Source organism: Bradyrhizobium sp. 149, from assembly GCF_023073915.1.
In the GTDB taxonomy this organism is placed as follows: domain Bacteria; phylum Pseudomonadota; class Alphaproteobacteria; order Rhizobiales; family Xanthobacteraceae; genus Bradyrhizobium.
The window spans coordinates 740,017-795,839 of record NZ_JADPKK010000023.1; the positions used below are offsets into that span (position 1 = coordinate 740,017).

The following is a 55,823-nucleotide window of genomic DNA, read 5'->3' on the forward strand; positions in this document are numbered from 1 at the left end:
TCGCCCTGCATGGTTCACTCCAGCTCTTGCAGTCCAAATCGGCCGTAAACCGAATTTAGAACGCTTCTAAATGAGTTTAAAGACTGGGGCAACCGGCTACAGGGACGCAGCCGGGAAAAAGCGCAGCCGAGATTGCGAAAGATTTCAGCAGGCCGCGAGGGCGAACTCGGCCGGCTGGGCCGTCTCGTCATTGGCCGCCACCGTGTGGTTGTGCGGGCAGCCGGAGCAGCAGGACGTGGCACAGGGGCCGAGCGCTTCGTCGATAATGGTCTTGATCGTCCGCGCGCAGCGGCCGCATTCGGCGCTACAGCCGAGACACCCATAGACCTGCTTGGCATGGCGCACGGCGTCGTCGGACTCGGCGACGGCGGCGCGGATGTCGTCATCGCTCAGCACATTACAGGAACAAACGATCATGGAAGCGGCAGGCCCTTTGGTGATGCGCCATCATCGATATTTAAGGGGCCGGCCGGATGCAAAAGGAAAAAGCGGTATTTGAAGCTATTCCAAACTGGCTTGGAAGCAGCCTAGAACGGCTCTAAAACAGGGCCTTGTGCTGGACCAAGATTGCCGCGGACCTAGTCGCCCCCACCGCCGCCTCCACCACCACCATCGCCGCCGCCTCCGCAATCCCCGCCACTGCTGCCGCTATCGCCGCTGGAGCAGCTGCCATCGGCGGCCGAGCTGCCGGACCCATCGCTGGAAAACCAGCTCCCGAGCGAGAAGCCGTCGCTCGTGCCTGTCGGGGTATCGCCGCCACCATCGGCGCCGGCCCCCGCGCGGGAGCGCCGCTGGCCGCGGTTCTGGAGATGGGTGATCCAGCCGTAGCCGATCGCGAAAACGACCCCGGCAGCGATCAATGCATTTATCATCGCGTTACCCATCACGCCTTCCTTGCTGAGCTGCGGCCCATACCAATTGGTCGCCCCCGGCAAAGGTGCCGTTCATTGATCATTGGTAGGAAGTATGGAACTTTACCCCGAGGAGTTCCCGCGTGTTTGCTCGAAAGGTCAGCCAATGAAGAAGTCGTTCCTGGCAATCGCTGCCGTCACCGCTGTGGCCCTTGCGGCCGGTACACCGGCGCAGGCGCAACGCGGCGTCGCCGCGGGCGTGGCGGCCGGGATCATCGGCGGCGCTATTGTCGGTGGAGCGCTGGCCTCTCCGTATTATTACGGGACCGGCCCTGGCCCCGGCTACGCATATGGTCCGGGATATGGCCCCGGCTACTATCCGCCGCGCTACTACGCGCCGGGCCCGGGCTATGTTGCCGACGACTATTACGGCAACGGCTGCGTCTGGCAGAAGCAGCGCTTCTGGGACGGATATGCCTGGCGCGCCCGCCGCGTCAGAGTCTGCGGCTAAGTCGCCGCACGCCGGTTCATTGCGGATGCGCCGTTCATCTCCGGGCCTGAAAAAGACCGCTTTTTCTCGTCACAGCTCCGTGTGCGTTTACCGCGGATTGACCATTTGCGCGCTTCCTAGCTGCAAGGCCAATTCCATCAGAGTCTGCGTGAACCTTTGAAACCCCGGGCGCTCCTAACAAGGAGCATCCATCTCTCAGGAGAGCCAAGAGTATGAAGAAGACTTTAGTTGCCGCCCTCACGGTTGCGACGATCGCCGGTTCGCTGGCGACCGCCACTCCGTCCGCCCAGGCCCATGACGGCGTCGGCGTCGGCATCGCAGCCGGCCTGATCGGCGGCGCGATCGTCGGCGGTGCCATCGCATCGAGCCGTCCGGCCTATGGCGGACCGGTTTATGTGGCCGAGCCCGGCCCACCGCCCCCGCCCTGCTACTGGCAGCGCCAGCGCTACTGGGATGGCTACGGCTGGACCGTCCGCCCGGTTCGCGTCTGCTACTGATCTGATCGCACGGCGTTCATGAGCGCTGCGATCGAAGCCCGGCCGAGCACTCGGCCGGGCTTTTTCTTTGGCGAAGAGCTGCAGCTCCCTATCGCGCTGCCTGGATCGAGCGCAGCACCTCTTCGCTCGGCCAGCAATCGACCTTGAGGCCTGCCGACTTCTGGTAGGCGCCGAGCGCGGCGCGCGTCTGCATGCCGGCCTTGCCGTCGATCTTGTCCTTGTAGAGCCCGACGCGCGTAAGTCCCCGCTGCATGGCCTCGACATCCTTGGTGCGCAATTGCTTGGAGGCCGACCACGGCGTCGCGAACGGCTGCGGGCTCGTCATGCGGTCGCTGAGATGGCCGACGAACAGCACGTAAAGGTCGGAGAAATTGTACTCCTTGATGACGAAGTAATTCTTCGTGGTCAGGAAAGACGGGCCGTAGATGCCTTCCGGTTGCAGCAGCGAGGTCGGCTGTGCCTGCTCGGCGGCACTGAGCTTTTGTCCACGCACTGGTACAAAGCCGTCGCGCAGCCACTGGCCGATTGGCTTCGTCACCTCGGGCACGCCGCTGGTGCAATCGACCTTGGCCGGTGCCTGCACCTCGTAAGCCCAGCGCACGCCGCTCTGCCAGCCCTTGTTGACGAGCTGCTGCGCGGCGGAGGCCAGTGCATCCGGCACCGAATGCCAGATATCGACGCGGCCGTCGCGGTCGAAATCGACGCCGTGCTTGTAATATTCGGATGGCAGGAACTGCGTGAGCCCGGTGGCACCGGCCCAGGACGAGCGCATGTCCTTGCGTGTCACAACGCCGTCGCCGAGAATTTTCAGCGAGAGGATGAACTCGTTGCGATAAGTGTCCTTGCGGCGGCCGACATAGGCCTGCGTCGCCAACACGCGAACGAGATCGTAAGGCAGTGTGTAGCGGCCGTAGTCCGTCTCGCGGCCCCAGATCGCCAGCATGACGGTGGCGGGCACGCCGGAGTTTTTCTCGATCTCGGCCAGTGCTGGTCGATATTTCTGCAGCAGCCGCTGCCCCTCGCCCGCGAGCCGCGCGATCGAGGCTTCCCTGACGTAGTCGGCCGGCACCTGCACGAACTCGGCCTGCGACGGCGCACCCGTTGCGGGCCGCCCCGGCAGGATCAGATCCGGCAGCTTGTAATCGGGCTCGAGCCCGCGCGTCTCTTGCTCGAACGTCGTGCGCGAGACGCCCGCGGCCTGCGCTTCCGGCCAGAGCGAGGCGATGAACTGTGTGAAGGCGGTGTCGGCGGCGCGGGCGGCGGGCGACAGGCCACAGGTGATAGCGATCACCGCAGCTATGAGCGCCCGCCGCATCATGCCGAGATCACCGCGTCAACTTCTTGTACTTCACGCGGTGCGGAACGACGCTGTCCTGGCCGAGCCGGCGCATTTTGTCCTTCTCGTAATCCTGGAAATTACCCTCGAACCATTCGACATGGCTGTCGCCTTCGAAGGCCAGGATGTGGGTCGCGATGCGATCGAGGAACCAGCGATCATGGCTGATGATGACGGCGCAGCCGGCGAAATCCTCCAGCGCCTCTTCGAGCGCGCGCAGCGTGTCGACGTCTAGATCGTTGGTCGGCTCGTCGAGCAGCAGCACGTTGGCGCCGGACTTCAACATCTTGGCGAGATGCACGCGGTTGCGCTCACCGCCGGAGAGCGCGCCGACCTTTTTCTGCTGATCCGCGCCCTTGAAGTTGAACGAAGAGCAATAGCCGCGTGAATTGACTTCCCTCTTGCCGAGCAGGATCAGTTCGTTGCCGCCGGAGATCTCCTCCCAGACGTTCTTGCTGCCATCGAGCGCGTCGCGCGACTGGTCGACGTAACCAAGATGAACGCTCTCGCCGACCGTGATGGTGCCCTTGTCCGGCTCTTCCTGCTTGGTGATCATCCTGAACAGCGTGGTCTTGCCGGCGCCGTTGGCGCCGATCACGCCGACGATACCGCCGGGCGGCAGCTTGAAGGTGAGATCGTCGATCAGGAGACGATCGCCAAAGCCTTTGCTGAGGCCTTCGAAGTCAACCACGTTCTGACCGAGTCGCTCGGCCACAGGAATCGTGATCTGCGCGGTCTGGGTCTGCTTCTCGCTCGCCTGCTTCAGCAGTTCGTCATAGCGCTGATAGCGCGCCTTGGATTTGGCCTGGCGGGCTTTCGGCGAGGACGCGATCCATTCCTGCTCGCGGGCCAGCGTCTTCTGATGCGCAGCGTCCTCGCGCCCCTCCTGCTCGAGCCGCTTCTGCTTCTGCTGCAGCCAGGCCGAGTAATTGCCCTCGTAGGGGATGCCCTTGCCGCGATCGAGCTCGAGGATCCAGCTCGTGACGTTGTCGAGGAAGTAGCGATCATGGGTGACGATCAGGATCGCGCCCGGATAGTTGCGCAAATGCCCTTCCAGCCACGACACGGATTCTGCGTCGAGATGGTTGGTCGGCTCGTCCAGCAGCAGGAGCTCAGGCTGGTCGAGCAGCAGCTTGCATAGCGCGACGCGGCGGCGCTCGCCGCCCGAGAGTTTCGATACGTCGGCATCGTCGGGCGGGCAGCGCAGCGCGTCCATGGCCTGGTCGACCTTGCTGTCCAGATCCCAGAGGCCCTGGGCCTCGATCTCGTCCTGCAGCTTGGTCATCTCGTCGGCGGTCTCCTCGGAGTAGTTCATCGCCAGCTCGTTGTAGCGATCGAGGATAGCCTTCTGCTTGGCGACACCCAGCATGACGTTCTCGCGCACGCTGAGTGCCGGATCGAGATGCGGCTCCTGCTCGAGATAGCCGACGCGGGCGCCCTGGGCGACCCAGGCCTCGCCGTTATATTCCTTGTCGAGGCCGGCCATGATCTTGAGCAGCGTCGACTTGCCTGAGCCGTTGACGCCGAGCACGCCGATCTTGGCGTCCGGGTAGAAGCTCAGATGGATGTTATCGAGCACCTTCCGGGTCGGGTAGCTCTTGGTCAGGCCCTGCATGAAATAGATGAACTGGCGCGCCATCGGTCCCGAAAACCTTCGATTTGAGGAAATTTGCTTGCCGCCGATGTAGCGACCCCGCCCCCAAAGGGCAATGTTTTCCCTCCGTTCACCACGGATGAATACGGGACGGACACCATCCCGCCGCCGATCCGGACAATTGAAACCATCTTTTAATAAATCAGGCCAAAGCTCGGTTTCGCGCGGAAACAGCGTCACCCGGTCAGAATGAACGGGGAGCACAGCGAGACAGCGTCATGGCCATGATCGAGACCAATTCCCTTCCGGTTCCGGCGGAAGCCGGCAACGCGACCGCGTTCGTCGCGGAGATCCGGGGCTTCTGGAAGCGCTTCTTCGCCACCGCTTTCAACCCCTACCGGCCCGAACTGCATTACATGCGCGGCCCCGGCCCTGCTTGGCGCGCCAAGCACGGCATGAATGCGCCGCTCCGGCTCAAGCCCCGCGACCTCTGAGCCTTTAACGCCTATCGGATTTTTGAAGACGCGAACGACTTGCGCACGATCCTGATTGCGCGCAACCATGGCCTGGTTCCACCTCTCGCCATGGATGAACGATGATGACGCGGCTGCGCTGTGCAATTCTCGACGACTATTTCAATCTCGCTCTCGACGTCGCCGATTGGCAAAGCCTGTCCGACCGCGTCGACGTCACCGTGTTCAGCCATCCCTTCGCCTCCGAGCAGGCCGCGGCGAGCGCGCTCGCCAGTTTCGAGATCGTCTGCGCGATGCGCGAGCGCACCGCGTTCCCCAAGAGCTTGTTCGAGAGCTTGCCGAAGCTGAAGCTGCTGCTGACCTCAGGCATGCGCAACGCCTCGATCGACATGGAGGCCGCGAAGGCGCGTGGTGTCACGATCGGCGGCACGCAATATTCCCGCGATCCGACCGCGCCGCTCGCCATGGGCCTGATCCTGGAACTGACCCGTGGCATCGGTCGCGAGAACGCGCGCATGCATGCGGGTGAGCCCTGGCAGGTCTTTGCCGGTGTCGAGATCGACGGATTGACGCTCGGCGTCGTCGGCCTCGGCAAGCTCGGCAGCAAGATGGCTGGTATCGCGAAGGCGTTCGGCATGAACGTGATCGCCTGGAGCCCGAACCTGACGCCGGAGAAGTGCAAGGACGCCGGCGTCGGCTACGCCACCAAGGAGGAGCTGTTCGCCAAGGCCGATATCGTCACCATCCACGTGGTCCTGAGCGATCGCTCGCGCGGGTTGGTCGGGCGCGACGATCTCGCGCGGATGAAGCCGACGGCCTACCTGGTCAACACCGCGCGCGGACCGATCGTGGACGAGCAGGCGCTGCTCGAGGCGTTGCAGCAGAAGAGAATTGCAGGCGCCGGCATCGACGTGTTCTCGATCGAGCCGCTGCCGACGGACCATCCCTTCCGCAAGCTCGACAATCTCGTGCTGACGCCGCATCTCGGCTACGCCACCGAGGACGGCCTGCGCATCCACTACGGCCAGATGGTCGAGGCGATCGACGCCTTCACCAAGGGCAGCGAGCTGCCGCGGAAGCTGGCGTGATGCCTCAGGCCGCCGAGCGGTGGCTGGTGGACTGCCTTGCCGCATCGGCAAAGCCGTCGCGCCACGAGGCATGCGCCGGCAGCCAGCCAAGCTCGCGCTTTGCCTTGCCGTTGGATGCTCCACGCACCTCTGTCATCATCGCAACCATATGCTCGCCCGCAAGCAGGCGCCCGAGCCAGGCGGGAATGTGACGCGGCGGCTTGGCACCAAGCAGTTCGGCCAGCGCGGGCAACCAATCCTTCACCTGCGCCGGATGGTCGTCGACGATGTTGTAGATGCTGCCGGCGCGTCCGCGTTCGACCGCGGCAAGTGTGGCAGAGGCGGCATCTTCGGTGTGAATGAACGACCACGTGCCGCCGCCATCGCCGAGCACTGGCACACGCCGGTGGTGCAGCTGGTCGATCATCGCCTGCGAGAGCGTGCCGGTGCCAGGCCCGTAGAAGAACCCATAGCGTAGCACGATGCCCTCCGGCTTCGTTGATGCGGATACGCTTCGCTCCAGATACTGGATTGCCTCGAGCGTGCGTCGCAGCTCTTGCGGTGGATGCGGGTCGAGTTCATCGGCCTCTGTCTTCACCGTTCCACCGGCGCGACTGAAGGTCCAACCGCAGAAGCTTTGCGCGATGAAGCGCTTGGCGCCGGCCATACGTGCGGCGTCGAGCAGAATCTCGGTTCCGCGCGTGCGGAGCTCGTTGGTTCGCGCGAAAGCCCGATCGAAATGCCGGAGGTCCGTGGCGGCCGCGAGATCCGTCATCTGCTGGATGAGCGCGTCGGGCTTTGCCGCAATCACCGCAGCGCGCATGCTTTCGGCATCGAGGCCGTCGGCGACGACCGGTTCCGCACCCAATCGACGCACGAAGTCTATTTTTCCTGCACTCCGTGTCGTGCCAATCACGGAATGACCCGCAGCGACCAGCGCCGGAACAAGATACTGGCCGACCGCGCCGGTTGCGCCTGCAACAAAGATGCGCATCCTGTGCTCCTCAATTCGTTGCAATCCTCTTTCGAGGTAGTCGAGCTGCGGAGCCGTTCAAGTCAGGCATGCGCAAGCGAGACATGCGCGCATGCCTCAAATGATGACGGCGCGTGACCGAAGTTCACGCGCCGTCATCAGATCAATTCTTGCGAAGCGCTTACTTAGCGCACGGTGACCGGCGCGGGCAGCGGCGGCACGACTGTCGGCTGGGTGCCACCGACCGGGCCGGCCTGGGCTGCCATCGGAGCCGGACCAGCAGCACCGGGCACGGGCGCAGCGGATGCGGTCGCCGTTCCCGGCGGCGGGCCACCCGGCATCACGACCACGCGGGTGCCGACCTTGACGCGATCGAACAGGTCCGAGACGTCCTCGTTCAGCATGCCGATGCAGCCGGAGGACACGAACTTGCCGATCGTCGAGGGCTGGTTGGTGCCGTGGATGCGGTAGACGGTCGAGCCGAGATACATCGCGCGGGCGCCGAGCGGATTACCGGGACCGCCGGCCATGAAGCGCGGCAGATAGGGCTGGCGCTCGATCATCTCGGTCGGCGGATGCCAATCCGGCCACTCCGCCTTGCGGGTGATCTTCTGCACGCCGGTCCAGGTGAAGCCGTCGCGACCGACGCGGACGCCGTAGCGGACGGCGCGGCCGTTGCCGAGCACGTAATAGAGATAGGTGTTCGGGGTATCGACGATGAGCGTTCCGGCCGGCTCCTTGGTCGCCAGCGAGACCTCCTGGCGGCGCAGGTTCTGCGGCAACTGCGCCGGAGCGGCGTCGGGCTGCTCCTCGGGCGGCAGCGAGGCGATCGCCATCGGCCGGCCGTCGGCACCAACAGGCGGCTGCCCGGCCTGGACCGTTCCGGTCGCGGCGGGACCACCGACCGCCTCGGGCGGACGCAGGCCGTCACTGCCGGGCGCCTGAGCCGGACGATCGGCGTAGATCACTGCGGGCGGGCCGGCGGGGCGGCCGTAGCGGGGATCGTCAGGCGACGTCACCGGACCCTGCGGCGGCGCGGCCGAGTAGACCGGAGGGCCTGCGGGACGGCCATAACGGGGATCATCCGGCGACATCACCGGACCCTGCGGCGGGGCCGCCGAATAGACCGGGGGAGCGCCGGCCGGACGGCCGTAGCGCGGGTCCGGGCCGGGCGGCGGCAGCGCTGCCTGCGGCATCGCGTCGTCGTCATCTTCCAGCGCGTCGAAATTCGGCGTGCGGTCGCCGGGTCGATACTCGGCCGGGGCGCCATAGCTCGGCGCCTGCTGGACCGGATAGCTCTGAGCTTGCGCGAGCGAGGTTCCCGCCGCAGCGACTGTTGCGGCAGCGCATATCGTCAGAAAATGTTTGATCATCATCGCTCTTGTATGGTCCCCGGGCCCCGTCCGGACCGTTAACGGCCAGATGACCGAAGATAGCGGCACATTCAAGACATTACAGGCGGATTTGTGCCTGATTTGGCGATTTGTGATCCGCAAGACTACCGTTGCCCCGTTGCATCATGGGACGAAAATCAACCCGCGCCTGAGATCGCCCGACTCGCCGGCTCCGTATTTTGCGGAACGGCGCGGAATCGTTGCGGTATGTTCGAATCAGCCTGATTCGCCCGCTTTGAGCTTCGATCCCCGCGCGGCGAACGCGGCAAGCAGTACCGTCACCGCGTTCAGATGGCTCATGGGCCCTGGCCACTTCGCCGCCGGGGCGGAAATTCGCAATCCCTCGATGCTTCCCGGCTTTCGCTTCCTGTTTGCCGCGATCCTGCTGTCAGCCTCCATCCTGGTGTTCGGCCTGGGCGCCGCCGCGCTGCTGCGGGCGAGCCACGAGCAGTATGTCAGCAACCCCTCCTGGCGGAACGGTCCGCAGGAGCAGGTGTTTGCGCAAGCTCCCGAGCCGGCCCAGCCGGTGCTCGCGGCCCTGCGCGCCGAGCCGGAGGCGGCCGAGCCCACGCCGTCGCTGCGTGACCTGGTGCCGACGATCGGATTGCCGGCGAACGAGCCCGAGCAGGTCATCGCGCTGACGACCGAGATCGAGATTCCGCCGCAGGTCGTTGCGCCCCCGGCTGGCGTCCCGGCCGAACCGGCCAATGGCGAGACCAAGGCCGAGACGACGACGGACGCCGCGGCGCCGGCTCCCGCCGACACGCTCACCCCGGCCGACACCACGGCATCGATCCCCGAGACCAAGCCTGACGCCGCCGCGACCGCCGGCCCGGCCGAGCCCAGTGCCGCCCTCGCCTCTTCCGCGCCCGATATCGCCTCGGCCAAGGTCGCCGCGCTGAATAACCCCGCGACCACCGCCTTGAAAGATCCGCCGGCGAAGGCCAAGGCGGACACCGGCGCAGCGGACAACAAGGCGACCAAGCGGCGGGCGAAGGCGAAGAAGAAACACCGCGTGGTGCGGCGGCCCCCGCCTCCGCAGGTACAGCAGAGTTTCGATCCGTTCGCGCAGCAGCAGCCCACGGTCGCCGCCACCGCGCGTCCACGTTAGTGGTCGCTCACGCCGGCCCGGTCGCGACGGGCGGGCCTTTTTCCTGGCCCCATTCCGACCATGAGCCGTCATAGAGCGCGGTGTCGGTGATGCCGAGGCGGTAGAGCGCCAGCGTCAGCACGCCGGCAGAGACCCCGGAGCCGCAGCTCGTCACGATCGGCGCGTCGAGCTTGACGCCGGCGCTCGTGAAGGCGGCGCGCAGATCATCGAGCGGCTTCATCGTGCCGGTCGCGGCGTCGAACAAGAGATTGTAGGGCACGTTGCGCGCACCCGGGATGTGGCCGGAGCGGATGCCCGCGCGCGGCTCGGGCGCCCGGCCCTCGAACCGGTCGGCGGCGCGCGCGTCGATCACCTGCTCGGCACGGCTTTCGACGTTGGCGATCAATTGCTGCATGCTGCGCACGCGCTTGGAATCGTAGCTCGCCTTGAAGGTCGCTGGCTTCGGCTTCACTTCGCCAGTCTCGACCGGACGCCCCTCGGCGCGCCACTTCTTCAGGCCGCCATTGAGGATGCGCACATTGGCATGGCCGAAAGCCAGGAACATCCACCATGCGCGCGGCGCTGCGACCCAGCCGCCGGCATCGTAGATCACGACGGTATCTGCATTGGAGATACCGAGATTGCCGACGTCGCGGCCGAACTGCTCGGCGCTCGGATACATATGCGGCAGCGGGTTGGAATGGTCCGAGACCGCATCGACGTCGAAGAACACCGCGCCCGGCAGATGCGCGGCGAGATAATCATCCTTCGGCAGCGGCAGCACGCCCGGCAGCTTGAAGCTGGCGTCGAGCACCTTGACGTTGGCATCGTTGATGTGGGCGGCGAGCCATTCGGTGGAGACGAGGGGATCGGCTGTCGTGTCAGTCATTGACGTATTCTCCGGCGATTTTCTCGGTCGTCATGCCCGGGCTTGTCCCGGGCATCCACGTCTTTCGGCGCATCGATCAAGGACGTGGATGGCCGGGACAAGCCCGGCCACGACGGAGTGCGTGGCACGTGAGGGGTCTACTCACCCCTTCTTCTTCGGCTCCCATTGCTCGACAGGGCCACCGGCGTCGCGCCAGGCGGCGTAGCCGCCGGCGATGTGGGCAACGGGCTTGAGGCCCATGTCCTGCGCGGTCTTGGCGGCGAGCGCGGAGCGCAAGCCGCCGGCGCAGTGGAATACGAACTTCTTGTCCTCCTGGAACACCGGCTTGGCATAAGGGCTCTGCGGATCGATCCAGAATTCGAGCATGCCGCGGGTGCAGGCGAACGCGCCGGGGATCCGGCCGTCACGCTCGATCTCGCGGGGATCGCGGATATCGACGATGACGACGTCGCCGTTCTTGGAGATCTCGATGGCGTCCTTGGCGGTGAGCGTCTCGATCTCGGCATTGGCCTCGTCGATCAGCGCCTTGATGCCGCGGGTGATGGTCTGGGGCACGTGTCTTCCCTTCTTCTCTTCCGTCGTTCCGGGGCGATGCAAAGCATCGAACTACGGTGCGCCCTTGCGCACCTGAGAACCTCGAGATTCCGGGCCTTGCGCTGCGCGGCCCCGGAATGACAGGAGCTAGTGCGTCAATTCCTTCATCGCACCCTCGAGCCCCTCGATCGTGATCGGATACATGCGGTTGGCGAAGATGCGTTTGATGATGGTGGTGGATTCCGAATAGTCCCAGTGCTTCTGCTGCACCGGATTGAGCCACACCGAATGCGGATAGGTGCGGATGATGCGGTCGAGCCAGACCGAGCCGGGCTCCTCGTTGACGTGCTCGACCGAGCCCCCGGGTACCATGATCTCGTAAGGCGACATCGAGGCGTCGCCGACGAACACGATCTTGTAGTCGTGCGGGTATTTATGCAGCACGTCCCAGGTCGGCGTGCGGTCGGTGAAGCGGCGCTTGTTCTGCTTCCACACGCCTTCATAGAGGCAGTTGTGGAAGTAGAAATACTCCATGTGCTTGAACTCGCTCTTCGCCGCCGAGAACAGCTCTTCGACCTGCTCGATATGCGCGTCCATCGAGCCGCCGATGTCGAAGAACACCAGCAGCTTCACCGCGTTGCGCCGCTCGGGCCGCATGTGGACGTCGAGATAGCCGTGATTGGCGGTCTCGCGGATCGTGGTGTCGAGATCGAGCTCATCGGGCGCGCCGGTGCGCGCGAATTTGCGCAGGCGGCGCAGCGCCACCTTGATGTTGCGGATGCCGAGCTCGACATTACCGTCGAGGTCCTTGAACTCGCGCTTGTCCCACACCTTGACGGCGCGGTTGTTGCGGTTCTTCTCCTGGCCGATGCGGACGCCTTCGGGATTGTAGCCATGGGCGCCGAACGGCGAGGTACCTGCCGTGCCGATCCACTTCGAGCCGCCCTGATGGCGGCCCTTCTGCTCCTCGAGCCGCTTCTTCAGGGTCTCCATGAGCTTGTCCCAGCCCATGGCCTCGATCTGCTTCTTCTCTTCGTCCGTCAAATATTTCTCGGCGAGCTTCTTCAGCCACTCTTCGGGGATCTCGGCCCCCTCCATGGCGTCGAGCAGGCTTTCCAACCCCTTGAACACGGTGCCGAAGACGCGGTCGAACTTGTCGAGGTTGCGCTCGTCCTTCACCAGCGCGGTGCGCGACAGATAATAGAAATTCTCGACCGAGTAATCCGCGAGGTCGGCGTCGAGCGCCTCCACCAGCGTGAGGTATTCGCGCAGCGTCACGGGGACCTGCGCGTCGCGCAGAGAAGTGAAGAATTGCAGGAACATGGGTGATAGATTGCCCGTCGGGGGACGAACGTCAAGGGGCGGAGGCCACTGCTCTGCGCTGGACCGGGAGGCTTTTTGCTCTAGAATTGACGGTCTCACGGGGTTGTTTTGGGGACGTTTGCAATGGGAATTCTCGCAGCGCTCATCATTGGCGCGATCGCAGGCTGGCTTGCCGGCAAGATTGTCCATGGGGCGGGATTTGGGCTGATCGGCAACATCGTCGTCGGCATCATTGGCGCGCTGGTGGCGAGCTGGATTCTGCCTCAGCTGCATATCCAGCTCGCAACGGGCACGATCGGGGCCATCGTGGATGCGACGATCGGCGCGGTGATTGTGCTGGTCATCCTTTCGCTGATAAAACGGGTCTGAAAGCCTGAATGAACCAGGAACGGCCGCCACGCGCGGCCGTTCCTATGTCGCGACCGGGTCCAATGACCGGGACGACGACCAACAAGGACGCGCGATGAAATTTACCGGCACCAAGGACTATGTTGCCACCGACGATCTCAAGGTCGCGGTCAATGCCTCGATCGTGCTGGAGCGCCCGCTGCTGATCAAGGGCGAGCCCGGCACCGGCAAGACGGTGCTGGCGGAGGAAGTAGCGAAGGCGCTGAACGCCCCGCTTCTGACCTGGCACATCAAGTCCACCACCAAGGCGCAGCAGGGCCTCTACGAATACGATGCGGTGTCGCGCCTGCGCGACAGCCAGCTCGGCGACAGCAGGGTGTCCGACATCAAGAACTACATCAAGCGCGGCAAGTTGTGGGACGCCTTCACCGCCGAGCAGCGCCCGGTGCTCTTGATCGACGAGATCGACAAGGCTGACATCGAATTCCCGAACGATCTGCTGCTCGAGCTCGACCGCATGGAATTCCATGTCTACGAGACCGGCGAGACGATCAAGGCCAAGCAGCGCCCGATCATGATGATCACCTCCAACAACGAGAAGGAGCTGCCGGATGCGTTCCTGCGCCGCTGCTTCTTCCACTACATCAAGTTCCCCGATGCCGACACCATGACCCGGATCGTCGACGTCCACTTCCCCGGCATCAAGAAGCGTCTGGTCGAGGAAGCGCTGCGCATCTTCTTCGAGGTCCGCGAGGTGCCCGGCCTGAAGAAGAAGCCCTCCACCTCCGAGTTGCTCGACTGGCTCAAGCTGCTGCTCAACGAAGACATGAGCGTCGAGCAGTTGCGCGAGCGCGACCCACGCAAGCTCATTCCGCCTCTCCACGGTGCGCTGCTCAAGAACGAGCAGGACGTGCATTTGTTCGAGCGGCTGGCGTTCCTGAGCCGACGGGAAGTGTAGGCTTCTCGTGTCCCGGACGCGCTGCAGCGCTTGCGCTGCTGCGCAGAGCCGGGATCCAGAAGGCGACACGGTACAATGCGGCGTCATGGGCCCCGGCTCTGCAGCGCACCGCTGAAGAAGCGCTGCGCTGCGTCCGGGGCACGAGAGCGAAGAGTTGCGCACTCTCCCATCGTCATTGCGAGCGCAGCGAAGCCTCTCCGCGGTGACAGGCTGGATTGCTTCGCTGCGCTCGCAATGACGGAGTATGAGGCGGCAGCGCCGCTCTTCCAGCTTGCATTTTGAATCGCAGACCGCCTTCGCATCCTCGCGGCGCATTTCGCCCGAGCTATGCTCTCTCCATCGCCCTCTCATAAACAAAAAGGGCGCAGGGAAGGCCGGGTGCCGGCTGGCACCCACGGTCCGCTGTGCGCGGGTAGCGCCAAAGGACTGCACAGCGGCATACAGGTCGAAAGGGATTGACCTGCGGGCGACACAGCGCGGGTGTTTGCCGAACGGGCGCGTAGGATGGTTTTCTGCGCTCTACCCATCCTACGAAGATCTCTCACGCCACCGCCGCATCCGGCACGCGCGCGGCTTCCATTGGCTGCTTCCCGCGGATGAGGTCCGAGGCGCGGTCGGCGATCATCATGGTGGATGCATTGAGATTTGCCGAGATCATGCGCGGCATCACCGAGGCATCGATCACGCGCAGGCCCTCCAACCCGTGGACGCGGAGCTGGTCGTCGACCACCGCCCAGGTCGAGTCCGCCGGGCCCATGCGGCAGGTGCAGCCGGGGTGGAAGGTGGTGGTGCCTCGCTCGGTCGCGGCGGCCAGGAATTCGTCGTCGGTGTTGATGTTCGGGCCTGGAAAATCCTCGTAGGCGTAATAGGGCGACAGCGGCGCTGACTTCAGCAGGCGACGCGCGAGCTTCATGCCGCCGACGATGACACGGCGGTCGAGCTCGGCGTCGAGGTAGTTGGTCTGGATGATCGGCGGCGCGAAAGGATCAGACGAGCGGATGCGGACATAACCGCGGCTCTCGGGGCGCTGCTGCCAGGAGGCCACCGTCATGCCGGGCTCGTCCTCGAGCTGGCCCTGCACGCCTTCCTTGTAGGACGCCGGCGTGAAGGTGAGCTGAAGATCGGAAGACTCGGCGCTCTCGCCGGAATGCCAGAAGCAATAGACCATGGTCGGCGACAGCGAGAGCAGTCCTTTGCGCGCGGTCGCCCATTTCAGCGCCTCGATCCACAGCGAGAAGCCGCGGCGGAGCTCGTTGATGGTCTTGATGTCCTTGACGCGCGCGACCGTGCGCGGGGCATAATGGTCCTGCAGGCCTTCGCCGACTGGCAGCGCGTGACGCACGGCGATGCCGTGGGCCTGCAACAGATCCGGTGAGCCGACGCCGGAGAGCTGAAGCAGCTGCGGTGAATTATAGGTGCCGCCCGAGAGGATCACTTCCTTGTTGGCGCGCACTTCCACCGGCGTGCCGCCATGGCCGCCCTTCATGTAGCGCACACCGACGGCGCGCTTGCCCTCGAAGATGATCTCGGTGGCGTGTGCATGCGTGCGCACATGCACGTTCGGCCGCTTCATCGCAGGCTTCAGGAACGCGGTGGCGCCGGAGACGCGCAGACCCTTGTCGATGGTGCGCTGGCAGTAGGAGACGCCTTCCTGGGTCATGCCGTTGTAGTCGGGGTTGCGCGGGATGCCGAGCGAGACCGCACCTTCCATGAAGGCTTCGCAAAGCGGATCGCGCCAGTTCATGGTGGTGACGATGAGATTGCCGTCGCGACCGCGATAGATGTCCTCGCCCTCGCCGACCCGCTTCTCCAGCCGCCGGAAGTAGGGCAGCACGTCGGCATAGCCCCAGCCGCGATTTCCCATCTGCGCCCAAGTGTCGAAATCCATCCGCTGGCCGCGATTGTAGATATGGCCGTTGATCGAGGACGAGCCGCCGAGCGTCTTGCCGCGCGGCGCATAGATGCTGCGCCCGCCGGTCCAGGGCCCGACCTCCTGCTGGTAGGCCCAGTTGATGCTCTTCATGTGGAAGGTCTTGATGAAGCCCGCCGGCAGATGGATGTAGGGATGCCAGTCGCTGGGTCCGGCTTCGAGCACGCAGACACTGGTACCGGGATCTTCGCTCAGCCGGCTGGTGAGCACGCAGCCGGCGGAGCCCGCGCCGATGATCACATAGTCAAATCTGTCCATCGAAGGCCCCTACTGTGTCTTGATACCAAATGAATTGCGACCGCGGATGCCTACACCTCTCCCGGAGGGAGAGGTGAGAGAGCCCGCGGCGACATCGTTGCGAAAAGCACACGTCATCCCTGGTGCATCATCCCTAGCGCGGCTTGTCGTTGAGTTGATAATTCAAATGCGTCCGCACGGTCGGCCATTCGGCCGCTGTGATGCTGTAGACGACGGTGTCGCGCAGCGTGCCGTTGGGCGCGACCTGATGGCTGCGCAGAATGCCGTCCTGCTTGGCGCCGAGACGCTCAATGGCATTGCGGCTCTGATGATTGAAGAAGTGCGTGCGGAATTCGACCGCGATGCAATTCAGCGTCTCGAAGGCATGGGTGAGCAGCAGCAATTTGCACTGCGTATTGAGCGGGCCGCGCTGCGCGCTCTTACCGTACCAGGTCGAGCCGATCTCGACGCGGCGGTTGGCGGCATCGATGTTCATGTAGGTCGTCATGCCCACGATCTTGCCGCTGCCATCGAACACGGTGAAGGGGAGCATCGAGCCCGCGGCCTGAAGACCGAGCCGGCGGTCGATTTCCTTGCCCAGATTCTCCGGCGTCGGGATCGCGGTGTACCAGATGGTGGAGAGCTCGCCGTCCTTCACGGCCTCGACGAGCTCCTCGCGGTGCTGATGCGACAGCGGCTCCAGACGGGCATGCTGTCCGCGCAGGGTGATGGGATCGGGCCAGGGCATTGAAAATCTCTCCTTGCGTCATTGCGAGCGAAGCGAAGCGATCCAGAATCTTACCGAGGACGCAGTCCTGGATTGCTTCGCTTCGCTCGCAATGACGGTCACTAGCACCGTTTATTTGTTTAGGAAATTGAGCGGCAAACCGCCGCGCGGCCAGTCCATGGCGACCAGCTCGCCCTTGCCCGAGAGCGTGATGTAGGCGGTTTTCAGCTCGGCGCCGCCGAAGGCGATGTTGGTGGTGACGCGGTCGCCGGTCGGGACCTGCTCGACCAGGGTGCCGTCCGGCGCGATCACGGAGATGCAGCCGGAGACGAGGGTGGCGACGCAGACATTGCCGTTCGCTTCGACCGCAAGCGAGTCGAACATCTGGTAGCCGCCGAGGCCGCAGATCGGTTTGCCGCGCTCGCCGCGATAGATCACATCGCGCGGCTTGAGCGTGCCGGGCGCGGAGAGCTCATAGGCCCAGAGCCGGCCCGTCGGCGTCTCCGCGATGTACACGGTGGCCTCATCCGGCGACAGGCCGATGCCGTTGGCCGGCAGCACGCCGTGCACCACCTCGACGATCTCTTTCATGCCCGGTTTGAGATAATACATGCCGCCGACATCCATCTCGCGCGCGCGGCGCTTGCCGAGATCGGAGAACCAGAGGCCGCCCTGTTTGTCGAAGACCAGATCGTTCGGCCCGCGCAGATCGTGCTCGCCGCATTTGGTCACGACCGTCTCGATCTTGCCGGATTGCAGATCGACGCGCTGGATCGAGCCGCCGAGATAGTCGTCCGGCTGCGGACCCGGCATGATCATGTTGCGGGTCGGAATCCAGGAGAAGCCGCCATTGTTGCAGATGTAGATCTTGCCGTCGGGGCCGAGGGCGGCGCCGTTCGGGCCGCCCGGAATCTTCGCGACGATCTCCTTGCGGCCGTCGGGATAGAGTCGGGTCAGGCGCTGGCCGCGGATTTCCACCAGCACGACCGAGCCGTCCGGCATCACGACCGGCCCTTCGGGAAATTCGAGGTCGGCGGCGAGAACGCGGACGTTGGACATGTGGGGGACCCTCCCGGCTGCTTGTTATGACTTGCGCGGGATGTCCGGCACGGGCCCCACACGCAAGATTTGCCTGCGGTTATGACAAAGTCACCGGGGCTTGCCAAGCAAGCGGGATGGAATGCCAGCCTTGCACGCGACTGCTTTACGGTCCCGGCTTAGCGGAGCAGCGTTGCACGCTGCACCGCGTCCGGGACACGGCATTCATTTCGCATCCTTCGGCGGCGGCGCATCCTGCTTCTTCTTCACGTCGTCCGCGATCTTCGCCTGCGCCGCCTGGAGATCGCCGAGCGTCTTCTGCAAACCGGCCACGGTGGTCTTCAACGCATCGATCTGGCGAGCCGCAGCATCCAGCTTCTGCTGGTGATCGAGGCTCAGCTTGGTGATCGTCTTCTGGAGGAAGTCGACGTTGCTCTGGAGGCAGCTGGTGCGGCGCTCCATGGTCTTCTCGACGGTGCAGATCTCGATGCCGGGCACGTCCTGCGCGCGGACCGGCGCCATCGCCAGCGTGGCGAGCAGCAACATCGCGAAACAGACGCCGGCGCTTCGAATCAGCATGCAGGTTCCTCGTCAATTCAATCACGGCAATGTGCGCTTTTTGCACGCAGCCGCATGAGACTACCACACTCGTACCGCATTCTCGCGTTGAGCTTGCGGCTGTTCCCTCGGACGGGGAGCGATGATCTGCACGCGGAGGAAATGGGCGCTCCTTCCGCGGCTTTGTTTAGGGGAGTTTTTAATGGCAACGCGCGACAGACGACTGGCGGAATTCGACGGCGCCGGAGAACCACCGCCTGGCCTTGCAGTCGAAGTGCTGTGCGAGGACCACAGCGGAACGTATCAGCTGCCGTTTGCCTGCCGCTATGTCGAGGGACGCTGGCAGAACCACGCGGCCGGCGTCGCGGTCGAAGCAACCGTCATCGGCTGGCGCGTCCCGCGCATGAAGCATTCGGGCGTGGCCTGAACACCGACTCTGTCTCAAAATGCAACGGGGCCGCGTCTCGCCTTAACTTTCGGAACGCGGCCCGAACGAATCACGTCCGAATCACCCGTAGGACCCTGTACGCGCCTGTTCACGGCTAGATGTCGCAAACAGCCGGCGCGCGCATACAATATCTGCGCAACGCGTGAGCAGGCCCAGTCAGCCAAGGGCGTCAAAGGTTAACGGCTTCAATGGCATGACTGCCGGGTGCGGCGGCTGGAGCCTCGCTCCTAAAACGAGCAGACGGCACCAGACCTGCCTAATATTCGACCTCAAGCTCCTCGATCTCGGCCGGCTCGTCCTTGGCCGCTGCGATCCATTCCTGCATTTCGGGCATGGCCAGGATGGTATCGGCATAAGCCTTCAGGAGCGGGTCGAGCTTGACGTTATAGGTGACGAAGCGCGTCACCACGGGCGCGTACATCGCGTCCGCCATCGTGCGCCTCTCGCCGAACAGGAAGGGGCCGTCCGACTTCTCCAGGCAGTCGCGCCAGATCGACCAGACGCGATCGATGTCGGCCTGCGCGCGCGACCAGATCTTGAAGCCGGGGAAATGCCCCTTCAGATTGACGGGCAGCGAGGCGCGCAGCGTGGTAAAACCGGAATGGATTTCGCCTGAGATCGAGCGGCAATGCGCGCGCTGGACGCGATCCGCGGGCAACAGCCCGGCATCCGGCATCACCTCGTTGAGATATTCGGCGATCGCCAGCGTGTCCCAGACGGTCGCGCCGTCGTGCCGCAGGCACGGCACCAGGATCGAGGACGACAACAGCAGGATCTCCGCACGTGCGGACGCGTCGTCCGGGGCGGTGACGATCTCCTCGAAATCGAGCCCGGAAAATTTCGTGAGCAGCCAGCCACGCAGCGACCAGGACGAGTAGTTCTTGCTGCTGATGGTCAGTGTCGCCTTCGCCATGTGGCCTTCCCTCACGCCTGCCTCACACCTGTGACGCGCACCCGCCCGGCCTGCGGAATGCTCGCTTCCCGCGAATAAAGCAGCAAGCGACGTGCCAATTTTGCGGGCCACCCACCTCCAATTTGGCTTCGATATTGCATAGCAGCACGGGACAGGTGGGCGTTTCAGTATGATGTCGATGTATTATCAGGCCTTCCAGAACCATATGGACCTGACGGCGCCGTGGCGGTCGGGGGCTTCGTCCGCGCTCAAATTCCTCAATCTGGTGCCGCAGGGCCTGTCGGATCAGGTCGTCGGCCGGCTCTCGGCCGCGCTGGAGCTGATCTCCCGCTCCACCCTCACCTATCACCGTCCCGCCTATGGCATCGACAGCGTCATGGTAGGCAACCGCGAGGTCGCCGTGACCGAGGAGGTCGCTTACGCGACCCCGTTCGGCTCGCTGCTGCGTTTCAAGAAAGAGGGCGTGGGCGAGCAGCCGCGCATGCTGCTGGTGGCGCCGATGTCCGGCCATTTCGCGACGCTGCTGCGCGGCACCGTGAAGACGCTGCTCCAGGACCACGACGTCTACATCACCGACTGGCACAATCCGCGCGACATTCCCCGCAGCGAGGGTCGCTTCGGGCTCGACGACTACACCGAGCATCTCATCGACTTCCTCGGCCAATTGGGCCCGCGTCCGCATATGGTCGCGATCTGCCAGCCGTCGGTCTCGGCGCTCGCGGCCGCGGCCATCATGTGCGAGGGCAATCATCCTTCCCGGCCGGCGACGCTGACGCTGATGGCGGGCCCGATCGACACGCGCATCCAGCCGACTAGAGTCAACGAGTTCGCCAAGAGCAGGCCGATCGACTGGTTCGAGCAGAACCTGATCAACTACGTGCCCATGCAGTGCCGCGGCGCACTTCGGAAAGTCTATCCCGGCTTCGTGCAGCTCACCGCCTTCGTCTCGATGAATCTCGAGCGCCACATCAAGCAGCACATGGACCTCGCCAATCACATCGCCAAGGGCGAGAAGGAGAAGGCGGCCAGCATCAAAACCTTCTACGACGAATATTTCGCCGTGATGGACCTGCCGGCCGAGTTCTACATCGAGACCGTGCGCGACGTGTTCCAGGAGCACCTGCTGCCCCAAGGCAAGCTGATGCATCGGGGACGTCCCGTGGACACCAAGGCCGTCAGCCGCATGGGGCTGATGACGGTCGAGGGCGAGAAGGACGACATCTGCTCGATCGGCCAGACGCTGGCCGCGCAGGACCTCTGCACCGGCGTGCGCGCCTATCGCCGGGTGCACCACATGCAGGCCGGCGTCGGCCATTACGGCGTATTCTCGGGCAAGCGCTGGAATAACGAGATCTATCCGCTACTGCGGGATTTCGTGCACGTGAACTCCTGAAGCGGCGCCAAATTCCTTCAGCAGGATCGGACAAAGCGGCACGGCTTTGGGAAAGACGCCGGCGCTGCACGAGCCCTAAAACACGGACATGCCGCTCGCGCCGGAGGCCAAGCCATGTCCAAATTCCCCACCCCCACAGCAACACCCGCCGCGATCGTCGACGCACTGAAGGCGGTCGCAGGCAATCCGCCGAAGGTGCGCGCGAGCTTCGCCAAGGGCCGATGCGTGCGCGGCACCTATACCCCGTCCGACCGCGCGGCAGAGATCACGCGATCGCAGAGCTTCACAAAACCGTCGCGCGTGCTGGCGCGCTTCTCCGTCGGCGGCGGCAATCCCGGGGTGACAGACACCAACAATTTCGTGCTGCGCGGCTTCAGCTTCAAGCTTGGCGACGACGCCCACCGCTCGGACATCCTGACGCAAAGCGCTCCGGTGCATTTTGCACGGACGCTCGATCAGATGCTCGCCTTCCTCAAGGCACGCATTCCGGGCGCGGACGGCAAGCCTGATATCGAGAAGATCAAGGCCTTCTCCGCGGCCAATCCTGAAACACTGAACCAGGCGAATTACATCGCCGCACGCCGGCTGCCCGGCAGCTTTGCCGGCACGACCTATTGGGGCGTGCACGCCTTTCCCGCGACCAACGCCAAGGGTGAGACCCGCTTCATCAAGTTCAAGGTCACGCCTGCCGGCGGCGATGTCACCTTGAGCGAGGACGAAGCCGCGACAAAGTCCGCCGCCTTCCTGCATGAGGATCTCGCGCAGAAGATCGCAGCCGGCGATATCCGCTTCAACGTGATGGCCCTGCTCGACGCCCCCGGCGATCCCATCATGGACGTGACCCTGCGATGGCCGGACGAGGATAACCGCGAGGAGGTGCGGCTGGGAACGATCGTCGTGACCAGGCTTGAGGCCAATGAGGCCTGCGACGGGTCCGTCTTCAATCCGGTCAATCTTGCCGACGGCATTGGCCATCCGCCGGACGAGATCTTTGCGGCGCGCCGCGCGGCTTACACGATCTCGCTGGCGAGGCGCCGCTGATTCAAGTCTCGTGTTTAAGTCGCGTCGTCCGGCCTCCATCCGTTTCGCGGCGCCACGCGCCCGGACTGAGGCCGACCATGGACGAGAACACCCGCGTGAAATGGCTCTGATTGGCAAATCCGGCCGAGATGGCAATCTCGGACAACGGCAGGTCGCGGACCGTCATCAGTTGCTTGGCCGCCTTCACGCGCTGCTGGAGCAGCCATTGATGCGGCGGCAGGCCGGTGGAGATCCGGAACGCGCGCGAGAAGTGGCTGACCGAAAGCCCGAGCTCGGTCGCGATCTGCTGCAGCGCGACCTTGCCCGAAAGATCGGAATCGAGCCGGTCACACGCACGCCTCACCTGCCATGGCGCGAGACCGCCGCGGCTCGATTCTGCGGCCGGCTTCAGCCCGCCGTAGGTCTGGGCGACGTGAGCCGTGAGCGCGAGCATCATGTGATCGACGAAAAGCTGGTTGGTCTCCTTGGGCCGACGCAGTCCTTGCTGCAATGAGGCGCCGACATATCGAACGACCTCGTCGTCATGACCGACACCTGGCTCGTAGGTGAGTTCGCCAACGCGCGGCCCGCCGGGCTGCTTGGCAATGCCGTTGAGCGCCGAGCGCGGCAAATAGAAGAAGAGCGAGTGAAACGGCTTGTCGATCACATAGCGCGGGTCGCGCTTGAGGTCGTAGAGGTAGGTCGCACCTGCGCGAACATCCGCCTTGGTGACACAGCGGCCCTCCTCCCAGCATTCGCAATCCGGATAGTCGCGGAACTTCAGGCTGACGAGATAGGCATCTTCCGCGGCGAGGGAGCCGGAAATATCCGGCGTCGGATCGTCGTTGCGGACTTCGGTCACGGCGAGCTCGGCGCTGTGCAGCGAACGCGTGATCAGGACCGGTGCTTGCTGCGAGCGAAGACCCTGCGCGAGCCTCCGTCCGTAAACGCCTGCTTGTGTCATTTCAATAAACCCATCCGTAAAGGCACGTCTTCGTCGGCCTTCCCGAGATTCGCACATTATCGGAGATCGCCGGCCGACGGTCCAGCTGCAGCGCATAACACGAAGCGGTCGCGGCAGACTGTCGCAGGGATCGCGCCGCGATAATTTCATTGTGATTTCCGCGTGATGTCACGAGGCCGGCGTCGCGAAGCACGACGCCGTTAACCTGCCCGGCAAGTCACCGCGCGACTTCATCGTGCGTTCTTGAAAGCATTCGCAGCGCGCCTTCGTCGCGTCAGCCGGTCCATTCCCCGCCCCAGAGCTGGACGACGTGGTCCGGCGACACTTCGCGATATTGCCGAACCGGCGGCTGGTAGTCGGGCGCGCGTACCGGGCTTCTGATCTCGTCGTTCGTGGCCTCGCGCCTGGTGCCGCGGCGCGCTGGATCGGGTACCGGCACGGCCGCCATCAGCTTCTTGGTATAGGGATGCTGCGGATTTCCGAACAATGCCGCGCGCGGACCTGTCTCGACGATCTCACCGAGATACATCACCGCGACGCGATGGCTCATGCGCTCGACCACCGCGATGTCGTGGGAAATGAAGAGATAGGCGAGTCCCATGCTGGCCTGAAGGTCCAGCATCAGATTGACGACCTGCGCCTTGACCGAAACATCGAGGGCCGAGACCGCCTCGTCTGCGACGATCAGCTTCGGTCCGAGCGCGAGCGCACGGGCAATGCAGATGCGCTGGCGCTGGCCACCGGAGAATTCGTGCGGAAAGCGTGCGGCCATGTCGGCGGTGAGACCAACGCGAACGAGCAGATCGGCGACCTTCTCGCGCGCCTGCGACGCCGAGGCGAGCCCGTTGGCAAGCAAGGGCGCTGCGATCGCCGTTCCCACCGACATGCGCGGGTTGAGGCTCGCGAACGGATCCTGAAACACGATCTGCATCTGCTTGCGGAAGTCGCGCAAGGTGCGGGCATTCATGGCCAGCACATCCTGCCCGTCGATCAGGACGGTGCCGCTGTCCGGCTCCGTCAGCTTCAGAATGGAGCGGCCCGTGGTCGACTTGCCGCAGCCGGATTCGCCGACCAGCGCCAGCGTCTCCCCGGCACGCAAGGTGAAGGAGATGTTCTCGACCGCATGGACGCGGCCCGAAACCTTGCCGAACAAGCCCGAGCGGATTGGGAAGCGCGTCGTGAGGTTGGAGACTTCGAGCAGCGGTCGCTCGGCAATCGAGACCGTATCGGGCGTCTCCGCCGGCTCGTCCGAGGTGCCCGTCACCTTGTCGACGATCGGAAAACGCATCGGCCGCGTCCGCCCTCCCATCGAGCCGAGGCGTGGCACGGCGGCGAGCAGTGCCCTTGTATAGGGATGGGATGGGGCGGCGAAGATGCGCGAGGTATCGTCGGTCTCCACCGCCTGGCCGCCATACATCACCACGGTACGGTCCGCGATCTCGGCAACCACGCCCATGTCGTGGGTAATGAAGAGGATCGACATCTCCTCTTCCTGCTGAAGCTCCTTCAGAAGCTCCAGGATCTGGGCCTGGATCGTGACGTCGAGCGCGGTGGTCGGCTCGTCCGCGATCAGCAGCCGCGGCTTGCAGGCCAGCGCCATCGCGATCATCACGCGCTGGCGCATGCCGCCGGAGAAGCGATGCGGGTGCTCGTGGAAGCGCGATTTCGCCGCAGGGATGCGAACACGATCGAGCAGGCGGATGGTCTCCGCATCGGCGGCAGCGCGCGACAGGCCACGATGCTGGATCAGTGCTTCCGCAATCTGGAAGCCGATGGTGAGCACCGGATTGAGGCTCGTCATCGGCTCCTGGAAGATCATGGCGATATCGTTGCCACGGATATCCGTCATACTGGCTTCAGGCAACGACAGCAGATCGCGGCCGGCAAGCCGAACGCTGCCTTCGACGCGGCCGTTCTCCTTCGGAATGAGCCGCATGATCGAGAGTGCGGTGACGCTCTTGCCCGAACCGGATTCGCCGACGATCGCCACGGTCTCCCGCGGGGCAATATCGAACGAGACATTGCGGACGACGGGACTCCATTGCCGTTCGCGCAGGAAGGACGTGGTGAGGCCTGAGACCGACAGCACCGGCGCCTGCGCGTCGATAGCGACGTGGTCAGGTATGCTTGCGCCCATGCTCATGCCAATGTCCTAATAGCCCCGCGTACGATCGACCCGCCCCGGCAAATCCTCGCCGCTGCGGTGACGTGCGATCACGTCGAGCACGAAATCGACCGCCGTATCCGGCGACGTCATGCTGGCATTGTGCGGCGTAACCAGGATGCGCGGGTGGCTCCAGAACGGATGGCCTGCGGGCAGCGGCTCCGGTTCGGCGACGTCGAGGACGGCGCCGGACAGCGCACCGCTGTCGAGCGCCGCGAGAAAGTCGGCTTCAACCAGATGCGGGCCACGCCCGACGTTGACGAGGGAAGCGCCCCGGGGCAGGTGCGCGAACAGATCCGCATTCAGGATGCTGCGGGTCTCATCGGTCAGAGGCAACAGGCAGACGAGAATGTCGGTCTGCGCAAGGAAATCCGGCAACGTCTCCATGCCCGCATAGCAAGTGACGCCTTCGATCTCGCGCGGCGACCGGTTCCAGCCCGAGAGCGGAAAGCCGAACGCCTTGAGGCGTTCGAGCACGGCCTGGCCGAGCTGGCCGAGACCCATCACGCCGACCCGCCGCCGCTTCGCCGGCGTGATCCGGATCTCGCACCAGACCTGCGCCTTCTGCTGGCTGATGAAGTCCAGGAGGTCGCGATGCAGGGCGAGCACAGCCATGGTGACGTATTCGACCATGGTCTCGGCGATGCGGGGCTCCAGCATGCGCACGAGCGGAATGTGCGGCGGAAGTTTTGACGCGTCGAACTGGTCCACGCCCGCACCGACCGAGAAGACCAGCTCAAGATTGGGAAAGGTCGCGATGTCGTCCGGCGGCACCCACGCCACCAGATAGCGCACGTCGGCGGGATCGCCGATGTCGGGCCAGAGCCGGAACGGCATATCGGGCGCGCGCTCGGCGAAGAAGCCCGCCCACTCAGCGCCGCGAGCCATGTTGGCCTTGTAGAGAATCGTCATGCCGCCAAAACTCTCAGAACGGGCTGACCGGCGCGAGCCGGCGGCCGTCGATCAGGCGCTTGTGGCTGTACGCCGCGGGATCGACCAGCGGCGTCGCGCCGGTCACGATGTCGGCGGCGAGCTTGCCCGCCGCAGGACCGATGCCGAAGCCGTGGCCGGAGAAGCCGGTGGCGAGGAAGAAGCCGGGCAAGGCGTCAACCGGCGAGATCACCGGAATGGTATCCGGCGTGCAGTCGATCGTGCCGCCCCAGGCCTCCGCGATCTCGATGTCCTTCAACTCCGGGTTCGATTTGATGAGCGAAGCCAGCGCCGCATTGACCAGCGACATGTCAGGCGCGGGATCGCGCACCCGCTCCGTTTCGAACGGCGACGGCTTGTCGAGGCTCCAACTGGTGCCGCGCATGAGCTGGTCGAAGAAGGATTTGCCGAGCGACAGTTTCAACCCATTCTTGCGATGCAGATAGGTCGGCCAGAAGGTCCGCGCGTAGCGAAACAGATCGGGCGACAGTTCGACCGTGCCGCGGTTGCGCAGCGCCAGCGTAAAGCCGCCGTCGAGGCGGCGGCGGATGCAATAGAAGTCGGTGCCGAGCGCGCCGGAAGTGATCTCCGGCCCCGGCGTGGTCCGGCATGCAGTGGCGTTGACGAGGCCGATCGGCAGCTCGATGCCGTGGCGACGGCAGAACAGCGACGACCACGCTCCGCCGGACAGCAGCACCGATTGCGTGCGAATGGTGCCCTTCTCGGTGACGACGGCGCTCACCCGTCCGCCCTGCGTCTCTAGCCCACGCGCGGCGCAGCCCTGATGAATGGTGACGCCATGCTTGCGTGCGGCGGTGGCGAGCGCGGGCACGGCCATCGACGGCTCGGCGCGCCCGTCGCTCGGCGTGTGCAGGCCGCCGACCCATGTCTCGGAATTGCCGGGCAGTCGCTCGGCGATTTCCGCCGGCGTCAGAACGGTCGAGTGCACCTGCATCTCGCGCGCCGTTGCGGCCCATCGCTCCCAGTTGGCGAGTTCGTCCTTGTTCTTGGTCAGGAACAGCACGCCGGTACGGCGGAAGCCGGCATCGACGCCGGCGTCGTTCTGCATGTCCTCCCAGAGCCGTAGCGCCTCGCGCGCCAGCGGTATCTCCTCGCGCGCGCGGCCCTGCTGGCGGCACCAGCCCCAATTGCGGCTCGACTGCTCGCCGCCGACATGGCCCTTCTCAACCAGCGCGACAGAGAGGCCCTTTTTCGCGAGATGATAGGCCGCCGAGACGCCGATGACGCCGCCGCCGATGACGACAACGTCCACCTGCGCCGGCACGCGTTCGTCGCTGTTTATACGGGTGAGCGGCGGGGACATGGGACACTCCAGATATTCAGTTCGATCGAGATCATGCTCGTCACGGGATGTTCATTCGCGGATCAAGCGCGTCACGCAGGCCGTCGCCGAGGAAGTTGAAGCTCGTCACGGCAAGCGTGATCGCGAGGCCCGGCGCAATCGCAAGCCAGGGCGCGCTGGTGAGATAGATCTGCGCGTTGTTGAGCATATTGCCCAGGCTCGCGGCGGGCGGCTGGATGCCGTAGCCGAGATAGCTGAGATAGGATTCCAGCAGGATCGACTTGGCGACGTTCAGCGTCGCCGCCACCACGATCGGCGCAACCGCATTGGGTACGAGCTCGCGGAACATGATCCGCAGGTTTGAAGACCCGAATGCGAGGGCAGCAACCGCAAACTCGCGTTCCCGCAGTGAGCGCACCTGGGCCTCGACGACGCGAGCCACCCACATCCAGGCGGTCGCCGCGATGAGCACGGTGGTGGTGATGAAGCCGGGCTCGATGAGCGCCGCGAGCGCAAGCAGCAGGAAGATGGTGGGAAAGCACAGCACGGCATCGACGAGCCGCATCAGGACCGCGCCGACCACGCCGCCATAGAAGCCGGCGAAGGCACCGACGGCGATGCCGACCGCCATGGCTATCACCATCGCGACGAAGCCGATCGACAGCGAGACACGCGCGCCCATCATCAGCCGCGCCAGCACATCGCGGCCGAGCTCGTCAGTGCCGAGGATGTGCCCGCCCGACAGCGGCGGTGCGAACCGCTTCATGATGTCGATATAGGTGTCGTCGAACGGCAGCAGATAGGGACCAAAGGCCGAGCCGAGGACGAGCACCAGAATGGTCACGGCGCCCGCGAGCGCGAGCCGGTGCCGGCGGAAGCGCCGCCAGGCTGCCTGGCCCGGCGCGAGCTGAACGGTCGAGAGGGCGGCGCTCGTCATCGCCTAGCCCACCCGTATCCGCGGATCCACGACGGCATAGAGGATGTCGGCGAGCAGCGAACCGATCAGCACCATCATCGCCGAGAACATCAAAATGCCCATGACCACGGGGTAGTCGCGATAGCCGATGGAATCGAGGAACAGCCGGCCCATGCCCGGCCAGGTGAACACGGTCTCGGCGACCAGCGCACCACCGAGCAACGTCGGAAACTGGAGGCCGGCCACCGTGATCATCGGCAGCAACGCATTGCGCAAAGCGTGAACGGTAAGAATGCGCCATTCCGGCATGCCCTTGGCACGCGCGGTGCGAATGTAGTCCTGGTTGATGACCTCTAGCATCGAGGAGCGCATGAAGCGGCCCCACATCGCGGTCTCGACCAGCGCCAGCACCAGTGCCGGCGCAATGAGATGATGGAGCAGATCGAGCAGCGAGCCATCGCCGACGGTCTGCCGGTTGCCGGCCGGCAGCCAGCCGAGCTTCACCGAGAACACGTAGATCGTGACGAGGCCGAACCAGAAGGTCGGGATCGACAGCGCGATCATGGCACCGACGGTCGCCAGCGTGTCGAATATCGAATAGCGGCGCAGCGCACCGAGCACGCCGATCCAGCAGCCGAGCAGCACCGCGATGATCGTCGCGGTCGCCATCAGCTCCAGGGTGGCGCCGAGATGCGAGGAGATCACCGACAGCACGGCCTCGCCGTCGCGATACGAGCGGCCCCAATCGCCCCTCAGCATCCGGCCGAACCAGTCGAGATATTGGATCGGCAGCGGACGATCGAGGCCGAGCTGCCGCGTGACGCGATCAAGGTCCTCCTGCGTCATCTGCGCGGACGCCGCGAATTGCGACAGCGGGCCGCCCGGCGCCAGATGCAGGATGGCGAAGCCGATCGCGGACACGATCACCAACAACATGACCGCCTGCGCCAGGCGATTGGCGACGTAACGGGCCATCTCAGATGATCTCGCGCACCCGAGACATCAGGCCCAATACCATTCGCGGATGTTCCAGCAGTTGATCGACATGTTGATGTTGGGGCGGAAACCCTGGAGCCCTTCCTTCACGCCTTCGGCGATGAAGCCCTGGAACAGCGGCAGGATCGCGAGGTCGTTGCGGATGAGCTTTTGCAGATCGCCATAGGTGGTCTTGCGCTGCGCCAGGTCGAACTGCCTGGCGCCTTCGGCGAGAAGCCGATCCGCCTCCGGGCTGCGATACTGATAGGTGTTGTAGCCGCGGCCGCCCTTGGCAGGAATGGCGCCGGAGCCGAAGCGCGGCGTCACATCGGGATCGCTGCCCAGCATGAAGTTCACCCCCACGATCACCGAGTTGAACTTCGACTGCTGCCAGAAGTCGCCCCAGATCACCGCGGCCGGCATGTTGTTGACGCGCATCGCCGCACCGATCGCACGCCAATCCTGGACCAGGAGTTGCTGGGTCTGCTCGCGCACGGCGTTGCCAGATGTCGTCGAGTTGGTGAACTCGAGCTTGACGCCGCCCTTCTCGCGCACGCCGCCCGCACCGCGAACCCATCCGGCGGCATCGAGCAGTGCATTGGCCTTGGCCGGATCATATTTGTGTTGCGGCAGGCCCTGCTGGAACGACCAGGCCTGCTGCGGCACAAAGCTCTCGGTCTGCGTTGGCAAGCCGTAATTCAGCGCATCGATGATCGCCTGCTTGTTGATCGCTAGATACAGCGCCTCACGTACAGTGCGATCGGTGAAGGCACCAAACTCCAGATTGGGCGCAATGTGCTCGACCGAGGACGTCGAGGAGACGAAGATCTTGCGCCCCTTCAGCGTCTTCGCCTCCTGCACGAAGTTCGGCAAAATGCCTTGCAGGCCGGTGTAATCGACCTGGCCGGTGCGGAACTGGGTGTAGAGGACGGTGAGGTCCGGGATGTACTTGAACACCACCCGCTCAACGTAAGGTCCCTTGCCGTGGTAGCCGGTATGGGCATTCAATTGAATGTGGTCGCCGGGCACGCGCTCGCCCCAGCGGAACGGCCCGGTGCCGACAGGCGCATTGTGAAATGGCGAGGCGTTCGGATCGGTCACCTTCTCAAGGATGTGCTTGGGCACGATGAAGGTCAGCGCCGCCAGGATCGACACATAGGGCGAATAGGCCGTTTCCATCCGCCAATGGATCTCGTCGGGCGCGACGACCTTGATGTCCTTCACGAGGCTATGGCCGACGCGGCTGCGTGCGCGGAAGTCGGGATTGTTGATCAGCTCAAGCGAGAACTTTACATCCTCGGCCGTGAACGGCGTGCCGTCGTGCCATTTCACGTCGCTGCGGAGCTTGATCTTCCAAGTCAGGCCGTCGGCCGACAGGCCGCCATTCTCAATGGTCGGGACTTCGCGGGCGAGGTCGGGAACGAACTTGCCGTCGGGATCGATGAACCAGAGCGGCGAGAACACCTGCCACCAGATGCCCTGATCGACCTCGATGCCCGGCATCAAGGGATGAAAGACCGTCGGCTCCTGCGAGAGCGCCGCGATCACTTGCCCGCGCGGCTTGTCCGGCGGATTGGTCGGGCGTTCGGTCTGCGCAAATGCGTTGCCTGAAAGCGTCCATCCCGCCGCGGCGCCTGCACCGAGCTGGAAGAGCTGACGGCGATTCGGAATGCCGAGATGCAGTGCCCCAACGCCGAACCCGCCGGTGTCGTCTGCCATGACCACTCTCCGTTGTCGCACGCGGCACCGGCTCCCGCGCCCCGAGATCCCCGGCAAAGGGACAGGAGTGGGCTTTAGTGCTTCTAAATTTTTCTATCAAAAGTTCATCACGACTAAATACAGCTGTCAATCGGATTGCTAGGATGCGCGACCATTTCACACCGACTGAAGCCCCGGGGCCGCCTTGTCCGGGTTGAGATGATGCATGGGAGAGCGACATGGATGGTCGCGGCGACACGAACAGTCCGAAGGACGCCCCGGCGATCGAGGCCGATGATGCGATCGACCAGCGCCTCGGCGAAACCGTGCGGCTGCTGCGTCAGCGTGCGGGCTTCTCGATCCAGGACGTCGCCAACAAGACCGGCCTCTCCAACGGCATGATCAGCCAGCTCGAACGCGCGCGCGCCATGCCGTCGATACGCACGCTACGCCTGCTCAGCATCGCGCTCGACGTTCCCATCTCCTATTTCTTCGAGACCACCGATCCCGCCGACGTGCAGCGCTACATCGTGCGCAAGAACAGCCGGCGCCTGCTGCGGCTCACCGCCAGCGGCGTCGTCAAGGAAGCGCTGACGCCGGCCGACAAAGGCCAGCTCGAACTCTACGAGCTCACGCTCAATCCCGGTGCCTCGTCCGGCACCGACTTCCTGCAGCACACCGGCGAGAAGGCGGGCTATATCCTCTCCGGCAGCCTGCGGCTGTGGCTCGATAACCAGGCCCATCTGCTCGAGGCCGGCGACAGCTTTCGCTTTCCGAGCATCGTGCCGCACATGTTCGACAACCCCACCCAGCAGACGGCGCGCGTGATCTGGGTGACGACGCTGCGCCAGACCGATTCGCCGGCAGGTTGAAGGGTCCGCCACCCGGCGCCACGACAAATCGCTCCTCGGCAGGGCGCGGCTGAACGCGACCGGCGTTAGTGCAGTGGAACGGATGGACAGCGCGCGATCCCTGCGCAAAACTCATCCCAGCCAAATTCCAGTGGAGGCAAGCCATGACGTCACTCGAAAAAGGCATCACCGCGAACGGCACGGGCTATGGCCGCAAGACCTGGAACATCCTGGGCCAGGTCTATTTCCCCAAGGCCGTCACCGAGTCCACCTTCGCGTTCGAGACCAACAGCGACCCCGGCCAGTTCGTGCCGGTGCACATCCATCCGACCCAGGACGAATTCATCCTGGTGCAGGAAGGCACGCTCGACCTCAAGCTCGATGGCCAATGGGTTAAGGCCCATGCCGGCGACCTCGTGCGCCTGCCGCGCGGCATCCCGCACGGCTATTTCAACAAATCCGACAAGCCGGCCCGCGCATTGTTCTGGGTCTCGCCGATGCAGAAGCTGGAGGCGCTGTTCAACCAGCTCCATGACCTGACCGACCCGGCCGAGGTCGTGCGCATCTCAGCGCTGCACGAGGTCGACTTCCTGCCGCCCGAAGCCAACGACTAGGCTACGATCCCCCTGACCTTTCGAATCGTTCGGGGAACCGGCCATGCCTGCACGACGTCACCTCCTCGCCACCATCGCGGCGCTTGGGCTGGTCCTTGCGACCTTCGTCCCGAGCCAGGCGCAAACGCTCACGAGCAGGCAAGCGGAAGCGCTTGCTTCCTACGAGCGTGCGCTCGCCGATTTCAAATCCATCCTTGCCGAGCGGCGCCGCCAGATCGACGCCAAGCAGCCGCTGCCGAACCTGCCGGGACAGGCGCTGTATCTGGCACGCGTCGCCGTGATCAGTGCTTACAAGGACCTCACCGACGCCATGCCGTCTCGGATCGGCAGGCCCAACAAGTTCGAGATTCCTCCGGCTTATTTCGATGCCGACATCGAGCCGCTGGTCGACGAATATTGAAAGCTCTTCGAGATCATGGAGGCGCCACCGGCCGGCGCGCAGAACTCGGCGACACCGTTCAAGGACGTGGTCGATCTCACGGTCGCCATCGCGCGCGCCAAGGGGCTTGCGCCGGCTTACGCCGAAGCCGCGGGCCGGATCAGCCTCGGGCTGTTCTTCGCCGAGACCAACGGCAAGCAGAACGTCCGCAACGGGCGCTCGAACACCTATATGGGCAGCTTCCAGACCGGCCCGTCCGAAGACCGCAACGGCCGCAGGAAATGGGACGCCATCAAGGCAGAGATCGCGGCAGCCGACCCCGAACTGAGCGCGCGCGACGACAAAGAGGAGGCGCGCGCCCGCGGCACCGATTATCGCTTCAATCACTGGACCAACGTGCGCGATGGCCTGATGAACGCGCATGCGGATGTTTTCCGGGAGATCCCGGCAATCGTGAAGACGCTGCCCGATCCAATCGACCAGATGAAGCTGTTCGAGCTGATCCAGATCATTCCCACGCCAACGCGGTCGGCGCTCAAGTCCGGCGATCTCCTGAACTACCGGGTGTCCAGCCCGACGATCATGAAGCACTTGCGCAACAACAGCATCTTCGCATTCGGACAGGCCGACCGGGCACGCACCTCGGCAAGCTTCCGGGAAATCCTTGGCGCGATGTGGCTGTTCAAGCGGAAATTCGAGAAGGCGATGGCGAAATACGCGGAGATCAAGCCGCGCTGAGGAGCTGGTTGCTCGCCGCCTGGCACACGGGCAAGGGGCGCGGGTTCTCCGGCTTGTAGCCGTCCGTCAGCGTCTCGCACAAGATCCTACCGTCCGTGGCGACATGGATTCTGCCCCACCACGGGTTCGGAAGGGCTGTCAAAGCTGCTTGGTGAAATGGTAGCGACGAATGCCGCCGCCTACGGTCTTGTTGCTGGCGGCATCGGCAATCTCTTCGCGTATGCTTCGGTATCCCGCGTTTCGATACAGCGCCAGCGCCTCCTTCTGAAGTTCCGACGTACTCAGCTGCAGTCGCCGCCGATTGCGTCGGCGGCATTCATCCTCCGCGAATGCCAGCATCTTTCGCGCAATTCCCCGGCGCCGCAAGCCGGGAGCGACATACATGCGCCGCAACTCCATCGCCTGCGCGCCTGAGGCCTCCAGACCAAACATGCCGACGATCTCGTCGTCGACGACGGCGACCCAGAATCCGCCGTTCCGACTCGCATAATAATCGGCAATCCGATCAATCTCTTCGGCAAGCGAGTGGACGATGTAGCGTTCGAACGCCTCCGCCATATGCGCTGGCGCCAATAGACGATTCAGCCGGATGAACAGCTCGCGCACTGCAGCAGCATCGGACGACGCGAAGGCGCGAATTTCGATCTCTTTTCTCATCGAGGCGCCGCCGCCTTTACTCCGTCCTTATCGCCGACTCCTTCAGGCCGTTATTGTCATAGGCCTTGCGCAGCGTGCCGTTGGTCGTCGCTTCCGTCATGAATTTGGTCACGAACGCCAGAGCCTGGCTGTGGCCGAGCGGCACGGCGACTGCGGTCACCGTCTTCTTGAACGTCTCATCCAGCACTCGCGTGCCCGGGATCTTCTGCGCCATCTTGTTGAGCTGGTCGCGCGACAGTGCGAAGGCGTCGATCTGGCCGCTGCTGAGGAGGCCGAAGATCTCGTCATAGGTCTGGTAGCCCGTGACTTTCGCATTCTTCAGATGCGCGGCCGCGCCGCGCATGGTCGTCGTGGCGTTGACGGCCGCAACCTTGATGCCGGGCTGATCCAGCGTAGCGAAATTGGTGACGCTCGAACCGGCCTTGACGATGTAGGTGGCGTCCGCGACCTCGTAGATTGGACCGAACATCATTTTGGTCTCGCGCTCGCGATCTTTTGGCAGCCAGGTGACGTCCCAACTGCCTTTCGACGCAGCATCCGTGATCTGCCCGGAATTCTGGTGCACGACATATTCGACGGGCACGCCGAGCTGGGCGGCCATCTCCCTGCCGAGATCGACCGGCACGCCGGCATAACCGGCCTCGGTCTTGGTGGACCAGAACGCGCCGCCCGCCGGGCTGATCGCGATCGCGACCCGCAGCTTGCCGGTCGGTGCGATGTCGTCCTTCAGACCGTCGGCTAGCGCGGGCATGGCAACGGCCATTGCGAGAACGAGGCCGGCAAGGACAGACTCAAGGACCGATTGGAGAGACGTGGGCATGTCATGATCTCCTGACCTTTTCTTCTTTTATTCTTCTCTTCTTCTCTTGTGCGTCCCGACCGCTCCGCGCGCCGCCGCTCGGCCTTTGAGATAATTCTGGTCGATCGTGCGCGCAATGAAAAGCGGTTTGTCATAGCAGAACTGCCAAGGGCCACAGCGCGGTCTGCAGTGCAAGGCCCATTACTGTCACCCGATGACCGCCATGGCTATGGTGTTCCACGGTCGGTCATTTGTTGGTAGCCTCCCGCCCCGACAGACAGCAACCGGGGACCACCGAATGACCTGCGCGAATCCCGCACGGCGCAACGGAGCGTGGAGACATGTCGGGCGGGCAATGGCCGCCGCGATCGCCGTGGCCGCGCTCACCGGCTGCGAGGACAAGAACATTTTCGTCGCCCCGCCGCCGTCCAAGGTGGACGTCGCCGCGCCCGTGCAGCGCCCGGTGAACCGCTATGTCGAGGCCACCGGCAATACCGCGCCGATCAAGAATGTCGATCTCGTCGCGCGCGTGCAGGGATTCCTGCAATCGATCGATTACCAGGACGGCACGTTCGTCAAACAGGGCACCCAGCTGTTCACGATCGAGCCCGAGACCTACAAGCTCAAGCTCGATCAGGCGCAAGCCGCCGAGGCCGGCGCGCAAGCCTCGCTCCGGCAAGCGGAAGCCGACTTCAAACGGCAGACCGAGCTGGTGCAGCGCCAGGCCGTCTCGCAAGCCACGCTCGACACCTCGACATCGACGCGTGATAACGCGCAGGCCAATCTCCAGCAGGCCCAGGCCAATACCCGCCTCGCCGAAGTCAATTACGGCTACACCAAGGTGAGCGCACCGTTTGACGGCGTGGTCAGCGCGCATATGGTCTCGATCGGCGAGCTCGTCGGCGTCGCCTCCCCGACCCAACTCGCCTCCATCGTCGCGATGGACCCGATCTATGTGAACTTCACCGTCAACGAGCAGGACGTCTTGCGCATCCGCGCCGAAGCCGCCCGCCGCGGGCTGACCGCCTCCGACCTCAAGCAATTTCCGATTCAAGTCGGCCTGCAGACCGAGCCCGGCTATCCGCATGAGGGGCATCTCGACTATGTCGCGCCGACCCTCACCCAGTCGACCGGCACGCTCGCGGTGCGCGGCCTCGTGCCCAACGACAAGCGGGTGCTGCTGCCCGGCTATTTCGTCCGCCTCCGCGTGCCCTTCACCCAGGAGAAGGACGCCCTGCTCGTCCCCGACACCGCGCTCGGCAGCGACCAGGGCGGCCGCTATCTCCTCGTCATCAACGGCGACAACATTGTCGAGCAGCGCAAGGTGCAGATCGGTCCCGTCGACAACGGCCTGCGCGTGATCGAAAGCGGCTTGAAGCCGGACGACCGCGTGGTGATCGCAGGGCTGCTGCGGGTAATTCCGGGCCAAAAGATCGACCCGCAGGTGACGAAGATCGAGCAGCCGCAGGCGTCTGCCAAGTAAGATCTGCAAGCAGGAGCGCCGGCCATGATCTCAAAATTCTTCATCGAGCGGCCGGTCCTCTCGAACGTCATCGCCCTGCTGATGATCCTGATCGGCGGTGTCGCGCTGTTCAACCTCGCGATCGCGCAATATCCCGACGTGGTGCCGCCGACCGTGCAGGTCACCACACGCTACCCCGGCGCCAGCGCCAAGACCGTGATCGACACCGTGGCACTGCCGATCGAGCAGCAGGTCAACGGCGTCGAGGACATGCTCTATATGCAGTCCTACAGCGGCTCCGACGGCACCTATACGCTGACGGTGACGTTCAAGATCGGCACCGACCTCAACTTCGCTCAGGTGCTGGTGCAGAACCGCGTCTCCAGCGCGCTGTCGCAACTGCCGTCGTCCGTGCAGAACCAGGGCGTCACCGTCCAGAAGAAATCGACCTCGATCCTGCTGTTCGTGACGCTGACCTCGCCCGACAAGACGTTCGACAGCCTTTATCTCAGCAACTACGCCACCATCAACCTCCGCGACGAACTCTCGCGCCTGCCCGGCGTCGGCAACGTCACCGTATTCGGCGCCGGCCAGTATTCGATGCGGGTGTGGCTCGATCCAAGCAAGCTGCAGGTCCGTGGCCTGATACCGCAGGACGTCATCCAGGCGATCCAGCAGCAGAGCCAGCAGGTCTCGGCCGGCCAAGTCGGCGCACCGCCGACACCGTCTGGACAGGCGTTCCAGTACACCCTCAACGTCAACGGCAGGCTCGACGACACCGCCGAGTTCGAGAACATCATCGTCAAATCGGGCACCAGCGGCGACGTCACGCGGGTGCGCGACGTCGGCTGGGTCGAGCTCGGCGCGCAGACCTATAGCCAGATCTTCTCGCTGAACAAGCAGCCGGCCACCGGCATCGGCGTGTTCCAGTCGCCCGGCGCCAATGCGCTCCAGGTCGAGCAGGCGGTCGAGAAGAAGATGGCGGAGCTCGCAAAGGCCTTCCCGAAAGGCATGACGTACGACACGCCGTTCGACACCACCAAATTCGTGCAAGCCTCGGTGCACGAGGTCTACATGACCCTGATCGAGGCCGGCCTCCTGGTGCTGGTCGTGATCCTCGTTTTCCTGCAGGACTGGCGCGCGATGCTGGTGCCGGCAACCACGGTGCCGGTCACCATCATCGGCGCCTTCGCCGCCATGGCCGCGCTCGGTTTCACCATCAACATGTCCACCTTGTTCGCGATCGTGCTTGCGATCGGCATCGTCGTCGACGACGCCATCGTCGTGGTCGAAGGCGCCGCGCACAACCTCGAGCAGGGCATGAACGGCCACGACGCCGCGATCAAGGCGATGGACCAGCTGTTCGCGCCGATCGTCGGCATCACGCTGGTGCTGATCTCGGTGTTCTTGCCGGCCTCGTTCCTCGCAGGCCTCACGGGGCGGATCTATTCGCAATTCGCACTGGTGATCGCGGCAACCGCACTTTTGTCCGCCATCAACGCGGCGACGCTGAAGCCGACGCAATGTGCGCTCCGGCTGCGGCCGACCGTACCGCCCGCGCAGCGCAATTTTTTCTACCGGGGCTTCAACGCGGTCTATGACCGCGTCGAGCGTGGTTACACGCGGCTCATCGGCGTGCTGTGCAGGAACAGCACGATCTCGGTCGCATTCGCGCTGGTGCTGATCGGGGTCGGCGGCTACGGCCTGTCGCGGGTGCCGACCGGCTTCCTGCCGATCGAGGACCAGGGCTATCTGATCGCCGCCGTGCAACTGCCCGACGGCGCCGCGCTGGAGCGGACCCAGAAGGTGCTCGACAGAGCGGCCGAACTGATCAAGGACACGCCCGGAGTCCAGCAGGTCATCACCATCGCCGGCATCTCTGCGCTCGACAACAGCGCCAGCCTTGCCAATGCCGGCGTCGCCTACATCATCCTGAAGGACTGGGACGCGCGCAAAGGACCGGGCGAGGATCTGCGCTCGCTGGTCTACGGGCTGAACGACAAGCTCGCGGCCATCATGGAAGCGCGCACGCTGGTGCTGCCGCCGCCGCCGATCCAGGGCATCGGCAACGCGGCCGGCTTCTCGATGCAGGTCGAGCTGCGCGACGGCAACAGCGATTTCGCGAAGCTCCAGGCCATCACGGGTGCGATGGTCAGCAACGGCCAGAGCCAGAGCGCGCTGCAGCGCGTCCAGTCCTCGTTCCGCTCCTCGGTGCCGCAATTCAGCGTCGAGATCGACCGCATCAAGACCCAGACCCTGCACGTCACGACGGACCAGGTGTTCGCGGCCCTATCGACCTATCTCGGCTCGTCCTATGTCAACCAGTTCAACAAGTTCGGCCGCGTGTTCCAGGTCTACACGCAAGCCGATCCCGCCTTCCGCGTCACCGAGCGCGACATCGCCAACATGATGGTGCGCAACTCGAACGGCGACATGATCCCGATCGGCACCGTCGCCACGATCACGCCGGCCACCGGCCCGTCACTGATCAGCCTCTACAATCTCTATCCGTCCTCGACCGTCATCGGCCTGCCGGCGCAGGGCTACTCCTCCGGCCAGTCGCTGAAGCTGATGGAGGAGATCGCGGACAAGACGCTGCCGCCGGGCACCGGCTACGAATGGACCGCGATGTCCTATCAGGAGAAGGCGGTCTCCAACCAGATCTACTGGGTGTTCGGGCTCGCCATGCTGCTGGTCTATCTCGTGCTCGCCGGCCAGTACGAGAGCTGGTATGCGCCGATCTCGGTGATCCTGGCTGTGCCGCTCTCGCTGCTCGGGCCGATGCTGATCCTCAACGGCCTCAAGATCGACAACAATCTCTACTGCCAGATCGGCCTGATCCTCCTGATCGCGCTGTCGGCCAAGAACGCCATCCTGATCGTCGAGGTCGGGCTCGAGCTGCACGGCCGCGAGGGCAAGCCGGTGCTGGAATCCGCGATCGAAGCTGCGCGCGCCCGCTTCCGCCCGATCCTGATGACGTCGTTCGCCTTCATCCTCGGCGTGGTGCCGCTGGTGATCGCGACCGGCGCCGGCGCCAGCGCGCGCAAGTCGATCGGCATCACGGTATTCTCGGGCATGCTGGCCTCGACCTGCCTCGCGGTGCTGTTCGTGCCGGCGTTCTTCGTGGTGGTGCAGCGCTTCGAGAACTGGCGTGCGTCGAAGAAGACGCCGAAGGCAGTGGCGGAGGTGAAGACCTAAAAGCGCGAAAACAACCCCATGCACAGTAGAGATGGGATTGAGAAGCTTGGGAAATTTCGGCCTTGCCGAAACGGCTTGCACCGTCGGGCAAAACACCTGCATAGTGGCATCATCGGGTGGCATGCGTGACGTGCCGCGGTGCCCTCCCTGTCATTGCGAGCGCAGCGAAGCAATCCAGAGTCCCTCCGCAAAAAGGATTCTGGATTGCTTCGCTTCGCTTGCAATGACGAAGGAGAAGCGCGACTCCCCTCAAACCGCGTGCGGCGTCCTGATCTCGCGCGGGAGAATGATCGCCGCTGCGATCGCGAGCAGACAGAGTGCTGCGAAGGCGTGCAGCATGGTGACGAAGCCGCCCTGCTCGTAGAGCCAGGCGACCAGGCCGACCGAGGCACCGGCGGCGGTGAAGCCGATGAAATAGCGCACGGCATAGGCGCGCGAGCGCCATTCCTCGCTGGTGTATTTACCGACCATGGCGTCGTTGACCGTGACCTGCCCGAACGCGCCCATGACGATACCGATCGAGACCAGGATCAGCGGCAAATTGGACAGGCTCGCGGCGAGATACAGGAACGGCGCCAGCATGAAGGACAGCGGCAGCGCCACGGTCTTCAGCGAATAGCTGTCGAGCAGCCGCCCGATCGTGTACTGCGTCATCGCGCCGAACACGTAGACGCAAGCGGCGATGACGCCAAGCAGCGCCGGGCTTTTGGTGAGATCGGCAAGCCGCTCGGCAAACAGTTTTGGCAGCGCGACGGTGACGGCATTGAACGTGGTGGAAATCGCGATCACCACGATCAGCAGCGACAGGATCACGCGCCACATGTCCTGCTTGGCCACGCGCGCCTGCGCCGCCGCCTGCTTCGAGCCCTTGCGGTCCTCGTGCACGACCATCATAGCGAACGCGATGCCGATCAGGATGGTGACGATGCCCGGGACGATGAAGGCAAAACGCCAGCCGAGATATTGGCCGATCACGCCGGAGACCAGCGCCGACGAGGCGACGCCGAGATTGCCCCAGACGCCGTTCAACCCCATCTCGCGGCCGAGCTTGTCCGCGTAAGACACGATCATCGCGGTGCCGACGGGATGATAGATCGAGGCGAAAATGCCGATCGCGAACAGCGCGGTGCCGAGCTGCGCCGGGGTCTGCACGAAGCCGACCGAGATCATGGAGGCGCCGATGCCGACGAAGAAGATCAGCATCATGTGGCGGCGGCTCCAGCGGTCGCCGAGCCAGCCGGTGAGCAGCGAGCCCGCGCCGAAGGCGACGAAGCCTGGTGTCGCGTAGGGCAGGAGTTCCGAATAGGCCATGCCGAGCGCCGGCCCCATGATGATCACGGCGGCGGCGAAGATCAGCATCGCATAATGGTCGATGAAATGGCCTGCGTTGACGAAGCTGATCACCCGGCTGGGGCTGTTCATGCGAATCCTCTCCTGCTCGGAAATGAGTTATATGTCGGACCCATGACGGGATGCTGCCAATGACTGTCGTCGAGACGCCAATCCTCCGAGCGGTCCGAAGCAACCACCGCTCGCCCGCGGGCGTTCACCTGGTCGCCCGCGATTATCCCAAGGGCATGCGGATCGATCCGCATATGCACCGCGAGGCACAGCTGATCTATGCCGCCAAGGGCACCATGCAGGTGACGACGCCCGGCGGGCGCTGGCTGGTGCCTCCGGACCGGGCGGTATGGGTCCCGGCCGGGCTCGAACACGCCATCGACCTGCTCGCCGACATCGAGATGCGCACGCTCTATTTCGACCTGTCCTGGCTGAAACGCGAGCAGCGCCATGAGGGACTGACCAAGGAATTCGTGGTGCGGGTGTCGCCGCTGCTGAATCAGGCGATCCTCGCATTGTTCGACGCCCGCAATACCGAGGAGCGAACCGATCTGCTGGTTCGCCTGGTGATGCTGGAATTGGTCCAGGCCGAGGATTCCGCGACCTTCGTGCCGCTGCCGCACGAGCCGCGCTGCCGGCGCGCGGCCATGATCGTGCTCGACGATCCCACCGGCCTGCACGACATCGACGCGCTGGCGCGCGAGGTCGGAACCTCCGCGCGCACGCTGTCGCGGCTGTTTTCGACAGAGACGCAGCTGAGCTTCAAGAGCTGGTGCCAGCGCGCAAGAATTGCGGCGGCGATCCAGCGCTTGTCCACGGATGGCAATGTGTCGGTGAAGCAGCTCGCGACCCAGCTCGGCTATGCCAGCGTGCCGGCGTTCTCGGCCGCGTTCCGTCAGGTGACGGGACGGACGCCAACGCAGTTTGCGGGGAAAGGGTGATGGCCGGCCTCGTCATTGCGAGCGCAGCGAAGCAATCCAGAATCTTTCCGCGGCAACAGTCTGGATTGCTTCGCTGCGCTCGCAATGACGGCGTGTGAGGCGGCCGCTTCATTCTCGAAAGGCTCTATACACGGTCGAGCCGGCGGCATGACGGCGTTCCTGAGATGCATGGCCCGGCTAAACTTGCCCCATTCCCGCGCTTGATTGTGATCGGATTCCACTTAAATCCATTGTAAGCTTGCCGCACCGCACAAACCTGACACGAAAGCCCAGATGGCCAACGCCTTCTTCTCCGACCTGCTCACCACCATCTCCGAGCGCGGCCGCACGCTGCTTCGCCGCGGGGATTCGGCCGACACCAAGCAGGATGCCGACGGGCTGATCGAGCTCTGCGGCGCGCTGCTCTCGGGCCGGGGCGAAGCTTCCGGCACCGCCATGGCGCGTGAGGTGCTCGACATCTACCAGGAGTTGGATGCGGCGGGACGCCGCGCCTTCTTCGAAGCCCTGGTGCGCGATTTCGGCCCGGATCGGGAACGCCTGTCCAGGGCGATCGAGACATGGCGTGCCAAGCCGGCCGACGAGGATGCCAGCGCCCTTCATTTCGCCTCCGAGCCGCGCCGGCAGGAGCTGATCCGCCGCCTCAACCGCGCACCGGGCGGCACCGGCGATCTCGTCAACATGCGCGCCGATCTGCTCGACATGATGAACGGGCACGCCGATCTCGCCGCACTCGATCGTGACGTCTCGCATCTTCTCTCTTCGTGGTTCAACAGGGGGTTTCTCGTGCTGCGCAGGATCGACTGGTCGACCCCGGCCAATATCCTCGAAAAGATCATCCGTTACGAAGCCGTGCACGAGATCAGCGACTGGGACGATCTGCGCCGCCGCATCGATCCGGTCGACCGCCGCTGCTACGCGTTCTTCCATCCCGCGATGGTCGACGAGCCCTTGATCTTCGTCGAGGTGGCGCTGACCGAGACGATCCCCGGCGCGATTGCGCCGCTGCTCGCAGTCGATCGCCCATCCGTCCCGATCGAGCGCGCGCGCACCGCCGTGTTCTACTCGATCTCCAACACCCAGCGCGGTCTCGGCGGCATCTCCTTCGGCAGCTTCCTGATCAAGCAGGTGGTCGAGGAGCTGCGCCGCGAATTGCCCAAACTCGACAACTTCGTGACGCTGTCGCCGGTGCCCGGCTTCATGCAATGGATAAAGCAGGACAAGGATTTGCCGCTGTCGGACGAGGACCGCGAGGTGCTGAAGCGTCTCGACGATCCGAAATGGTTCGAGCAGCCCGAGACGACAGCGCTGCTGCGTGGCGTGATCGAGCCGCTGGCGGCGCACTACTTCCTCAAGGCGCGCACGCCGAAAGGCAAGCTGATCGACTCCGTCGCGCGTTTCCATCTCGGCAACGGCGCCCGCCTCGAGCGCGTCAACTGGCTCGGCGATCTCTCGCCGAAGGGCGTCCGCGAGTCCGCCGGCGTGATGGTCAACTACCTCTACCGCCTCGACGACATCGAGAAGAACCACGAAGCCTACGCCAATGACGGCGAGGTCGTGGCGTCGAGCGCGGTGAAGAAGCTGCTGAAGGGCGAAGGACGGCGGCTGCTGGATATGCGGTTGTCGTAGGATGCGGCCGGCTCCCTCCGTCATTTCGAGGAGCTCTTGCGACGAAGCAATCCAAAGTCCCTCCGCGGAGAGATTCTGGATTGCTTCGCTGCGCTCGCAATGACGGACTGTGGGGCGACAGCTTGCTAATGATCGGTACTGTTCGCCAGGCGGTCAGATCAGTGTGTCGTACAAATCCATCCAGTCCGGATTGATACTCTCGATCAAGGCAAGCTTCTTTGCCCGGCTGCCGGCCTTGATCTGCTTCTCGCGCGTAATCGCGTCCATCATGGTTGCATGCAGTTCGTATCAGACGAGGAGCTTGCAACCGTATTTCGATGAGAAGCCCTTTACCAATCCCTCACGATGCTCGAACGCGCGGCGCGGCGGATTGGAGGTGACGCCTGTGTAGATCGTCCCATTGCGGCGATTGGCGAACATGTACACGCAAGGCTGCTTCATGATCGTGCTCGATTGGCCGAGAGCATCACGATAACACAACCAAAGATGATTTGGAGACTTTCGCCGCATCGTCATTGCGAGGAGCTCTTGCGACGAAGCAATCCAGACTGCCACCCACGGAGAGATTCTGGATTGCTTCGCTACGCTCGCAATGACGGAGAATGCGGCCACGCCTCGCCTGACGGAGAGTGCGGCCGGATCCGCGTCTACTCCGCCAGCGTCTTCATCTCCTTGTAGAGATCCGATTTGCCTTCGAAGCCGATGCCCGGCAGGTCGGGCATGGTGATGTGGCCGTTCTCGACGCGCACGCCATCGGGGAAACCGCCATAGGGCTGGAACAGGTCGGGATAGCTCTCATTGCCGCCGAGGCCGAGGCCGGCTGCGATGTTGAGCGACATCTGGTGGCCCCCGTGCGGGATGCAGCGGCTCGGCGACCAGCCGTGGGTCTTCAGCACTTCCAGCGTGCGCTGGTATTCGCACAGGCCGTAGGACAGCGCGCAGTCGAATTGCAGCCAGTCGCGGTCAGGCCGCATGCCGCCGTAGCGGATCAGGTTGCGGGCGTCCTGGTGGCTGAACAGGTTTTCACCGGTCGCCATCGGGCCCGGATAGAATTCGGCGAGCGCGGCTTGCAGCGCGTAGTCGAGGGGATCACCCACCTCCTCGTACCAGAACAGCGGATAGTCGCGCAGCATTTTTGCGTAGGCGATCCCGGTCTCGAGATCGAAGCGGCCGTTGGCGTCGACCGCGAGCTGCGCGTCGTTGCCGATCTCCTTCAGCACCGCCTCGATGCGGGTGCGGTCGTCCTCGAGTCCCGCGCCGCCGATCTTCATCTTCACGACGTTATAGCCGCGATCGAGATAGCCGCGCATCTCACCGCGCAGCATCGAGAGGTCCTTGCCGGGATAATAATAGCCGCCGGCGGCGTAGACGAACACGCGCGGATTGGCTTTGACGCCATGACGCTCGGCCAGCAGGCGGAACAGCGGTTGGCCCGCGATCTTCGCCACGGCATCCCACACCGCCATGTCGATGGTGCCGACCGCGACGGAGCGCTCGCCATGACCGCCCGGCTTCTCGTTGGTCATCATCGCGCCCCAGACCTTGTCGGGATCGAGATTGTCGCCGGCCGCGTTCAGCAGCGATTTCGGATCGGCCTCCAGGATGCGCGACGCAAAGCGCTCGCGGATCAGGCCGCCCTGCCCGTAGCGGCCGTTGGAGTTGAAGCCGTAGCCGACGACGCGCTTGCCGTCGCGAATGATGTCGGTGACGACGGCAACCAGGCTCGTCGTCATCTTGGTGAAATCGATATAGGCGTTGCGGATCGGCGAAGAGATGGGTTTCGTGATCTCGCGGACGTCGACGATGCGGACGGACATGGGTGTTCAGCCTTTCACTTTCGTCATTGCGAGCGCAGCGACAATCCAGAATCTTTCCGCGGTGGCGGTCTGGATTGCTTCGTCGCAAGGGCTCCTCGCAATGACGGTGGAGAGAGTGTGCGCGCCGCGCTCTACTTCTTATCCCTGAAATACGGCTCGACCGGGCCGTGCACCTTGATGGTCAGCGGATTGCCGTGGCGGTCCTTGGCATTGCCGGCGGTGACGCGGACCCAGCCTTCGCTGATGCAGTATTCCTCGACATTGGTCTTCTCGACACCCTTGAAGCGGATGCCGACGTCGCGCGACAGGATGTCCGCGTTGTAATAGGGGCTGTTCGGATCGACCGAGAGGCGGTCCGGAAATTCATCGCTCATGATTGTCTCGCTCATAACAAGGTCTCGATTTGCTGCCGCAATCCTTCGGGCCGCGCGGTCGGCGCATAGCGCGAAACCACCTTGCCGGCACGGTCCACCAGGAATTTGGTGAAATTCCATTTGATGGAGGCGCCCAGCAGCCCGGATTGCTGGCGTTTCAGGTACTCATACAACGGATGTGCATTGCTGCCGTTGACGTCGATCTTCTCGAACAGGGGGAAGGTGACGTCGTAATTGGTCGAGCAGAACGCCTGGATCTCGCTCGCCTGTCCCGGCTCCTGCGCGCCGAACTGGTTGCAGGGAAAGCCGAGTACCGAGAAGCCGCGAGGATTGAGATCGCGATGCAGATCCTCCAGCCCGCGATATTGCGGCGTGAAGCCGCATTTGCTCGCGGTGTTGACGATCAGCAGCACCTGTCCCTCGAAGCTGCGCATCGGCACTTCTTCGCCGAGGAGCGAGTTGGCCTTGAAGTCGTAGATCACAGACATCGCTAACCCACGGGATCGATCGGCGACGGCGGCACGCCGCCCGCCTCGATCGCCTCGCCCGCGAGGAGGCAGAGATCCTCGCGATAGCGGCCGGACACGATGTGCACGCCGACCGGGGCCTTGCCGACGAGGCCGGTCGAGACCACGAGGCCCGGCAGGCCCATGAAGGGAATGGCGATCTGCGGCAGCTGTGCTTCCCAGACGCGCTTGAAGCTGTCGTCGTCCTTGCGGTCGAGATGATCGGGGAACGGCAATTCGCCGGAGACCGGCGTCAGCAGCACGGCATATGTCTCGAAAAACAGCATCCATTCGCGGGTCAGCGTGGCGCGGCGGGTCAATGCCTTGGCGTAATTCGCCTGGTCCATCGGCGTGACCCTGGCGCGGTTGCCGCGCAGGCACGCCAGCGCGCCGGGATCGCCCTCACGCTCGGCCATTTCGAGTTGGGCCTCGTAGCCATCGCCGAGCCAGAGTTTTGTCTGCCACTCGACCGCTTCACGCATCGGCGGGGTGTTTTCGATCAACTCGACAGTCCAGCCCGCGCGTTCCAGGCGCTTGCCGGCATCGATGACGGCCGCCTTCACCTCGGAAGCCGTCGCAAGGCCGTCCGGATTGAGGCAGAGCGCGGCGCGCTTGGGCCGCGCAGGGCCTTCCAGCGGCACGGGCACAAACCAGGGATCGCGGATGTCGCGGGCCGACATGGCCGCGAGGGAAATCCTGATGTCGTTGACGGTGCGCGCCAGCGGTCCCGACACCGCCATGATCTGGGGCCCGACCGGGCGCTCCGGCAGGGCCGGATTGAAGGCTGGGATGCGGCCCAGGGTCGGGCGCAAGCCATGCACGCCGCAGGCATAGGCGGGATAGCGGATCGAGCCGGCAATGTCGGTGCCATGGGCGATATGACCGATGCCGGCCGCGACCGCCGAACCGGCGCCGCCGGACGAGCCGCCCGGCGTCAGCGAGGCGTCGCGGGGGTTCTTGGTGTCGCCGTGGACCAGATTGGTGGTGAACCAGCGATAGGAGAAGGCCGGGCAATTGGTGCGCCCAAGGAGAATGGCGCCCGCTTTGCGGAAATTGGCGACCACCGGATTGTCCTCGCTCGCGATCAGGTCGCGCTGGAGGTTCAGGCCGTTGGTGGTGGCAAAGCCCTCCTGGTCGACATTGGCCTTGATGGTGACGGGCACGCCGGCCAGCACGCCGGGGTCCTCCCCCCTCGCAATGGCGGCATCGACGGCGTCAGCCTGCTTGAGCACGTCCTCCGGCCGGTGGTCGATCACGGCGTTGAGGCTCGGATTGACGGCATCGAGCCGGGCGAGGCCCGCCTGCGCGGCCTCCCTGGCGGAGACTTTTTTGGCTTTGACGAGGTTGGCGAGGTCGGCGGCCGACAGGCGCCAGAGATCTTGCATGACTTGCTCCGTGTAACCGGCGTCTTTTAGCTCCGGGAACGCGGCAAAGCCATGCGGATTTCGCAGGGACTTCCGTCATTGCGAGCGAAGCGAAGCAATCCAGAATCGCTCCGCGGAGGCAGTCTGGATTTGCTTCGTCGCAAGGGCTCCTCGCAATGACGTGGAGGGAGCGGTGGACCCTTCTAATGCCTTGTCTAATGCCTTGTCGCCGACTGGTCCGGAACGTCCAGCAAAGCCTCGGTGAAGGGGAATTCGAGCACAATCTCGCCTTCGCGGTCGGTGACCTCGATGACGGCCTCAAGCAGGGCCGGCTGGGTGCCCTCCGATCTCAGCACCTCCAGAATCATCTGGCGAGCGACCTCCCAGGCGCGGTCGGGATTGCGCAAATCCTCCCCCTCAGGATCCACGATCAGGTCGTCGCCGATACGGGTGTTGAAGAAATATCTGGGCATCAGGAAAGTCCAATTGGGTCGCCTGTACCGGATTGAAAGCTGCACCGCACTCACAACTGCTTTATCAGGACAGGGTTCGCGACCGAATGCGCCAAGCGCAAGGCTGCGTCCCCAGAAGTGGTGTTCCGCCGCATTTTTCGCGGCGCACCATGAGTTTCTCGGGAAGATTTCACTAGCGAACTTTTTCGCCCGCACTAACTTAAGGGTGGGCGGATACGTCCGAATTCACGAAAATGGAGAGCCGAAATGGCCTGGAAAGCCCCGAAGATCGTCGAAGTGCCCTGTGGCATGGAAATCAACATGTATGTGAGCGCCACCCGCAAGTAAGTGGCTGGCGAACTGCGTTCAGCGCAGGTGGGTCTTTCGGTCCTGGCAGGTTTCCGGACGACGGAAACTGTGTTGGCCTGAGATCCACCTCGCAGCGTTCCTTCCAGGAGACGGATCATGCTTCGCGTCGTCGTCCTGGGCGCCGCAGCCGGCGGCGGAGTGCCGCAATGGAATTGCGGTTGCGAGGGCTGCCGGACGGCCCGTGAAAACGGCCAAGAGCTCCAGAGAACCCAGGCCTCGGTCGCTTTCAGTAGCGACAGCGAGCACTGGTTCCTGATCAACGCCTCCCCCGACCTCCGCCAGCAATTGAATGCCACGCCGCAGCTGCATCCGAAGGCAGGCGCGCTGCGCCATACGCCGATCGCAGGCGTGATCCTGACCAACAGCGAAGTGGATGCGGTGACAGGACTACTGTCGATGCGCGAGGGCTCGCCTTTCACGATCTATGCGCATGAGAAGGTGCTGGCGATCCTGAAGGCCAACAGCATCTTCGACGTGCTGAACGCGAAGAACGTGCGGCGCCAGCCCATCGACATCAATGAGCCGTTCGAGCCGCGGTTGCGGGACGGCGCGCGCTCGGGACTTGAGGTGCTGCCCTTCGCGGTCTCCGGTAAATCGGCCTGGTACCTGGAAGGCAAGGCGCATCCGGGCGGCGACACCGGCGAGGGCGATACGCTGGGGCTGAAGATCACCGACAAATCGACCGGCAAATGCTTCTACTTCATCGCCGCCTGCGCAGAAGTCACGGACGCGCTCAAGGCCGAGATCGATGGCGCCGCGCTGGTGTTCTTCGACGGCACGGTGTGGCAGGACGACGAGATGATCAGGGCCGGGCTTAGCCACAAGACCGGCAAGAGCATGGGCCATGTCGCGATGTCCGGCGACCACGGCGCCATCGCGCGGCTCGCCGATCTCACACTCGACAGGAAGATATTTCTGCATATCAATAACTCGAACCCGGCGCTGCTGCCCTCGTCCCCCGAGCGCCAGGCCGCTGAAGCGGCGGGCTGGCAAATACCCGCCGACGGAACGGAGATCGTGCTGTGAATGCCGCGTCATTGACTGGAATGACCTCGCTCTCGATCGGCAAGGACATCAAGCTCAACTCGGCCGAGGAACTCGAGGCGACGCTGCGCCATATCGGAGCGACGCGCTATCACAGCCTGCATCCGTTCCATAGACTGCTGCACGGCGGCAAGCTGAACAAAGGCCAGGTGCAAGCCTGGGCGCTCAACCGCTACTATTACCAGAGCACGATCCCGATCAAGGACGCGGTGGTGATCTCGCGCTTCCGCGACCGCGCCACGCGGCTGGAATGGCGTCACCGCATCGAGGACCATGACGGCGATATCGGCAGCGAGGGCGGCATCGAGCGCTGGTTGAAGCTGACCGAAGGCCTCGGGCTGGACACGGCTTACGTGGAATCGACCGAGGGCATCTTGCCGGCGACGCGTTTTGCGGTGGAAGCTTATGTGCACTATTGCCGCGAGAAGTCGCCGCTGGAAGCGATCGCCTCCTCGCTCACCGAATTGTTTGCGCCCAACCTGCACGAGGAGCGCATCTCCGGCATGCTGGAGCACTACGACTTCGTCAATCCCGACACCATGAGCTACTTCAAGCGCCGCCTGGCGCAGGCGCCGCGCGACGCCGGGTTTGCGCTCGACTATGTCAAGGCGCATGCCAGGACGCCGGAAGAGCGGGCATCCGTCTGCAACGCGCTGATCTTCAAGACCAACGTGCTATGGGTACAGCTCGACGCGCTCCAACACGCCTATGTCGAGGGCCAAATTCCGCCGGGCGCGTTCGTGCCCAAAGAACACCAGAAGGCGAGCTGAGGAACACCGATGGCCGGGCCGCGTCACATCAGCGTCAGCGAGACCAGCCGGCCGGTTCTGCCGCGGCACGCCAAGCTGAAATATGACGAGACGCGGAAGGTCTGGGTGATCCTGGCGCCCGAACGCGTGCTGGCGCCGGACGAGATCGCGGTCGAGGTCTTGCAGCTCTGCGACGGCGAACGCAATGTTGGCGACGTTTCCGACCAGCTCGCGGCAAAATACACCGCGCCGCGCGAGGCGATCCTGGCCGACGTCATCGTCATGCTGCAGGATCTCGCCGACAAGGGCTTTCTCACGGAGGCCCGGGAGAAGACCTCATGAGCGATGTGCTCGGCAATCCCGTCGTCCCGCCCGACGCCAGCGACAGCCTCGCGGTGCTGGAGAAGCAGCGCTCGACGGCGGAGACATTCGGCATTCCGCTGGCCGTGCTGCTCGAGATCACCCATCGCTGCCCACTGCAATGTCCCTATTGCTCCAACCCGGTCGAGCTCGACCGCTCGGGCAAGGAGCTGAGCACCGAGGAATGGAAGAAAGTCCTGAGCGAGCTCGCCGAGATCGGCGTGCTCCAGGTCCATTTCTCCGGCGGCGAGCCGACGGCGCGCAAGGATCTGGTCGAGCTGGTCAAGCATGCCAGCGACGTCGGCCTCTACACCAATCTCATCACCTCGGCGGTGCTGCTGACGCGCGAGCGGCTGAGCGAGCTTGCCGATGCCGGGCTCTGCCACGTGCAGATCAGCTTCCAGGGCGTTGAAGAAGGCCTCGCCGATCGCGTCGCTGGCTACAGAGGCGGGCACCACAAAAAGCTCGAAGTGGCAAAATGGACCCGCGAGCTCGACCTGCCGCTCACCGTCAACGCGGTGATGCACCGGCAGAACCTGCACCACCTCCCCGACATCATCCAGATGTCGGTCGATCTCGACGCCGACCGGCTCGAGGTCGCGAACGTCCAGTATTACGGCTGGGCGTTGAAGAACCGCGCCGCGCTGATGCCAACGGTGGCGCAGCTCGACGAGTGCACCCGCATCGTCGAGGAGGCGCGCGAGCGGCTGAAAGGCCGGCTGACGATCGACTATGTCGTGCCCGATTATTACGCGCTGCGGCCGAAGAAGTGCATGGGCGGCTGGGGCCGGCAATTCTTCAACATTTCGCCGGCCGGCAAGGTGCTGCCCTGCCATGCCGCCGAAAGCATCACCGGGCTCGACTTCGAATCGGTGCGCTCCAACCATTCGATCGCCTGGATCTGGCAGAACTCGGACGCCTTCAACCGCTATCGCGGCACCGGCTGGATGAAGGAGCCGTGCAAGACCTGCGAATTCCGCGAGATCGATTTCGGCGGCTGCCGCTGCCAGGCCTTTGCGCTGACCGGCGACGCCGCCAACACCGATCCTGCCTGCGCGCTGTCGCCGCTGCACGAGACCATCTTCAAGCAGGCCGAGCGCGAGGCCGAGGGCGAAACCAACCGCTTCCTCTATCGCAACTTCGCCGGCGGCACTCTGGAATCCGGGAATGATGCCTGACGCCGACGCGGCCAATGCAGTCAAGCGCGCCGATCCCTTTGCGCCACTGACCTCCGAAATGCTCGATGTCGGCGACGGCCACGAGCTCTATGTCGAGGGCATCGGGCGTGCCGGCGGAATCCCGGCGGTCTATCTGCATGGCGGCCCCGGCAGCGGTTGCCAGCCCGACCATCGCCGGCTGTTTGATCCCGACCGTTTCCATGCCGTGCTGTTCGATCAGCGCGGCTGCGGCCGCAGCCGGCCGAAGGGATCGCGGCAAGACAACACCACGGCGCACCTGGTCGCGGACATGGAAAAGATCCGCGAAAAGTTCGGCTTCGACAACTGGATGGTGGTCGGCGGCTCCTGGGGCGCGACGCTGGCGCTGGCCTATGCGCAGGCGCATCCCGAGCGCGTCTCCGCGATTGCGCTGCGCGCGACGTTTCTCGGCACGCGCGCTGAAGTCGAGATCGCCTTCACCTCGCGCCTGTCGCAGTTCTACCCCGCGCTCTACGAGGATTTTCTGAGCGTGCTGCCGGCCCAGGAGCGCGAGCGGCCGGTCAACGCCTATTGGCGCCGCATCCTCGATGCCGATCCGGCCGTGCATGGTCCGGCATCGCGCGCCTGGCACGACACCGAGCGCGCCTTGTCGGAGCACAAGGCGGCCAAGACGCGGCTGGACCTGGCCTCGCTGAACGTTTGGCGCACATTGCCGGCGACGCCGTTCATGGAGGCGCATTATTTCGTCCAGGACAGCTTCATGACGGAGAACCAGTTGTTGAGGAACGCCGGCAAGCTCATCGGCATTCCCGGCATCATCGTCCAGGGCCGCTACGATCTGTTGTGTCCTCCCGAGACATCCCACGCGCTCGCGAAGGCGTGGCCGGGTTCCGAGATTCGCATCGTGGAAGAAGCGGGCCATTCGCTCTATGATGGCGGCGTGCGGGACGCGGTCATGAAGTCGATCGCAGATCTCGCTTCGAAGATCTCGCGATAACGGGACACAAGAAAATGCCGCTCGCCGGGAAAGGCATGCTGCTGACGTCGATGAACATCGACGCAGCTGATGAAGCCGAGTTCAACCGCTGGTACGATCGCGAGCATCTGGAAGAGCGCGTCGCGATCGAGGGTTTCCTGGAGGCGCGGCGCTATGTCGCGCATGCCGCCAATCCCAAATATCTGTCGCTGTATTCGACCGCGACGCTCGACGTGCTCGACAGTCCCGCCTACCGGGCGCGGCTCGCCAACCAGACCGAATGGTCGCGGCGGACCATGGCGCATTTCAAGAACATGCTGCGTGTGGTCGCGCGCATCACCGTCAGCAACGGCACCGGCCGCGGCGCCGCGCTCGGCCTCATACGGCTGCGGCCAACGCAGGACAATGCGGGTGCATGGCGTGATGCACTGCAAGAAAAGCTGGCACCGGAAACGCGCGAGGGCATCATCTCGATGCATCTGCTCGAAAGCGAGCCGGAATTATCAGGCGCAACTGCGGACATTCCGGCGACGCGCAACGAAGGCGCGCGCGACTGGTTCGTGCTGATCGACGGCACCCATGTCGGCGCGGTCTCGGCTGTCATCGCCGAACGCTTCACCGGCCCTGCTGCATCACCCTTCCCGCTGCCCGTCTCCGTCGGCACTTACGGCCTGATGTGGGACCTCGCGAAGAGCGACATCGCAGTCGGTTGATCTCTCGCGCATTCGTGGGTAAGGCCCAGCCAGCTTATGCGTCTTGATCGCCTCGCTCGATTTCATTCACGTGTTTTCGAGCTAGCTGCCTAATCTTCTGGCTGGCCCATTTTGAATCTCTGGTGTCCGACAGCAGGCCTTTCAAGGTCGCTTTTTCTGCTGCCGCAAGGAATGGGACCCAAACCATCGCGCAATCGGTCCATTGACGTGATTGAGCTTTTAGCGCGGACCCGATGAGTTTCGCGAACGGAAAAGGTGTCGCCGCGTTTGCGTCGCGAGCTATTTGGTCGAGCGCAGTCTTCACCTCGGAGAAGGGCTGCTCCAGCAACAGCCAAGCTCGATAGAAATCGTTGATTTCCTCGAGACGAAACTCTCTATCGTCGGCCTTTATTATCCAGGCGCCAGCTTCGGTGAGGGCAATGCTCAGCCCATTGTCAATCTCAAACTCGGTTGACACAGATCGATCCATCACACGCCCTCACGAGAGATAATTGAAGCGCGGGTTGCGCAATCTGACGCCAATGCCCCTCGACACAAAGCAATACCACACGTGGCCAGCGCATTCGCAACGCAACATATTGCACCGCCGCATTGGTTGCGCGCGGCGCGTTAATGCTGTGCGCGCGCAGCTCCCATGAAAGCGGTCAATCGCGAAAGTTTGCCGTTGTACTTCGAAACGGTTCTAATAAGCTAACCCAATGACGTCATTCAGAAACCAGATCGACGCGCGTTAAGCGTCCGACAAGCTCAAGAAGAGGCCGCCGGGTCCTTGAGCCTGCGCGGACAGGGTAGGAATGAAACCGACCGATATCGCGGCCCCCGACTACTTTCATAAAGTGGTCGATTGCCAATGGGCCTGTCCAGCGCACACCCCGGTTCCCGAATATATCCGACTGATCGCACAAGGCCGCTACAGCGACGCCTACATGATCAATTGGAAATCGAACGTGTTTCCCGGGATTCTGGGACGCACCTGCGACCGTCCATGCGAGCCGGCGTGCCGCCGCGGACGCGTCGAGGAAACGCCGGTCGCGATCTGCCGCCTCAAGCGCGTCGCCGCTGATTTCAAGGACGATATCACGCAACGCCTGCCGAAGCCGTCCGCGAAGAACGGCAAGCGCGTCGCATTCATCGGAGGTGGCCCGGCCTCGCTGACGGTGGCGCGCGACCTCGCGCCGCTCGGCTATCATTGCACCGTGTTCGACGGCGATCCCGAAGCCGGCGGCATGATGCGGACGCAGATCCCGAAATTCCGCCTGCCCAATTCGGTCATCGACGAGGAGACCGGCTACATCCTCAACCTCGGCGTCGACTTCAAGGGCGGTCACCGCATCGAGAGCATGAAGGCGCTGCTCGCGGAGAAGTATGACGCGATCTTCGTCGGCTCCGGCGCGCCGCGCGGTCGTGAGCTCGACGTTCCCGGCCGGAAAGAGGCTGCCGCCCACGTCCATATCGGCATCGACTGGTTGTCCTCGGTCTCGTTCGGCCACACCGACAAAATAGGCAAGCGCGTGATCGTGCTCGGCGGCGGCAACACCGCGATGGATTGCTGCCGCACCGCGCGCCGGCTCGGCGGCGAGGACGTCAAGGTGGTCGTGCGGTCCGGCTTCGAGGAGATGAAGGCCTCGCCCTGGGAGAAGGAGGACGCACTCCACGAGGACGTCCCGATCCTCAACTTCCTCGTCCCCACAGCCTTCGTCCACGACAACGGCAAGCTCACCGGCATCACCTTCCAGAAGGTGAAGGCCGAATACGACGCCAAGGGCCGCCGCAACCTCGTGCCCTCGGGCGAGCCGGACCAGACCATCGAATGCGACGACGTGCTGGTCGCGGTCGGTCAGGAGAACGCCTTCCCCTGGATCGAGCAGGATTGCGGCATCGAGTTCGACAAATGGCACATGCCCAAGGTCGATCCGAAAACCTTCGTCTCGACCAACCCAAAGGTGTTTTTCGGCGGCGACGCCGCGTTCGGTCCGAAGAACATCATCTGGGCGGTGGCGCAGGGCCATGATGCCGCCCTGTCGATCCACAAGATGCTCTCGGGCGAGGACATCACCGAGCGGCCATTGCCGGAGGTGCACATCTCCTCGCAGAAGATGGGCATCCACGAATGGAGCTATGACAACGACATCTCCAACGACAAGCGCTTCAAGGTGCCGCATCGCGACAAGGTGATCGCGCTGAAGGACATCCGCACCGAGGTCGAGCTCGGCTACGACGTCAAGCTCGCGCTCGGCGAAGCCCATCGCTGCCTGAACTGCGACGTGCAGACCGTGTTCTCGAC

Annotated in this window: 55 protein-coding genes and 2 pseudogenes (2 of these 57 only partly in view); 25 read left to right on the forward strand and 32 right to left on the reverse strand. The window is 64.1% G+C overall.

The window, feature by feature from the left end; genetic code table 11:
• From bfr to IVA88_RS31345, 3 genes are all read right to left on the reverse strand, one after another.
• Positions 1-11 carry the 5' end (the start) of a bacterioferritin gene (gene bfr / locus IVA88_RS31335; protein ID WP_007600720.1) on the reverse strand. It extends 478 nt beyond the left edge of the window, so 11 of the gene's 489 nt are visible here — the first part of the coding sequence; it begins with the start codon at positions 9-11; its stop codon lies beyond the left edge, outside the window.
• A gap of 133 nt (positions 12-144) precedes the next feature.
• Positions 145-417 carry a (2Fe-2S)-binding protein gene (locus IVA88_RS31340; protein WP_007600718.1) on the reverse strand — a complete coding sequence of 91 codons (273 nt, stop codon included), beginning with the start codon at positions 415-417 and terminating at the stop codon, positions 145-147.
• 161 nt (positions 418-578) lie between these two features.
• Positions 579-884, reverse strand: a complete 306-nt coding sequence (locus tag IVA88_RS31345) for a hypothetical protein (RefSeq protein WP_247501044.1) — start codon at positions 882-884, stop codon at positions 579-581.
• Between the two features lie 133 nt (positions 885-1,017).
• On the opposite strand from IVA88_RS31345, the gene IVA88_RS31350 reads away from it, so the two are divergent.
• Positions 1,018-1,362 (forward strand): hypothetical protein, encoded by a 345-nt coding sequence (locus IVA88_RS31350; RefSeq protein ID WP_247501045.1) that lies wholly within the window; start codon positions 1,018-1,020, stop codon positions 1,360-1,362.
• A gap of 212 nt (positions 1,363-1,574) precedes the next feature.
• On the forward strand, positions 1,575-1,859 hold the full coding sequence (locus IVA88_RS31355; RefSeq protein ID WP_247501046.1) for a hypothetical protein: 285 nt from the start codon (positions 1,575-1,577) through the stop codon (positions 1,857-1,859).
• 88 nt (positions 1,860-1,947) lie between these two features.
• On the opposite strand, the gene IVA88_RS31360 is transcribed toward IVA88_RS31355, so the two are convergent.
• Positions 1,948-3,177, reverse strand: a complete 1,230-nt coding sequence (locus IVA88_RS31360) for a lytic murein transglycosylase (RefSeq protein WP_247501047.1) — start codon at positions 3,175-3,177, stop codon at positions 1,948-1,950.
• 7 nt (positions 3,178-3,184) lie between these two features.
• Complete coding sequence (gene ettA / locus IVA88_RS31365; protein WP_247501048.1) at positions 3,185-4,834, reverse strand: energy-dependent translational throttle protein EttA; 1,650 nt, start codon at positions 4,832-4,834, stop codon at positions 3,185-3,187.
• A gap of 233 nt (positions 4,835-5,067) precedes the next feature.
• Here ettA and IVA88_RS31370 point away from each other — a divergent pair, with 233 nt between their 5' ends.
• Complete coding sequence (locus IVA88_RS31370) at positions 5,068-5,283, forward strand: hypothetical protein (RefSeq protein ID WP_247501049.1); 216 nt, start codon at positions 5,068-5,070, stop codon at positions 5,281-5,283.
• A 104-nt stretch (positions 5,284-5,387) separates the two neighbouring features.
• Positions 5,388-6,350 (forward strand): D-2-hydroxyacid dehydrogenase family protein, encoded by a 963-nt coding sequence (locus tag IVA88_RS31375; protein WP_247501236.1) that lies wholly within the window; start codon positions 5,388-5,390, stop codon positions 6,348-6,350.
• A gap of 4 nt (positions 6,351-6,354) precedes the next feature.
• Here IVA88_RS31375 and IVA88_RS31380 read toward each other — a convergent pair whose 3' ends face one another.
• On the reverse strand, positions 6,355-7,323 hold the full coding sequence (locus IVA88_RS31380; RefSeq protein ID WP_247501050.1) for an NAD-dependent epimerase/dehydratase family protein: 969 nt from the start codon (positions 7,321-7,323) through the stop codon (positions 6,355-6,357).
• 164 nt (positions 7,324-7,487) lie between these two features.
• Entirely contained in the window at positions 7,488-8,675 is a 1,188-nt protein-coding gene (locus IVA88_RS31385; protein WP_247501237.1) for a L,D-transpeptidase, read from the reverse strand.
• 319 nt (positions 8,676-8,994) lie between these two features.
• On the opposite strand from IVA88_RS31385, the gene IVA88_RS31390 reads away from it, so the two are divergent.
• Positions 8,995-9,807 (forward strand): hypothetical protein, encoded by an 813-nt coding sequence (locus tag IVA88_RS31390; RefSeq protein WP_247501238.1) that lies wholly within the window; start codon positions 8,995-8,997, stop codon positions 9,805-9,807.
• Positions 9,808-9,814: 7 nt separating this feature from the next.
• Here the strand turns inward: IVA88_RS31390 and sseA are convergent, their stop codons facing one another.
• From sseA to IVA88_RS31405, 3 genes are all read right to left on the reverse strand, one after another.
• The gene (sseA, locus tag IVA88_RS31395) at positions 9,815-10,675 is read right to left on the reverse strand and encodes a 3-mercaptopyruvate sulfurtransferase (protein WP_247501051.1); all 861 of its coding nucleotides are present in this window, start codon (positions 10,673-10,675) and stop codon (positions 9,815-9,817) included.
• A gap of 141 nt (positions 10,676-10,816) precedes the next feature.
• Positions 10,817-11,230 carry a rhodanese-like domain-containing protein gene (locus IVA88_RS31400; RefSeq protein WP_007613708.1) on the reverse strand — a complete coding sequence of 138 codons (414 nt, stop codon included), beginning with the start codon at positions 11,228-11,230 and terminating at the stop codon, positions 10,817-10,819.
• A gap of 126 nt (positions 11,231-11,356) precedes the next feature.
• Complete coding sequence (locus tag IVA88_RS31405) at positions 11,357-12,532, reverse strand: VWA domain-containing protein (RefSeq protein ID WP_211384411.1); 1,176 nt, start codon at positions 12,530-12,532, stop codon at positions 11,357-11,359.
• A gap of 123 nt (positions 12,533-12,655) precedes the next feature.
• Between IVA88_RS31405 and IVA88_RS31410 the strand changes: the two genes are divergently transcribed.
• Positions 12,656-12,901 carry a GlsB/YeaQ/YmgE family stress response membrane protein gene (locus IVA88_RS31410; RefSeq protein WP_247501052.1) on the forward strand — a complete coding sequence of 82 codons (246 nt, stop codon included), beginning with the start codon at positions 12,656-12,658 and terminating at the stop codon, positions 12,899-12,901.
• A gap of 94 nt (positions 12,902-12,995) precedes the next feature.
• Positions 12,996-13,838: a MoxR family ATPase gene (locus tag IVA88_RS31415; RefSeq protein ID WP_247501053.1), complete on the forward strand. Its 843-nt coding sequence runs from the start codon at positions 12,996-12,998 to the stop codon at positions 13,836-13,838.
• 541 nt (positions 13,839-14,379) lie between these two features.
• On the opposite strand, the gene IVA88_RS31420 is transcribed toward IVA88_RS31415, so the two are convergent.
• The 4 genes from IVA88_RS31420 to IVA88_RS31435 form a co-directional block, all read right to left on the reverse strand.
• The gene (locus IVA88_RS31420; RefSeq protein WP_247501054.1) at positions 14,380-16,026 is read right to left on the reverse strand and encodes a GMC family oxidoreductase N-terminal domain-containing protein; all 1,647 of its coding nucleotides are present in this window, start codon (positions 16,024-16,026) and stop codon (positions 14,380-14,382) included.
• Between the two features lie 133 nt (positions 16,027-16,159).
• Entirely contained in the window at positions 16,160-16,753 is a 594-nt protein-coding gene (locus tag IVA88_RS31425; protein WP_247501055.1) for a GNAT family protein, read from the reverse strand.
• Positions 16,754-16,864: 111 nt separating this feature from the next.
• Positions 16,865-17,791: an SMP-30/gluconolactonase/LRE family protein gene (locus IVA88_RS31430; protein ID WP_247501056.1), complete on the reverse strand. Its 927-nt coding sequence runs from the start codon at positions 17,789-17,791 to the stop codon at positions 16,865-16,867.
• A gap of 204 nt (positions 17,792-17,995) precedes the next feature.
• A complete protein-coding gene (locus tag IVA88_RS31435; RefSeq protein ID WP_247501057.1) occupies positions 17,996-18,349 on the reverse strand; it encodes a hypothetical protein in 354 nt (117 codons plus the stop codon).
• Between the two features lie 181 nt (positions 18,350-18,530).
• On the opposite strand from IVA88_RS31435, the gene IVA88_RS31440 reads away from it, so the two are divergent.
• A complete protein-coding gene (locus IVA88_RS31440) occupies positions 18,531-18,755 on the forward strand; it encodes a hypothetical protein (protein ID WP_027570609.1) in 225 nt (74 codons plus the stop codon).
• A 277-nt stretch (positions 18,756-19,032) separates the two neighbouring features.
• Here the strand turns inward: IVA88_RS31440 and IVA88_RS31445 are convergent, their stop codons facing one another.
• Complete coding sequence (locus IVA88_RS31445) at positions 19,033-19,689, reverse strand: glutathione S-transferase family protein (RefSeq protein WP_247501058.1); 657 nt, start codon at positions 19,687-19,689, stop codon at positions 19,033-19,035.
• A 169-nt stretch (positions 19,690-19,858) separates the two neighbouring features.
• Here IVA88_RS31445 and phaZ point away from each other — a divergent pair, with 169 nt between their 5' ends.
• Positions 19,859-21,082 (forward strand): polyhydroxyalkanoate depolymerase, encoded by a 1,224-nt coding sequence (gene phaZ / locus IVA88_RS31450; RefSeq protein WP_247501059.1) that lies wholly within the window; start codon positions 19,859-19,861, stop codon positions 21,080-21,082.
• Positions 21,083-21,196: 114 nt separating this feature from the next.
• A complete protein-coding gene (locus IVA88_RS31455; RefSeq protein WP_247501060.1) occupies positions 21,197-22,123 on the forward strand; it encodes a catalase family peroxidase in 927 nt (308 codons plus the stop codon).
• Position 22,124: 1 nt separating this feature from the next.
• Here IVA88_RS31455 and IVA88_RS31460 read toward each other — a convergent pair whose 3' ends face one another.
• The 7 genes from IVA88_RS31460 to IVA88_RS31490 form a co-directional block, all read right to left on the reverse strand.
• Positions 22,125-23,066 (reverse strand): AraC family transcriptional regulator, encoded by a 942-nt coding sequence (locus tag IVA88_RS31460; protein WP_247501061.1) that lies wholly within the window; start codon positions 23,064-23,066, stop codon positions 22,125-22,127.
• Positions 23,067-23,340: 274 nt separating this feature from the next.
• Entirely contained in the window at positions 23,341-25,209 is a 1,869-nt protein-coding gene (locus IVA88_RS31465; protein WP_247501062.1) for an ABC transporter ATP-binding protein, read from the reverse strand.
• A gap of 9 nt (positions 25,210-25,218) precedes the next feature.
• Complete coding sequence (locus IVA88_RS31470) at positions 25,219-26,142, reverse strand: glyoxylate/hydroxypyruvate reductase A (protein ID WP_247501063.1); 924 nt, start codon at positions 26,140-26,142, stop codon at positions 25,219-25,221.
• 13 nt (positions 26,143-26,155) lie between these two features.
• A complete protein-coding gene (locus IVA88_RS31475) occupies positions 26,156-27,484 on the reverse strand; it encodes an FAD-binding oxidoreductase (RefSeq protein WP_247501064.1) in 1,329 nt (442 codons plus the stop codon).
• Positions 27,485-27,524: 40 nt separating this feature from the next.
• The gene (locus IVA88_RS31480) at positions 27,525-28,400 is read right to left on the reverse strand and encodes an ABC transporter permease (RefSeq protein WP_247501065.1); all 876 of its coding nucleotides are present in this window, start codon (positions 28,398-28,400) and stop codon (positions 27,525-27,527) included.
• A 3-nt stretch (positions 28,401-28,403) separates the two neighbouring features.
• A complete protein-coding gene (locus IVA88_RS31485; protein ID WP_247501066.1) occupies positions 28,404-29,354 on the reverse strand; it encodes an ABC transporter permease in 951 nt (316 codons plus the stop codon).
• Positions 29,355-29,381: 27 nt separating this feature from the next.
• On the reverse strand, positions 29,382-31,073 hold the full coding sequence (locus IVA88_RS31490; protein ID WP_247501067.1) for a peptide ABC transporter substrate-binding protein: 1,692 nt from the start codon (positions 31,071-31,073) through the stop codon (positions 29,382-29,384).
• Between the two features lie 218 nt (positions 31,074-31,291).
• Here IVA88_RS31490 and IVA88_RS31495 point away from each other — a divergent pair, with 218 nt between their 5' ends.
• From IVA88_RS31495 to IVA88_RS31505, 3 genes and pseudogenes are all read left to right on the forward strand, one after another.
• On the forward strand, positions 31,292-31,924 hold the full coding sequence (locus IVA88_RS31495; RefSeq protein ID WP_247501068.1) for an XRE family transcriptional regulator: 633 nt from the start codon (positions 31,292-31,294) through the stop codon (positions 31,922-31,924).
• 143 nt (positions 31,925-32,067) lie between these two features.
• On the forward strand, positions 32,068-32,517 hold the full coding sequence (locus tag IVA88_RS31500) for a cupin domain-containing protein (protein WP_247501069.1): 450 nt from the start codon (positions 32,068-32,070) through the stop codon (positions 32,515-32,517).
• Positions 32,518-32,560: 43 nt separating this feature from the next.
• A pseudogene (locus IVA88_RS31505) lies at positions 32,561-33,634 on the forward strand (hypothetical protein).
• A 138-nt stretch (positions 33,635-33,772) separates the two neighbouring features.
• On the opposite strand, the gene IVA88_RS31510 reads toward IVA88_RS31505, so the two are convergent.
• Together IVA88_RS31510 and IVA88_RS31515 are read right to left on the reverse strand one after the other, a co-directional pair.
• Positions 33,773-34,291: a GNAT family N-acetyltransferase gene (locus IVA88_RS31510; protein WP_247501070.1), complete on the reverse strand. Its 519-nt coding sequence runs from the start codon at positions 34,289-34,291 to the stop codon at positions 33,773-33,775.
• A gap of 16 nt (positions 34,292-34,307) precedes the next feature.
• Positions 34,308-35,111 (reverse strand): ABC transporter substrate-binding protein, encoded by an 804-nt coding sequence (locus IVA88_RS31515; protein WP_247501071.1) that lies wholly within the window; start codon positions 35,109-35,111, stop codon positions 34,308-34,310.
• A 277-nt stretch (positions 35,112-35,388) separates the two neighbouring features.
• Between IVA88_RS31515 and IVA88_RS31520 the strand changes: the two genes are divergently transcribed.
• Both IVA88_RS31520 and IVA88_RS31525 read left to right on the forward strand, forming a co-directional pair.
• On the forward strand, positions 35,389-36,573 hold the full coding sequence (locus tag IVA88_RS31520; RefSeq protein ID WP_247501072.1) for an efflux RND transporter periplasmic adaptor subunit: 1,185 nt from the start codon (positions 35,389-35,391) through the stop codon (positions 36,571-36,573).
• A 24-nt stretch (positions 36,574-36,597) separates the two neighbouring features.
• Complete coding sequence (locus IVA88_RS31525) at positions 36,598-39,750, forward strand: efflux RND transporter permease subunit (RefSeq protein ID WP_247501073.1); 3,153 nt, start codon at positions 36,598-36,600, stop codon at positions 39,748-39,750.
• A 249-nt stretch (positions 39,751-39,999) separates the two neighbouring features.
• Here IVA88_RS31525 and IVA88_RS31530 read toward each other — a convergent pair whose 3' ends face one another.
• Positions 40,000-41,172, reverse strand: coding sequence for an MFS transporter (locus tag IVA88_RS31530; RefSeq protein ID WP_247501074.1), 1,173 nt, complete (start codon positions 41,170-41,172; stop codon positions 40,000-40,002).
• 59 nt (positions 41,173-41,231) lie between these two features.
• Between IVA88_RS31530 and IVA88_RS31535 the strand changes: the two genes are divergently transcribed.
• Together IVA88_RS31535 and IVA88_RS31540 are read left to right on the forward strand one after the other, a co-directional pair.
• Positions 41,232-42,032, forward strand: a complete 801-nt coding sequence (locus tag IVA88_RS31535) for a helix-turn-helix transcriptional regulator (protein ID WP_247501075.1) — start codon at positions 41,232-41,234, stop codon at positions 42,030-42,032.
• Between the two features lie 273 nt (positions 42,033-42,305).
• On the forward strand, positions 42,306-43,658 hold the full coding sequence (locus tag IVA88_RS31540; protein ID WP_247501076.1) for a malonyl-CoA decarboxylase: 1,353 nt from the start codon (positions 42,306-42,308) through the stop codon (positions 43,656-43,658).
• 153 nt (positions 43,659-43,811) lie between these two features.
• On the opposite strand, the pseudogene IVA88_RS31545 reads toward IVA88_RS31540, so the two are convergent.
• The 6 genes and pseudogenes from IVA88_RS31545 to IVA88_RS31570 all read right to left on the reverse strand — a co-directional run bounded on the left by IVA88_RS31545 (position 43,812) and on the right by IVA88_RS31570 (position 48,192).
• A pseudogene (locus IVA88_RS31545) lies at positions 43,812-44,099 on the reverse strand (GIY-YIG nuclease family protein).
• Positions 44,100-44,305: 206 nt separating this feature from the next.
• Positions 44,306-45,475 carry a mandelate racemase/muconate lactonizing enzyme family protein gene (gene tarD, locus IVA88_RS31550; RefSeq protein ID WP_247501077.1) on the reverse strand — a complete coding sequence of 390 codons (1,170 nt, stop codon included), beginning with the start codon at positions 45,473-45,475 and terminating at the stop codon, positions 44,306-44,308.
• Positions 45,476-45,606: 131 nt separating this feature from the next.
• On the reverse strand, positions 45,607-45,864 hold the full coding sequence (locus IVA88_RS31555; RefSeq protein WP_015684132.1) for a DUF3297 family protein: 258 nt from the start codon (positions 45,862-45,864) through the stop codon (positions 45,607-45,609).
• Complete coding sequence (locus IVA88_RS31560) at positions 45,861-46,337, reverse strand: glutathione peroxidase (protein ID WP_247501078.1); 477 nt, start codon at positions 46,335-46,337, stop codon at positions 45,861-45,863. Before IVA88_RS31560 ends, IVA88_RS31555 begins: the two co-directional genes overlap by 4 nt.
• 2 nt (positions 46,338-46,339) lie before the next feature.
• Positions 46,340-47,740, reverse strand: coding sequence for an amidase family protein (locus tag IVA88_RS31565; protein WP_247501079.1), 1,401 nt, complete (start codon positions 47,738-47,740; stop codon positions 46,340-46,342).
• Positions 47,741-47,934: 194 nt separating this feature from the next.
• Positions 47,935-48,192 (reverse strand): hypothetical protein, encoded by a 258-nt coding sequence (locus tag IVA88_RS31570; protein WP_247501080.1) that lies wholly within the window; start codon positions 48,190-48,192, stop codon positions 47,935-47,937.
• Between the two features lie 246 nt (positions 48,193-48,438).
• Between IVA88_RS31570 and pqqA the strand changes: the two genes are divergently transcribed.
• The 7 genes from pqqA (at position 48,439) to IVA88_RS31605 (ending at position 53,539) form a co-directional block, all read left to right on the forward strand.
• Positions 48,439-48,519 (forward strand): pyrroloquinoline quinone precursor peptide PqqA, encoded by an 81-nt coding sequence (pqqA, locus tag IVA88_RS31575; RefSeq protein ID WP_007595659.1) that lies wholly within the window; start codon positions 48,439-48,441, stop codon positions 48,517-48,519.
• A gap of 117 nt (positions 48,520-48,636) precedes the next feature.
• Complete coding sequence (gene pqqB / locus IVA88_RS31580) at positions 48,637-49,566, forward strand: pyrroloquinoline quinone biosynthesis protein PqqB (RefSeq protein WP_247501081.1); 930 nt, start codon at positions 48,637-48,639, stop codon at positions 49,564-49,566.
• Complete coding sequence (pqqC, locus tag IVA88_RS31585) at positions 49,563-50,354, forward strand: pyrroloquinoline-quinone synthase PqqC (RefSeq protein ID WP_247501082.1); 792 nt, start codon at positions 49,563-49,565, stop codon at positions 50,352-50,354. Before pqqB ends, pqqC begins: the two co-directional genes overlap by 4 nt.
• Before the next feature lie 9 nt (positions 50,355-50,363).
• On the forward strand, positions 50,364-50,675 hold the full coding sequence (gene pqqD, locus IVA88_RS31590) for a pyrroloquinoline quinone biosynthesis peptide chaperone PqqD (RefSeq protein WP_247501083.1): 312 nt from the start codon (positions 50,364-50,366) through the stop codon (positions 50,673-50,675).
• Positions 50,672-51,871, forward strand: coding sequence for a pyrroloquinoline quinone biosynthesis protein PqqE (gene pqqE / locus IVA88_RS31595; protein ID WP_247501084.1), 1,200 nt, complete (start codon positions 50,672-50,674; stop codon positions 51,869-51,871). The genes pqqD and pqqE overlap by 4 nt, the downstream gene beginning before the upstream one ends.
• Entirely contained in the window at positions 51,861-52,847 is a 987-nt protein-coding gene (pip, locus tag IVA88_RS31600) for a prolyl aminopeptidase (protein WP_247501085.1), read from the forward strand. The genes pqqE and pip overlap by 11 nt, the downstream gene beginning before the upstream one ends.
• Before the next feature lie 14 nt (positions 52,848-52,861).
• Positions 52,862-53,539, forward strand: coding sequence for a DUF4286 family protein (locus IVA88_RS31605; RefSeq protein WP_247501086.1), 678 nt, complete (start codon positions 52,862-52,864; stop codon positions 53,537-53,539).
• A gap of 34 nt (positions 53,540-53,573) precedes the next feature.
• Here the strand turns inward: IVA88_RS31605 and IVA88_RS31610 are convergent, their stop codons facing one another.
• Positions 53,574-53,996, reverse strand: coding sequence for a hypothetical protein (locus IVA88_RS31610; protein WP_247501087.1), 423 nt, complete (start codon positions 53,994-53,996; stop codon positions 53,574-53,576).
• A 337-nt stretch (positions 53,997-54,333) separates the two neighbouring features.
• Between IVA88_RS31610 and IVA88_RS31615 the strand changes: the two genes are divergently transcribed.
• A protein-coding gene (locus IVA88_RS31615) for an FAD-dependent oxidoreductase (protein WP_247501088.1) crosses the window boundary here: on the forward strand, positions 54,334-55,823 show its 5' portion. It continues 310 nt past the right edge of the window; the window shows 1,490 of its 1,800 coding nt (coding positions 1-1,490); it begins with the start codon at positions 54,334-54,336; the stop codon falls past the right edge of the window.

Excerpts from the sequence above, each read along its gene's own strand:
- IVA88_RS31340 (WP_007600718.1), bottom strand. The coding sequence starts at position 417 with ATGATCGTTTGTTCCTGTAATGTGCTGAGCGATGACGACATCCGCGCC.
- IVA88_RS31345 (WP_247501044.1), bottom strand. The coding sequence starts at position 884 with ATGGGTAACGCGATGATAAATGCATTGATCGCTGCCGGGGTCGTTTTC.
- IVA88_RS31350 (WP_247501045.1), top strand. The coding sequence starts at position 1,018 with ATGAAGAAGTCGTTCCTGGCAATCGCTGCCGTCACCGCTGTGGCCCTT.
- IVA88_RS31355 (WP_247501046.1), top strand. The coding sequence starts at position 1,575 with ATGAAGAAGACTTTAGTTGCCGCCCTCACGGTTGCGACGATCGCCGGT.
- IVA88_RS31360 (WP_247501047.1), bottom strand. The coding sequence starts at position 3,177 with ATGATGCGGCGGGCGCTCATAGCTGCGGTGATCGCTATCACCTGTGGC.
- ettA (WP_247501048.1), bottom strand. The coding sequence starts at position 4,834 with ATGGCGCGCCAGTTCATCTATTTCATGCAGGGCCTGACCAAGAGCTAC.
- IVA88_RS31370 (WP_247501049.1), top strand. The coding sequence starts at position 5,068 with ATGGCCATGATCGAGACCAATTCCCTTCCGGTTCCGGCGGAAGCCGGC.
- IVA88_RS31375 (WP_247501236.1), top strand. The coding sequence starts at position 5,388 with ATGACGCGGCTGCGCTGTGCAATTCTCGACGACTATTTCAATCTCGCT.
- IVA88_RS31380 (WP_247501050.1), bottom strand. The coding sequence starts at position 7,323 with ATGCGCATCTTTGTTGCAGGCGCAACCGGCGCGGTCGGCCAGTATCTT.
- IVA88_RS31385 (WP_247501237.1), bottom strand. The coding sequence starts at position 8,675 with ATGATCAAACATTTTCTGACGATATGCGCTGCCGCAACAGTCGCTGCG.
- IVA88_RS31390 (WP_247501238.1), top strand. The coding sequence starts at position 8,995 with ATGGGCCCTGGCCACTTCGCCGCCGGGGCGGAAATTCGCAATCCCTCG.
- sseA (WP_247501051.1), bottom strand. The coding sequence starts at position 10,675 with ATGACTGACACGACAGCCGATCCCCTCGTCTCCACCGAATGGCTCGCC.
- IVA88_RS31405 (WP_211384411.1), bottom strand. The coding sequence starts at position 12,532 with ATGTTCCTGCAATTCTTCACTTCTCTGCGCGACGCGCAGGTCCCCGTG.
- IVA88_RS31410 (WP_247501052.1), top strand. The coding sequence starts at position 12,656 with ATGGGAATTCTCGCAGCGCTCATCATTGGCGCGATCGCAGGCTGGCTT.
- IVA88_RS31415 (WP_247501053.1), top strand. The coding sequence starts at position 12,996 with ATGAAATTTACCGGCACCAAGGACTATGTTGCCACCGACGATCTCAAG.
- IVA88_RS31420 (WP_247501054.1), bottom strand. The coding sequence starts at position 16,026 with ATGGACAGATTTGACTATGTGATCATCGGCGCGGGCTCCGCCGGCTGC.
- IVA88_RS31425 (WP_247501055.1), bottom strand. The coding sequence starts at position 16,753 with ATGCCCTGGCCCGATCCCATCACCCTGCGCGGACAGCATGCCCGTCTG.
- IVA88_RS31430 (WP_247501056.1), bottom strand. The coding sequence starts at position 17,791 with ATGTCCAACGTCCGCGTTCTCGCCGCCGACCTCGAATTTCCCGAAGGG.
- IVA88_RS31435 (WP_247501057.1), bottom strand. The coding sequence starts at position 18,349 with ATGCTGATTCGAAGCGCCGGCGTCTGTTTCGCGATGTTGCTGCTCGCC.
- IVA88_RS31440 (WP_027570609.1), top strand. The coding sequence starts at position 18,531 with ATGGCAACGCGCGACAGACGACTGGCGGAATTCGACGGCGCCGGAGAA.
- IVA88_RS31445 (WP_247501058.1), bottom strand. The coding sequence starts at position 19,689 with ATGGCGAAGGCGACACTGACCATCAGCAGCAAGAACTACTCGTCCTGG.
- phaZ (WP_247501059.1), top strand. The coding sequence starts at position 19,859 with ATGATGTCGATGTATTATCAGGCCTTCCAGAACCATATGGACCTGACG.
- IVA88_RS31455 (WP_247501060.1), top strand. The coding sequence starts at position 21,197 with ATGTCCAAATTCCCCACCCCCACAGCAACACCCGCCGCGATCGTCGAC.
- IVA88_RS31460 (WP_247501061.1), bottom strand. The coding sequence starts at position 23,066 with ATGACACAAGCAGGCGTTTACGGACGGAGGCTCGCGCAGGGTCTTCGC.
- IVA88_RS31465 (WP_247501062.1), bottom strand. The coding sequence starts at position 25,209 with ATGAGCATGGGCGCAAGCATACCTGACCACGTCGCTATCGACGCGCAG.
- IVA88_RS31470 (WP_247501063.1), bottom strand. The coding sequence starts at position 26,142 with ATGACGATTCTCTACAAGGCCAACATGGCTCGCGGCGCTGAGTGGGCG.
- IVA88_RS31475 (WP_247501064.1), bottom strand. The coding sequence starts at position 27,484 with ATGTCCCCGCCGCTCACCCGTATAAACAGCGACGAACGCGTGCCGGCG.
- IVA88_RS31480 (WP_247501065.1), bottom strand. The coding sequence starts at position 28,400 with ATGACGAGCGCCGCCCTCTCGACCGTTCAGCTCGCGCCGGGCCAGGCA.
- IVA88_RS31485 (WP_247501066.1), bottom strand. The coding sequence starts at position 29,354 with ATGGCCCGTTACGTCGCCAATCGCCTGGCGCAGGCGGTCATGTTGTTG.
- IVA88_RS31490 (WP_247501067.1), bottom strand. The coding sequence starts at position 31,073 with ATGGCAGACGACACCGGCGGGTTCGGCGTTGGGGCACTGCATCTCGGC.
- IVA88_RS31495 (WP_247501068.1), top strand. The coding sequence starts at position 31,292 with ATGGATGGTCGCGGCGACACGAACAGTCCGAAGGACGCCCCGGCGATC.
- IVA88_RS31500 (WP_247501069.1), top strand. The coding sequence starts at position 32,068 with ATGACGTCACTCGAAAAAGGCATCACCGCGAACGGCACGGGCTATGGC.
- IVA88_RS31510 (WP_247501070.1), bottom strand. The coding sequence starts at position 34,291 with ATGAGAAAAGAGATCGAAATTCGCGCCTTCGCGTCGTCCGATGCTGCT.
- IVA88_RS31515 (WP_247501071.1), bottom strand. The coding sequence starts at position 35,111 with ATGCCCACGTCTCTCCAATCGGTCCTTGAGTCTGTCCTTGCCGGCCTC.
- IVA88_RS31520 (WP_247501072.1), top strand. The coding sequence starts at position 35,389 with ATGACCTGCGCGAATCCCGCACGGCGCAACGGAGCGTGGAGACATGTC.
- IVA88_RS31525 (WP_247501073.1), top strand. The coding sequence starts at position 36,598 with ATGATCTCAAAATTCTTCATCGAGCGGCCGGTCCTCTCGAACGTCATC.
- IVA88_RS31530 (WP_247501074.1), bottom strand. The coding sequence starts at position 41,172 with ATGAACAGCCCCAGCCGGGTGATCAGCTTCGTCAACGCAGGCCATTTC.
- IVA88_RS31535 (WP_247501075.1), top strand. The coding sequence starts at position 41,232 with ATGACTGTCGTCGAGACGCCAATCCTCCGAGCGGTCCGAAGCAACCAC.
- IVA88_RS31540 (WP_247501076.1), top strand. The coding sequence starts at position 42,306 with ATGGCCAACGCCTTCTTCTCCGACCTGCTCACCACCATCTCCGAGCGC.
- tarD (WP_247501077.1), bottom strand. The coding sequence starts at position 45,475 with ATGTCCGTCCGCATCGTCGACGTCCGCGAGATCACGAAACCCATCTCT.
- IVA88_RS31555 (WP_015684132.1), bottom strand. The coding sequence starts at position 45,864 with ATGAGCGAGACAATCATGAGCGATGAATTTCCGGACCGCCTCTCGGTC.
- IVA88_RS31560 (WP_247501078.1), bottom strand. The coding sequence starts at position 46,337 with ATGTCTGTGATCTACGACTTCAAGGCCAACTCGCTCCTCGGCGAAGAA.
- IVA88_RS31565 (WP_247501079.1), bottom strand. The coding sequence starts at position 47,740 with ATGCAAGATCTCTGGCGCCTGTCGGCCGCCGACCTCGCCAACCTCGTC.
- IVA88_RS31570 (WP_247501080.1), bottom strand. The coding sequence starts at position 48,192 with ATGCCCAGATATTTCTTCAACACCCGTATCGGCGACGACCTGATCGTG.
- pqqA (WP_007595659.1), top strand. The coding sequence starts at position 48,439 with ATGGCCTGGAAAGCCCCGAAGATCGTCGAAGTGCCCTGTGGCATGGAA.
- pqqB (WP_247501081.1), top strand. The coding sequence starts at position 48,637 with ATGCTTCGCGTCGTCGTCCTGGGCGCCGCAGCCGGCGGCGGAGTGCCG.
- pqqD (WP_247501083.1), top strand. The coding sequence starts at position 50,364 with ATGGCCGGGCCGCGTCACATCAGCGTCAGCGAGACCAGCCGGCCGGTT.
- pqqE (WP_247501084.1), top strand. The coding sequence starts at position 50,672 with ATGAGCGATGTGCTCGGCAATCCCGTCGTCCCGCCCGACGCCAGCGAC.
- pip (WP_247501085.1), top strand. The coding sequence starts at position 51,861 with ATGATGCCTGACGCCGACGCGGCCAATGCAGTCAAGCGCGCCGATCCC.
- IVA88_RS31605 (WP_247501086.1), top strand. The coding sequence starts at position 52,862 with ATGCCGCTCGCCGGGAAAGGCATGCTGCTGACGTCGATGAACATCGAC.